Below are 56936 nucleotides of genomic sequence, written 5' to 3' on the forward strand. Positions count from 1 at the left end.
CAGCAGAAGCGTACTGTATATTTTCGCGGCGCTCGCCATCGTCTCTCTCATGTTTTTCCTCAGCATCACAGTCATTATTACAGCAGGCAACCTCACTATGATGATGAAATAAAGGAGGCCCATTGGATATGAGCTTTTTAACAGAATGGCTGACAAGCATTATTTTATTTATCTTATTCGCCATCGTCATCGACATGCTGCTGCCCAGCTCCAGTATGCAAAAATACGCCAAGATGGTTGTCAGCCTGCTGTTAATCATTGTCATGCTCAACCCGATATTCAAACTTTTCAAAACAGACCCGGAAATCATCTTCGATTATTTGACAAAACAAGAGCAATCTCAATCCGCTGATATAAAAAATCAAATTAAATCAGAAAAAAAAGAAATACAAGCATCAAACCGCGCATATGTTTTAGAAGAAATGGCTGTCCAACTAAAAAAGAAAGCGGAGGAGATGTTCAGTCATGACGAATACAAAATAGACGACATCCGCCTTACAGCGGAAGAACAGGTTCGTTCAGAAGAAGATGTAAAAACGATCAGCGTGTATATGGCCCCATCTTCTGAAAAAACCGTGCAAACCGTCGCACCGATCGACATCCGCACAGACCGCAAATACGAACCGGAAGGCGCAGCCGACAAAAAAGAGGCCGCAGACATCAAAGAAAAACTTGCGGATATATGGGAAATCGGCAGTGAGAAAATTACGGTTTATATGGAAGGCGGGGAGAAAAACGGCCATGAATAAAAACGGACTATGGACCATACTCAAAAAACAGCTGATGATCGGACAGGCGAAAGACGGAGAAAAACCAAAACTGACAAAATATCATTACTTTCTGTTCGTGTTTGTGCTCGGGGTATCTTTTATGCTGGTCAGCCAGCTGTTCTCTTCACCGGAGAAAACCGGGAAGGACCAAGCGGTGCAGACCGTCATGTCCGGCCGAACGGAAGACAAAAGCGGGCAAAAAAGCGCACCCGTTTTTAAGGCATCGAAAGACGGCAGCGCAAAAACCACGATCGATGATTACGAAAGAGACTATGAAAACCAGCTGAAAGAAATCCTTGAAACGATTATCGGCGTGGAGGATGTCTCAATTGTCGTAAACGTAGACGCAACATCTTTGAAAGTGTTTGAGAAAAATAAAACGAAAAAAGACACCACCACTGAAGAAACCGATAAAGAAGGCGGCAAAAGAAGCGTAACCGATCAAACCTCTGAAGAACAAATTGTCATGATTCGAAACGGGGACCAGGAAACCCCGGTCGTCGTCCAGACGAAAAAGCCCGATATCCGCGGTGTACTCGTTGTCGCTCAGGGAGTGGACAACGTTCAAATAAAAAAAACCATCATTGATGCCGTCACAAGGGTGCTTGATGTTCCGAGCTACCGTGTAGCGGTTGCCCCTAAAAAAATCAAGGAGGATTCATAAATCATGCTGAAAAAACAAACGGTTTGGCTTTTAACAATGCTCAGTCTCGTCGTGGTATTAAGTGTTTATTATATTATGTCGCCGGAAAGCAAAAATGCCGTGCAGATGAAAAGCGAAAAAAGCAGCGGAGAAGTCGCCACTGAAAAAACGCCGGCTCCTGAAACGAAAGATAAGAGCGGAAGCGGCACGGAAAAAGAAGACGGCACAAAAGGAACGAAAGATTCTAAAGGCACAAAAGAGGATAAAGAAACATCAGCCGAAGCATCGGACAAAGACGGATCGGTCGCCACAGAAACAGCTGATGAAAACTTATTTACCGCATACCGCATGGAGCTTGAAGACGCGAGAAGCAAAGAAAGGGAACAGTTAAACAGCATTGTTTCAAGCGATGATGCGACCGCAAAGGAAAAAAGCGAAGCCTACGATAAAATGACGGCGCTGAGCAATGCTGAAGGGACGGAAAAACAGCTGGAAACGCTGATTAAAACACAAGGCTACAAAGATGCGCTCGTGGATGCTGAAGGAGACAAAATCAACATTACCGTCATGTCTGACAAACATTCAAACGCAAAAGCTTCCGCTATCATTGACCTGGTGGAAAAAGAAATCAAGACGATGAAAGACGTCGCCGTCACGTTTGAACCGACAAAGTAAGAGACCTGAACCGCCCGCACCCGCTGCGGGCTTTTCTGATGTCATTTTAGATCAGTGTTGAATTTACACAAGCGCTCCTGTAAGATAAACATAGTATGTACTTTTAGTAGCAACCCATAAATTTCTATTTTTTATACATAGGAGTGGAAACTGATGTTAAAAATCAACGAAATTCATGAACTGATAAAAAGAATCGATGAATCTTCCATCGACGAATTTGTTTACGAAATTGAAGGCGTAAGCCTCAAACTGAAAAAAAATGAAGCGCCGGCAGTGAATGTAACGGGACAAGCCCAAGCCGTTCCCGCCGCTTACGCACCTGCTCCGCAGGCTGCAAAACCGGAAGCGAGTGAAGCCGCTCCTGCTCAGGAAGCGCCGAAACAAGACGAAAACCTGCACAAAATTACGTCTCCGATGGTCGGAACGTTTTATGCTTCTTCATCGCCGGAAGCCGGCCCTTACGTAAACCAAGGTTCAAAAGTGAGCGAAAATACAGTTGTTTGTATCGTAGAAGCAATGAAACTCTTTAACGAGATTGAAGCCGAAGTAAAAGGAGAAATCGTTGAAGTGTTAGTTGAAAACGGCCAGCTGGTCGAATACGGACAACCTCTATTTCTTGTAAAAGCTGAGTAAGGAGACCTGCTATTATGATTAAAAAGCTATTGATCGCCAACCGAGGAGAAATCGCCGTCAGAATCATCCGGGCCTGCAAAGAGCTGGGCATTGAAACTGTAGCCGTTTATTCTGAGGCAGATAAAGACGCCCTGCATGTCCAAATGGCCGATGAGGCTTTTTGTATCGGGCCGAAAACATCAAAAGAAAGCTATTTAAATGTAACGAACATCGTCAGCGTCGCAAAGCTGACCGGCACGGATGCGATTCATCCGGGATACGGGTTTTTAGCTGAAAACGCCGACTTTGCCGAGCTGTGCGAGGAATTAAACGTAACGTTTGTCGGCCCTACGGCTGACGCCATTTCAAAAATGGGAACAAAAGATATCGCGCGCGACACGATGCAGCTGGCGGGCGTGCCGATTGTGCCCGGTTCAAAAGGAATCATAAAAAATACGGAAGAAGCGGTTTCGCTTGCAGGTGAAATTGGGTATCCTGTCATTATAAAAGCCACTGCGGGCGGAGGCGGAAAAGGCATCCGGGTCGCACGCACAGAAGAAGAACTGATCAAAGGCATTGAGATTACCCAGCAGGAAGCCGCTACGGCATTCGGAAATCCGGGTGTGTACATCGAGAAGTACATAGAAGATTTCCGCCATGTTGAAATTCAGGTGCTTGCGGATAATTACGGAAACACAATCCATCTCGGAGAGCGTGACTGTTCTATCCAAAGACGTCTGCAAAAACTTCTTGAAGAGTCACCGTCACCTGCGCTTGATTCTGAAATCAGGGAGCAGATGGGTGAAGCAGCGGTAAAAGCAGCGAAGGCCGTCGGTTACACGGGAGCCGGCACAGTAGAATTCATCTATGACTACAGAGAACAGCGCTACTACTTCATGGAAATGAACACGCGTATTCAAGTAGAGCACCCTGTCACAGAAATGGTGACGGGAACGGATCTGATCAAAGAACAGATTAAAGTGGCATCCGGACAGGAGCTCTCGCTCAGACAGGAAGACGTTGAATTTAACGGCTGGGCGATTGAATGCCGCATCAACGCTGAAAATCCTGCGAAAAACTTCATGCCTTCACCCGGTAAAATTAACATGTACCTGCCGCCGGGCGGACTCGGCGTACGCGTGGATTCAGCCGCATATCCCGGCTACTCGATCCCGCCGTACTATGACAGTATGATTGCTAAAGTCATCACATACGGAACAACGCGTGATGAGGCAGTCGCACGGATGAAACGCGCGCTGAGCGAATTCGTGATTGAAGGTATTGAAACGACGATTCCGTTCCATTTGAAACTGCTTGAACACGAAACATTTGTCAGCGGAGAGTTTAATACAAAGTTTTTAGAAACATATGATGTAATGGGCTCATAATTTTTGCGGGAGGTGAATTGAATGGAAGACAACAGTGTGCTTAAAATGGATCATGATGAGGCTCATTTAGGCAAGGTTGAAATTGCTCCTGAGGTCATTGAAGTCATTGCCGGCATCGCCGCTTCCGAAGTTGAAGGAGTTGCTGAAATGCGCGGCAATTTCGCCACGGGCGTCGTAGAACGCTTCGGCAAAATCAATCACGGCAAAGGCGTAAAGGTCGATTTAGCCGATGACGGGATTACCATCGACGTCTATTGCGTCGTTCAATTCGGGATCTCGATCCCGAAAGTGGCGGCAAGCGTTCAGGAGAATATCCGCCAAACCTTATTAAACATGACGTCTCTGACCATTAATGAAATCAATATTCATATCGTCGGCATTCAATTTGACACGAAAGCCCAAGAAGTCGAAATCGACGAAGAAATGTAATGAGCGTATAAAAACCAAGGGGATGGGCAGCCCTTTGGTTTTTTATACGTTTCCCGTCATTTCAGGCATGAAGAAAGCCGGCTTACAAACGGCAGCCGAGTTTCTTCATGCTGTGAAATCCGAATGAAATTAATACGGTTTGTGAAAATATTCGGCATTAGGGTGAAAAAACCTAAATTTCGACATGCGATTGAGAAAAAAATATGTTATGATCTCTTTAAGCTTAACGACAAGCGGATAAAGCGGATCTGAAGGAGAAAGAAAATGAAAAGAAGAACAGCTAGAGAAAAAGCTTTGCAGGCACTTTTTCAGATTGATGTCAGCGATATTGCACCGAACGATGCCATTGAGCACGCGCTTGATGGTGAAAAAACAGATGCCTTCTTTGAACAGCTGGTGTACGGAGTGATCGAACATCAGGTTCAGCTTGATGAAATGATTTCCGGCCATCTCGTCAATTGGAAGCTTGACCGGATTGCAAACGTAGACCGCGCGATCCTGCGTCTGGCGGTGTATGAAATGGTTTATTCTGACGACATTCCTGCTAACGTGTCATTAAACGAAGCAATCGAGCTGGCAAAACGGTTCGGCGACGATAAAGCTGCAAAATTCGTAAACGGGGTTCTTTCTAACATTAAAACTGATATCGAATCATAGGAGGAAAGAAAATGACTGCAACAATCATCGACGGAAAAGAAACGGCTAAAGAAAAACGCGAACAATTGGCAAAAGAAGTAGAAGAGCTGAAAGCACAAGGCGTAGTGCCTGGATTGGCGGTCATTTTAATCGGAGACGATCCCGCTTCTGTTTCATATGTGACAGGCAAGAAAAAAGCCGCTGAAACAATGGGAATGAAATTTAAGCTTGACCGCTTTGACTCAAGTTTAACCGAGGCGGAGCTTTTAACAGTGATTGATCAGTATAATCAAAATCCGGAATTCCACGGCATTCTCGTCCAGCTGCCGCTCCCGGATCATATTTCTGAAAAAGCCGTAATCGAGCGGATCTCCCCTGATAAGGATGTTGACGGTTTCCACCCTCTCAACGTCGGGAAAATGCTGCTTGGCGAAGATACATTTCTTCCATGCACGCCGCACGGAATTGTCGAGTTATTGAAAAAGACGAACGTAGATCTTTCCGGCAAAGAAGTTGTTGTAGTCGGACGAAGCAATATTGTCGGTAAACCGGTCGGCCAGCTGCTGCTGAACGAAAACGCGACCGTCACATATTGTCATTCCCGCACGAAAAATATGTCTGAGCATACGAAAAAAGCAGATATTCTCGTGGTAGCGGTCGGTAAAGCGAACTTCATCAAAGCCGATCAAATCAAAGAGGGCGCCATTGTCATTGATGTCGGCGTCAACCGTCTCGAAAGCGGAAAACTTTGCGGAGACGTTCAGTTTGATGAAGCGAAAGAAAAAGCATCTTTCATTACGCCGGTGCCGGGCGGAGTAGGTCCGATGACCATCACAATGCTTGCGCATAATACTGTTAAATCTGCCAGACGTACGTTATCATAGATAACCGGAGACAGTCACAAAAAGTGTGACAATGAGCACGATACCCGCTTCTTAAGGCTCCTTTCAGCCAGAGCGGGTTTTCTTAGTTTAGGGCAAAAAGCCTTTATGAAAGGAGTGCAGGATGTGAGTGAAGCGGCATATGTCACGGTTTCCGCGCTGACCAAATACATTAAACGAAAATTCGATGTGGACCCTCATCTTGAAGACATTTGGATTAAGGGTGAGCTCTCCAATGTTAAAATTCATACGAGAGGCCACATCTATTTTACATTAAAAGATGAGCATGCCCGCATGCAGGCCGTCATGTTTCAGAGGCAAAGTTCGAGGCTTGCGTTTAAGCCAGAAGACGGAATGAAGGTCATCGTAAGAGGCGGCATCTCCGTCTATGAACCGAGCGGAAGCTATCAGCTGTACGCGAAAGAAATGCAGCCGGACGGTGTGGGGGCGCTCTACTTAGCATATGAAGAATTAAAGAAAAAACTTGCCGGCGAAGGGTTGTTTGATGACCGGCATAAGCAGGCCATCCCCGCTTTTCCGGCCACGATCGGGGTCGTCACGTCACCGACGGGAGCAGCCGTCAGAGACGTCATTACCACACTCAAAAGAAGATACCCCCTTGTGAAAGTCATTGTGCTTCCCGCGCTCGTTCAAGGTGAAAATGCCAGCAGATCGATTGTGAAGCGCATTGAAGAAGCCAATGCACAAAAAATGTGTGACGTCCTGATCGTCGGAAGGGGAGGGGGCTCGATCGAAGAATTGTGGGCATTTAACGAAGAAATCGTGGCCCGGGCGATTTTTGCTTCCGCCATTCCGATTATATCAGCCGTCGGACATGAAACAGATTTTACAATCAGTGATTTCGTCGCGGATATCCGGGCGGCAACGCCGACAGGAGCGGCAGAAATCGCCGTCCCCCACACGACGGACTTAATGGAACGGACAAAAACGGCGGAAGTCCGCCTGACAAGAGCGATGCAGCAGCATATCAGCAAGAAAAAAGAACGGGTTCAATCGCTCCAGTCATCCTACGCGTTCCGTTTTCCGAAACGATTGTATACCCAAAAAGAACAGCAGTTTGACCTTTTGTATCAGCAGTTCCAATCACAGCTCACAGGGCTTACGGACAGGAAACAAAGGCAGCTGGAGCGGAATACGTACAGATTAACGGCGCTCCACCCTGAAACCCAGCTGAAACAGGCGAAAAAACGGTACGAGGAGCGCTCAAATCAGCTCGCCCGAAGCATGAATGTCCAGCTGAAGCAGCTTCATTCGCAGTTTCAGACGGTTCTTGGTAAACTGAATGCATTAAGTCCCCTTCAGGTGATGGAGAGAGGATACAGTCTGGCCTATAAAGACAAAGAGCTGATCAAAAGCGTTGATCAAGTGGAACAAAATGATACGCTTGAAGTAAAGATGACAGACGGCGTTCTGACGTGTGAAGTATTGCAAAAGAGAGGCGAACGATAATGACAGAAACCAAAAAAAGTGAAGAGCTGACATTTGAAGAGGCGATGAAAGGCCTTGAAGGCATTGTGGCAAAGCTTGAAGAAGGAGACGTGCCGCTGGAGCAGGCGATTAATTATTTTCAGGAAGGGATGGCCCTTTCAAAAATGTGCCATGAAAAGCTTCAGCATGTCGAAAAGCAAATGGACTTTATTTTAAAAGATAACGGCGAACTTGCACCTTTCAGCGTTCAGGAGGAAGACGAAGGTGACAAATAAACTGGACGCATTTTTAGCATCGCGCAAACAACTGATTGAACAGCAGCTTTCTTTGTATACAGAACGGCTTGCGATGCCGGAAACCCTCAAAAAATCTATGCTGTATTCTTTGGAAGCGGGCGGAAAGAGGCTGCGCCCCCTCGTCGTCTTAGCCGTTCTGAATGCTTACGGAAAAGATGAAAAAGACGGGATTCCGGTCGGGTGCGCTGTCGAAATGATTCATACGTATTCTTTAATCCATGATGATCTGCCTTGCATGGACGATGATGATCTGCGCCGGGGAAAGCCCACAAACCATAAAGTCTTCGGAGAAGCGGCAGCCGTATTGGCCGGAGACGGGCTTCTGACAGAAAGCTTTAAACTGATCACATCTCATGTGTCTGAGGCGGTTTCAGCAGAAAAACGGCTCCGTCTCGTCGATGAGCTGATCAGCGCGGCGGGAACGGAAGGAATGGTCGGCGGACAGGCTGCCGACATGGAAGCGGAACAAAAGCGGATAACGCTTGAGGAGCTGGAATCCATCCACGAGCGGAAAACGGCCAAGCTCCTCGGTTTTTCCGTGACGGCGGGCGCCATTTTGGCAGATGCGCCGGAGGATGAAGTCGAAAAGCTGCGTCTGTTCAGCAGCCATATCGGCATCGGATTTCAAATCAGAGACGACATCCTTGATATTGAAGGGCATGAGGAGAGGATCGGCAAACCGGTCGGCTCAGATACGTCGAACGAAAAATCAACGTATCCGTCGCTTTTAACGCTTGAAGGCGCGAAAGAAAAGCTTGCGTATCATATCAGCGAGGCGAAACAGATCATCAGCGGCCTTTCTCTTCAGAAAGAACTGCTGCATGACCTCTGTGATTTAATCGCGGCGAGAGATCATTAAAAACGGTCCTGATTTGAAGGGGCTGCCGCTCCTATGGTAAAATGTAAGCAGTTTCGATGAAAATACAAAGGGAGTCTTTTTCTCTTTTCAAAAAGACACTGTTTAATTTGCAGAAATTCATGCTGAAAGTGAGTTGATCCGCTTTGGATCTTTTATCAATACAGGACCCGTCATTTCTTAAAAAGATGTCAATTGAACAGCTGGAAGAGCTGAGTGAGGAGATCCGCAATTTCCTCATCACATCGCTGTCTGCCTCTGGCGGCCATATTGGGCCGAACCTCGGGGTTGTCGAGCTGACAATTGCGCTTCACAAAGAATTTGACAGTCCGAAAGATAAATTTTTATGGGATGTCGGACATCAGTCCTATGTTCATAAACTGTTAACCGGACGCGGCAAGGAGTTTGAAACCTTGCGCCAATATAAAGGGCTTTGCGGTTTCCCGAAACGCAGCGAAAGCGAACATGACGTATGGGAAACAGGCCACAGCTCAACCTCGCTCTCAGGCGCGATGGGAATGGCTGCCGCCCGTGATATTAAAGGATCGAAAGAATATATCATCCCGATTATCGGAGACGGCGCTTTAACCGGAGGAATGGCGCTTGAAGCGCTGAACCATATCGGTGATGAGAAAAAAGACATGATCGTCATCCTGAATGATAATGAGATGAGCATTGCGCCGAATGTCGGGGCGATTCATTCTATGCTGGGACGGCTTCGCACGGCCGGCAAATATCAATGGGTAAAAGACGAGCTTGAATATTTATTTAAGCGCATCCCGGCCGTCGGCGGAAAATTGGCTGCCACAGCTGAACGGATAAAAGACAGCTTAAAATATATGCTTGTGTCAGGCATGTTTTTTGAAGAGCTGGGCTTTACGTATTTAGGCCCGGTTGACGGTCATTCCTACCACGAACTGTTTGAAAACCTGCAATACGCCAAAAAAACGAAAGGCCCTGTCCTTTTACATGTCATTACGAAAAAGGGCAAAGGCTATAAACCGGCTGAGACCGACACAATCGGCACATGGCACGGAACGGGGCCGTACAAAATCAATACGGGTGATTTCGTCAAGCCGAAAGCCGCGGCGCCTTCATGGAGCGGACTTGTCAGCGGCACCGTGCAGGAGCTGGCGCGTGAGGATGACAGAATTGTAGCCATTACACCGGCCATGCCGGTCGGCTCCAAACTGGAAGGGTTTGCGAAAGAATTCCCTGAACGCATGTTTGACGTTGGAATCGCAGAACAGCATGCGGCGACGATGGCGGCTGGAATGGCGCTCCAAGGCATGAAGCCGTTTCTTGCGATTTATTCGACCTTTTTGCAGCGGGCGTACGATCAGGTCGTCCATGACATCTGCCGTCAAAACGCGAATGTATTTATCGGCATTGACCGCGCCGGTTTGGTCGGCGCCGACGGGGAGACGCATCAAGGCGTCTTTGACATCGCCTTTTTGCGGCATATACCAAACCTCGTTTTAATGATGCCGAAGGATGAAAATGAAGGCCGCCATATGGTCAATACAGCCCTTAATTATGAGGAGGGTCCGATCGCGATGCGCTTCCCGCGCGGGAACGGGCTCGGCGTAAAGATGGATAAAGAGCTGAAAACCATTCCGATCGGAACATGGGAAGTGCTCCGTCCCGGAAAAGACGCGGTCATTTTAACATTCGGTACGACCATTGAAATGGCGCTGGAAGCGGCTGAAGAACTGCAAAAAGAAGGCCTGTCCGTGCGTGTCGTGAATGCGCGGTTTATAAAACCGATTGATAAACAAATGATGAAGGCCATTCTTAATGAAGGTCTGCCGATTTTAACGATAGAAGAAGCCGTGCTTGAAGGCGGATTCGGCAGCACGATTCTTGAATACGCTCATGACCTCGGCATGTATCATACGCCGATTGACAGAATGGGCATCCCAGACCGGTTTATTGAACACGGCAGCGTAACCGCCCTGCTTGAAGAAATCGGTCTCACGAAGGCTGAGGTTATGAACCGGATCAAACTGCTGATGCCGCCGAAGACACATAAAGGAATTGGATCATGACAGCAAAAAAAGAACGATTAGATGTACTTCTTGTAGAAAAAGGCCTTGCGGAAACGCGGGAAAAAGCGAAACGCGCCATTATGGCGGGCATCGTATACTCAAATGAAAACCGATTGGACAAACCGGGTGAAAAAATCGCCCGGGATCTTCCGTTAACGGTAAAAGGAAACCCTCTTAAATACGTCAGCAGAGGCGGATTAAAGCTTGAAAAAGCTCTGGAAGTGTTTCCTGTCTCGGTAAAAGGCAAAACGATGATTGACATCGGCTCGTCTACAGGGGGATTCACGGATTGCGCCCTCCAAAACGGAGCCGAGCGGTCCTACGCAGTGGATGTCGGCTATAATCAGCTTGCTTGGAAGCTCAGACAGGACGAGAGGGTCGTCGTCATGGAACGGACGAATTTCCGCTATTCCGAGCCTTCCGATTTCACAGAGGGTTTGCCGGAATTTGCGACAATCGATGTTTCTTTCATCTCACTCCGCCTCATTCTGCCGGTTTTAAAAACGCTGCTTGTACCGGGGAGCGATTGCATCGCACTGGTGAAGCCGCAATTTGAAGCCGGACGGGAATCCGTCGGAAAAAAAGGCATTGTCAGAGATCCCGGCGTTCATACTGACGTTCTCCGCCGCATGAATCAATTTGCCGCTTCTGAAGGATATACAGTGAAAGGACTGTCCTTCTCACCGATTACAGGGGGAGACGGCAATATTGAGTTTCTGCTTCATTTGGAATGGGGCGGAGAAGACGGAAACGGCGCTGAACTGCCGGAAGAAGACATTCTCCGTACCGTCCGCGAAGCACATGAGACATTAAAAGCCAAAAAGACAGATGTACCGGAATAATAGGGGGCTATTATTCCTTTTTTCTGCCATCATGTACTTTTTATCAAGAAGCGGTTAACATAATGACAAGAACAGCTTGAAAACAGAGGTGCTTACATGACAAAAGGCCAAAGGCATATAAAAATCAGAGAGCTTATTACAAGCCATGAGATTGAAACGCAGGATGACTTAGTTGACATGCTGAGAGAAGAAGGATATAAGGTAACTCAGGCGACTGTCTCCAGAGACATTAAAGAGCTGCATCTCGTAAAGGTGCCGACAAACAACGGCTCCTACAAATACAGCCTGCCGGCGGATCAGCGGTTCAATCCGCTGTCAAAACTGAAGCGTTCATTAATGGATGCGTTCGTAAAAATTGACTCAGCAAGCCATATGATCGTATTAAAAACGATGCCGGGGAATGCTCAGGCAATCGGCGCTCTGATGGATAATCTCGAATGGGAAGAAATCATGGGCACGATTTGCGGAGATGACACGATCTTAATCATCTGCAGGACGCCTGAAGATACGGAGGGCGTTCAAAGCCGTCTTTTGGAGCTGCTGTAGCGTAATTATCAGATAAAAGGTGGAATGCTGTTTGTTAGCTGAACTATCAATAAAAAACTTTGCCATTATAGAGGAACTGACGATTTCGTTTGAACGGGGGCTCACCGTCCTGACGGGAGAAACAGGGGCCGGCAAGTCAATTATTATAGACGCCGTTTCCCTATTAGTCGGCGGCCGCGGTTCGTCTGAATTTGTCCGTTACGGTGAAACAAAGGCCGAGCTTGAAGGACTGTTTCTTTTGGACAGCGGTCATCCCGTTTTTGAAGTATGCCGTGAGCAGGGAATAGACGCATCTGACGACATGATTGTCATGAGAAGGGACATTAATGCCGGAGGAAAAAGCGTCTGCCGTGTCAACGGAAAATTAGTGACGATTGCGGCTTTAAGGGAGATCGGCAGACTTTTATTAGATATTCACGGACAGCATGATAACCAGCTGTTAATGGAGGACGATAAACACTTAGAGCTGTTGGACAGGTTTGCGGGCGCTGAGGCCGAATCCGCGCTTCAGGCTTACCATGAAGGCTATGAGCGTTATATGAAGCTGCTCAAAAAAGTGAAGAAGCTGTCAGAAAGCGAGCAGGAAATGGCGCATCGGCTAGACCTGATTCAATTTCAGCTTGAAGAAATCGAGTCGGCGAAGCTTGAATTGAATGAAGACGAGCTTCTTCAGGAAGAACGGAAGCAGATATCCAATTTTGAAAAAATTTATGAATCATTGCAAAACGCCTATAATGCGCTCCGCAGCGAGCAGGGGGGGCTTGACTGGGTCGGAATGGCCTCTGCCCAGCTTGAAGATATTTCGGATATCAATGAACCGCTGCAAAAGCTGTCAGAAAGTGTGTCAAGTTCCTATTATCTGCTGGAGGATGCAACCTTTCAGATGCGCAATCTGTTAGATGATCTGGAATATGACCCGGAACGGCTGAATTTTATTGAAACCCGTTTAAATGAGATCAAACAGCTGAAGCGCAAATACGGAGCGACGGTAGAAGACATTTTGGAATACGGCTCTAAAATAGAAGAGGAAATCGATCAAATCGAGAACCGCGACAGCCACCTTGAAGCGCTGAAGAAGGAATTGGAGTCGGTCGGCAAAGATGTGGCCGTAGAAGCCGCCAATTTATCAAAAATCAGAAAAGCATGGGCTAAGAAACTGGCGGAAGCGATTCATCAGGAATTAAAAAGTCTGTATATGGGCAAATCAACGTTTGATACGGAATTTCTCGTGAAAACCGATCCGTCAGCCAGTGAAGCACCGGTTGTTAACGGGCAGCCCGTGCAGCTTACCCAAAAGGGGATTGACCTTGTGAAGTTTTTAATTTCAACAAACACCGGTGAGCCTTTAAAACCGCTGTCAAAGGTCGCTTCCGGAGGCGAGCTTTCAAGGGTGATGCTGGCGATGAAGAGTATTTTTTCTTCCCAGCAGGATGTCACCTCCATTATCTTTGACGAAGTGGACACCGGTGTAAGCGGGCGGGTTGCCCAAGCCATCGCGGAAAAAATCCATAAAGTATCGACCGGTTCACAGGTGCTCTGCATTACACACCTGCCGCAGGTTGCCGCTATGGCGGATACGCACCTTCTAATCGCAAAAGAATTCAAAGACGGCCGGACGACAACGCATGTCACGCCGCTTTCCAAACAGGACAAGGTAGCGGAAATCGGTCGCATGATTGCGGGCGTCGAAGTGACCGATCTGACAAAACGGCATGCACAAGAGCTTTTAAAACAGGCCGGACAGGTAAAAACGACAGGATAAGCTGCTGATACAGGCAGCTTATTTTTTTGTTCCATTTCTCTAACAGTGTATCCAATGTTTTTCTTCGTATGCCGGTTATAAATCAAGCGCAGGAAGGCAAAAGTATAGATGTAGCAGAAAAAGAAAGTGGTGTGGGATAGGAGCGAGGAGAGTGAAGGAATGAATGCACGATAACATGAGGAAAGCAATAGGTGTAATTCTCCTTGTTTCTTTACTAAGTGTAGGCTTTTTTAAGCCATTTAAAGAATATTTACTGATACCATCAGAAATGAGCGTCTTTGAAAACCAGACACAGGCCGTTTCGGTCAATGCATCAATAAGCGCTGAAAAGGGCGAATTATCAGAAGCCTTTACGCTGAAAGAAGAGCACGGCCATGCAAACATAACAGGGCAAACACAAGGCCGGTCGGAAGTAGTATATGATCTTGCCGGATTTCCCATTAAAAAAACGAAAGTGCGTGTCCTTCCAGAATTGAAGGTCATTCCGGGCGGACAGTCCATCGGTGTAAAACTGCATTCAGTCGGTGTTTTGGTCGTCGGTTTTCACCAAGTGATGACAAAGGATGGAAAAAAGTCTCCGGGAGAACAAGCGGGAATTGAATCTGGCGACATCATTATTAAAATGAACGGACATAAAATTGAAAAAATGAGCGACATCGCCCCGTTTATTCAAAAAGCGGGCAAAACCGGTGAATCTTTGGATTTATTGGTGAAACGCGATAAGCAAAAAATCAAAACAAAGCTGATTCCGACAAAGGACGAAGCCGAGGGGAAATATCGAATCGGCCTTTATATCCGCGATTCGGCAGCCGGCATCGGCACCATGACATTTTTTGAACCGAAAACAAAAAAATACGGCGCATTGGGCCACGTCATCTCTGATATGGATACAAAAAAACCGATTGTTGTAGAAGACGGAGAAATCGTCCGTTCAACTGTAACATCGATTGAAAAAGGAAAAGGCGGCAATCCAGGCGAAAAACTGGCAAGGTTTTCGTCAGAACGGAAAACGATCGGCGATATTAACCGCAACAGCCCGTTCGGCATCTTCGGGACACTGCATCAGCCGATTAAAAACAACATTTCCGACAAAGCGCTTCCGATTGCTTTGTCAAATGAAGTAAAAAAAGGACCTGCGCAAATGCTGACGGTTATCGAAAACGATAAAGTAGAGAAATTTGATATTGAAATCGTCAGCACCACGCCGCAAAAATTCCCGGCGACAAAGGGAATGGTGTTGAAAGTGACAGATCCGAAACTGCTGAAAAGAACCGGCGGAATCGTTCAGGGGATGAGCGGAAGCCCGATCATCCAGAACGGAAAGGTCGTCGGAGCCGTAACCCACGTATTTGTCAATGATCCGACAAGCGGCTACGGCGTTCATATCGAATGGATGCTGTCTGAAGCGGGTGTTGATGTTTACGGGAAAGACAAAGCAAGCTGACTGCCGGATGATCCGGCAGTTTTTTTATGTGATGCGTTCTTCACTTCTTTCCTGGATTCATGTAAAATAAGACATGAAGATTTTTCGACAAATTCACGTTTCCTGATTTGTCAAACTTAATTTTTAGTCGAAAAACCTAGAAAATGCTAGAAAAACAAAGATATACCACTATTATTGGTAAATATGGATTTTTTAAAAGGGGAAGTAGTGGTTTTGTCGAATGTAACATGTAGCAGTCAAATGGGTTGCGTCCTGTTAATACATTGGGGGAGGAAGAAACGTGGAGAAAATTAAAGTTTGTGTTGCTGATGATAATCGAGAGCTTGTAAGCCTGTTGAGTGAATATATAGAGGGACAGGATGATATGGAAGTGATCGGCGTTGCTTATAACGGACAGGAATGTCTTTCTTTGTTTAAAGATAAGAATCCAGATGTGCTCGTTTTAGACATTATCATGCCGCATCTGGACGGACTTGCGGTTTTGGAGCGTCTGCGGGAATCAGAGCTCGAGAAGCAGCCGAACGTCATCATGCTGACGGCATTCGGTCAGGAAGACGTTACGAAAAAAGCCGTCGATTTAGGCGCGTCCTATTTCATCCTGAAGCCGTTTGATATGGAAAACCTTGTCGGCCATATCCGCCAGGTAAGCGGAAATGTCAGCAGTGTCACACACCGTGCGCCGTCTGCGCAAAGCAGCATTATCCGCAGCCAGCCTGAGCCGAAGCGGAAAAATCTCGATGCCAGCATTACAAGCATTATCCATGAGATCGGTGTGCCTGCCCATATCAAAGGCTATCTTTATTTGCGTGAAGCCATTTCCATGGTGTATAACGATATTGAACTCCTCGGCAGCATCACAAAAGTCCTTTATCCCGACATCGCCAAAAAATTCAACACGACTGCAAGCCGTGTAGAACGGGCCATCCGCCACGCCATTGAAGTCGCATGGAGCAGGGGAAATATTGATTCCATTTCTTCACTGTTCGGATATACGGTCAGCATGACAAAAGCAAAACCAACCAACTCGGAATTCATCGCGATGGTTGCTGACAAGCTGAGATTGGAGCATAAAGCTTCGTAACGCAAGCTTTTGGCTAGATGTCTTTTTCGCGCCTTCTATTCCGTGCATGAACGCGGAAGAGAAGGCGTTTTGAAATTTTGCTGGCGAAAACAATGGAAATCACTCACGTCGGTACTTGTTCTATACATAAATGCGGGATCTATGCCGTCTACACGTATAATACCGGAGCTGATATTTTAATGATTTTGCCGTCTCTGAAATAAAAGCGGGGGACGCGGCGGCTTAACACAGCTAAGACTTCGTAGCTGATCGTACCGAGCATTTCGGCAATTTCATCAACGGAAATCTCGGCTCCTTGTTGTTTACCGTAGATGACGACTTCTTCTCCTTGTTTGCCCTCATTCTCACCTAAACTGACCATGATCATATCCATTGTCACTCTCCCCGCCACCGGCACCCGTCTGCCGCGGTGAAGAATAAACCCGCGGTTGGACAGGGCGCGGGAGTAACCGTCACCATAGCCGATTGGAATCGTCGCGATGATTTCACCCGGTTCGGCGATATATGTGGCGCCATAACTGACGGTCCGGGGATCTGTCACCATAGCTTTCACATAAGCGATACGCGCCTTTAAACTTAGTGCGGGTGTGAGATCCACGAGGTTCAGTTCCTTTATCGAGGCGGACGGATATAAACCATATAACCCAATGCCTAAACGGATCATGTCGGCGCTGAATTCCGGGAATGCGATAGCGGCGGCTGTATTGCACATATGCACGGTAGGCAGCGTAATGTCTTGATTTTTTAAAAAGCGGAGAAAGCTGATAAACTTTTCGTGCTGCAGCATCGTCAGCTCAGTGTCCGGTTCATCCGCTGTTGAAAAATGTGTAAAGATGCCATCCCATGACAGATATGTACTCGACTTGAGCGCTTTCACCACTGCTAAAAGATCTTCTTCCGTACGCACACCCAGCCGGCCCATTCCCGTATCCACATTGATATGAATGGACAGCCGTTTCGAATCTGCTTCTTTTTCCAATATCCGATTCGCTTTTTTGATCCAGCTGACTTGAAACGCTGATAATGTTATGTTCCAAACGGCAGATTTTTTCACACAGCTGAGAGCTGTGAAGCCGAGCACAAGAATAGGTGCCGTAATTCCCGCTCTCCGTAACACAATTCCCTCTTCGACGCTGGCGACAGCGAGCTCGCTCGCCCCGCTTTCCAGTGCCTGCCGCGCTACTTCCACAGAGCCGTGGCCATAAGCGTTCGCTTTTACGACGGCCATAATTTTAGACGTATTCGGAATATGGCGGCGGATCGCCCGTACGTTCTTTTTTATCGCATCAAGGTCAACTTCAATCCAAACTTCCCGGCAAAGTTTTTTCATCACGATTCCTTCTTTCCTTAATGAGTTTCAGTACTCATGCTTTCAATCTGCATTCTATTCACCTTGAACTGAAATCATTCAAAACAAGGGAAGGTGATCGCTGATGTTTAAAAATCAAGTTTTTGGGAAATCAGTGTGTCTGCTTTATTTATGCTGAAAGGGCTGCATGGCAGCCCTTAAATTGACTTTACAATATTCTGATCTGAAAATTGATGTTCAAACATTTTGGACTGGCTTACAGCATTGTTTTGAATGACAATGCCGATATTTCCCCCTCCGGCACCGAAAACAGTTTTTGATGCAGTCAGCGGACTGATGGATATGGCGCCGCCAACATTGACAACTCCGTTTCCTGATACGTTGTTTATCGTAATCGGGCAACCGCTCATTCTATTTTTTCTCCTTTCTCTCACAGTCTACTAACTATATGTACGCTGTGATATGGAATAAGATTAAACAAAACGGCAAAAAGAATCCGGCTGCTGCCAGCCGGAAAGGGAGGGAAATACGGATGTCATAGTGTTTTCGTTACATTTTGATCAGAGTATTGAGAGCTTGAAGATTGAGATGTACTGGATTGATTCATTTGCAGGACCATCCCTGTATTTCCCCCACCTGAGCCGTAGACGGTTTTTGATACGGTTAAAGGACTTATCGAAAACGCACCGCCGACATTGACAACCCCGTTTCCGGAAAGACTGTTAATCGTAATAGGAAAACCAGCCATCATATACGGTCTCCTTTCTATTAATCTATTTACTATATGTACGCTGTGTGTTAGAAATAGGAGTAAACAAAGCGGTAAAAACTTGTAAATCAAAAAAAACTGCCGGACATCCGGCAGTTTTTTTAGTCTACTTTTCAAACGGCACCCAGCCGCCTGTATTCTGAATCATTTCCCATAACGGTTCAGGAAGTCGGTATTTCTCAATTTCAGATGCTTGAATGGCTTTTTCGATTTCCTGTTCGCGGCCTTCTTTGACCAGCACCGCCCATTCGGGGTTAATCAAAATGACACGTCCCAGAGCCACCAGCGGAATTCCGCTTTCTAATACAGCAAGTGCTTCGTCCGCGGTATAGATGGAACCGACGGCCATCAGCGGCACTTTATGGCCGACGCGTTCGTTTAATAAATCCATCCGCGTCCGTGAAGAATCCGCCCCGCGGCGGGCTTTGGAGTTGACATCCATCAGTGAAATATGCAGATAATCCAAGTTCTCTTCCGCAAGCGCGTCGGCGAACATGAATGTTTCTTTCATTGTAAGCCCCGGTGTTTCCGGCTCTTCCGGTGACAGGCGGTAGCCGAGAACGAATGGATTTTCAGCGTGTGTATCAATTGCCTGTTTGACAGCGTCAACGACTGCAAGCGGGAACGCAAGGCGCTTTTCATCGCTTCCGCCCCAGCGGTCTGTGCGCCGGTTTGTTTTCGGTGAATAAAATTGGTGAATCAGGTATCCGTTTGCCCCGTGAATTTCAACACCGTCAAAGCCGGCTTCAATCGCTCTGCGTGTCGCTTCGCCGAATGCTTTCACGATGTGCTCAATTTCTTGTTCGGTGAGAGCCCGGGACGTTTGTCTCCCGTCTTCTTCTGAGCCGCTCGGACTGACGACGTCGTTGTTTGGCACGAGTTCAGGAGGGCATTCCAATCCTCCGTGGTGAATCTGCACAACGGCTTTCGCTCCTTGAGACTGGATCGCCTGAGCGAGTTTTTTCAAGCCGGGAATGTGAGAATCATCATAGATGCCGGGCTGGCCTGGAAACGCTTTGCCGTCCGGCGTTACGTTTGCACATGCCGTAATGACCATGCCCATTTCTTTTGAACGGGGAGTAATGTAGCTTAATTCACGGTCGGAAATTGTTCCGTCATCATTTGATGAATAGTGTGTCATCGGTGCGACTGAAATACGGTTTGGTATGGTGACGCCGCTTTCGAACGTAAAAGGTTCAAACAGCGGTTTATAAGTTTGCTTCATCATTTCGCCTTCTTCCTTAGGAGTTTAACTCGTCCGTATTCTAGCTTATGTTTTAATTGTGTGCAATTATTTTGCTTGTTCTTCTTCCTGAGGTTATGACCGGCTGAACCATTTAAACGAATGAAACGGTTTTCTCCGTTCCTTTTCAGGATCTTTATATCCTCCTGAAATTTGATGGCCGATCGAGCTGAATATGACAGCGGCGGCGAAGAGGAGAATGATTTTTTTCATATACATATCTTCTTTCTTATCTTTTACAAGGTTATTTATAAGCATACGCTTGTGCGAAAAAACCGTCAATTTGTTTTTATTTATTCTTTTTTCCACTTTCCTGCGGCGAATATCGTTCCGATCTGAATCACAACACTTAACAGAGCGCACACTGCCACAACTGTGTTGCTGTCCATAGAAGACACCCTCCTTTTTGTTAGGTTGATGTATCATATGACAGCTGTCTCTGTTTTGACAAAACCGTAATGCGGTGTTTCATATTTTTCAACACAAAAAGGGCGCTTTTTTAAGCGCCTTTACTTTTTTTTCAGCCGATTCAAAGCGATTTGAACGGCGATGGCGTCATCCAGGTAGCCGATCGGAAACATGTAATCCGGAATGACGTCGGTCGCTAAAATATAATACAGCAGCGCGCTCCCGAGAATCGCGCGGTCTTCAGCCGGTGTTGATTCATCCATATACTGATGATGCATGTTTTTCAAATGATCAATAAAAGGGCCGACGCTTTCTTCATTGTCCATTTTCTTTTGAAACTCATCGCAAATCAGGCGATGGCCCTGCTGGGTTTTGGCATATTGTTCATATCTGGTCAGTTCGCGCTCAATTTGCTCCCGGGAAAAAGGCTGATCAAACATCTCGGCCATATTCAGCATATCCTGAATCGCGTGCATCGGGTCTTGCGGCGCAGCTTCTTTTTCATGGCCGATGTCTATGCCTGACGCCTCAAGCAATTCCTCCAGCGGGGTGCGGAGATGTTTTGAAAATTCCTGAAGATGCTTTAAATTGGCCTTCTGCTTGCCGTTTATAATCCGGGAGATGGTGGCCGTATCAATGTTTGTTAAGGCGCCGAGTTTTCTCATGGAGAGCGAGTGCTTATCAAGCAGTGATTTTAAAAGGGGCCCCAGTGTCGTATTTTTATTTTCTGTCAAGGGTGTCACCTCGTTTCCGCCGGAATGATGATCATTAATCAATAATTTTTGCAGAAAAGGTACCTTTTCTGTGCTGCTGAATAGGATAGTGTAGATTCAACGGCACAACATGTTGAAAAGACATCAAAGAATGGAGAGAAACGAACATGGCTTGGTTATTGATTTTAGGTTTGGCAGTGTCCTCGAGCATTGATAATTTAGGAGTGGGGATGTCATACGGCATCAGAAAAATCAAAATATCGCATGCGTCAAATATGATGATCGCTTTTATCTGTTTTGTATTCAGTTATATCGGAATTTATTTCGGCAAATGGATTTCAGCCGTTTTACCGGGCTTTCTTCCTGTATTACTGGCGGCGTTTATTTTATCTGTCATCGGTATCCGCATCATTCTGCTGGCTGTGCCGAGAAAAACAGCGCGTGTTGGCGCGTCAGGAAAAAAAGGCCGTTTTGCCGGTCTGCTGCAAAATCCGGAGGCAGCGGATGCCGACGGTTCGGGAGAAATCGGTATATTGGAATCCATGGTTCTCGGGGTGGCCGTATCCGCAAATGCGCTGACCAACGGATTAAGCGCGGGGTTGATCGGGCTTTCTCCCGCTGCCATTTCCATCACTGCGGCGGTCGGAAGCTTTCTGACCATATGGATCGGCTGCTCGCTTGGAAAAAAAGCCGCGTCACTGCGCATCGGTTCTTTTCACGTCGGACAGTTCAGCACGGTGCTGAGCGGAGTGATTATTCTCATCATTGCCGCCAATACGCTGCTCTTTTAAGTTGTCCCGTTCATTTTATGAAAAGCTCAAAATAAATATGAATGTTTCTATTCGGGAGAGCGCATGACGCGGCTCTCTTTTTTTGCCGATCTGATATTTTTTCAAAATGAACAGAAAGTCGTCCGTTTCCGTTAAATTCTGCATATTCGGCCTTCAGACAGAACCTTTTTCATAGACTGATCAGCTTGTTTTCTTTCTAAGTTCAGGTAAACAGCAGGTCAGATAGCCTTCATTCCAAATATGGAAAAGCACTGGAGGAATGGAGGCTCCCTTTACAAATCGGTCATTCTGTTCAAAGATAAAGCCGAATGAGAAAACGTGAGGTGATCTGTGTGAAGTCTGTCATACTTCTGATCTTCACCGCATGGCTGTTATCAGGATGCGAGTATACCGCGGAGGCTGATGCGGCGCCGTCATTTACACAGGAAGGAACATTTATAAAAGCGGCCGGAAACGATACGATCGCGGTCGAAATTGACGGAGAAAGGCAAGAGGTGAAGGTGCCTTTCGCTAAGCGGTTTGAATGTCAGTCTCTGCCTGAACATACGGCGGTGCAAATCACCTATAAAAAAGAGAGCAACGGACAATTACGGCTTGAGGAACTGAAAAAAGAAACAGATATGTGAAAACGGGGAGGAAAAAACGTGGGTTTACTGACAAAAAGCGCTGCTGCCTTCGGTGCCGCTCTGCTTCTGCTTGCGCCGTCTGCTTATGCAGCTGAACCTTTGCAAGGGAAAACCATTTATATCGATGCCGGACATGGCGGAGAAGACAGCGGGGCCGGCGGAAATGGACTGCTTGAGAAAAACATCAATTTAGCGGTGTCAAACAAGGTGATCGACAAATTGGAGACAGAAGGCGCAAAACCTGTTGCTTCAAGGACTGACGATACTTTTTTACGTTTGGACGAGCGGGTGGCGAAAGCAAGCGCCAGCCAATCCGATTTATTCGTCAGCCTCCATACGAATTCAGCCGTCTCAACGGCATCGGGCACGGAAACGTATTTTAATTCGACATATGAAGGAGCAGACAGCGAAAGGCTTGCTTCCGACATCCAGCAGCAGCTTGTCACGTCTTTAGGGATGAAGGACAGAGGCGTAAAAGAAGCTCCTTTTTATGTCATTACATATTCAAAGATGCCGAGTGTGCTGGCTGAATTAGGTTTTATCACAAATCCTCAAGATGCGGACAAGCTGAAAAGCGATAACGGACAAGAGCACGCCGCGGACGCCGTTGTAAAGGGAATCGAAACCTATTACAGCGGACGGTAATTATAAAATATGTGTAAATAGCGCCCTCCTTATGTGCATAACGATTATAATAGAGAAAACCGATGACAAACACCTGAGGTGACACATATGACGAATATTTTTGCCCACCGGGGGGCGTCGGGCGACTGCCCTGAAAATACGATGCCCGCGTTCAAAAAAGCGATTGAGGACGGGGCTGACGGAATCGAACTTGATGTACAGATGACAAAAGACGGCCGGATCGTGGTCATTCACGATGAAACCCTCGACCGCACGACGTCTTTGAAAGGATTTGTGAAAGATACGGCGTATGACAAAATCAGAACCGCCGATGCCGCCGGAAAATGGAAAGATGCTTTTAAAGGTGTCAGAATTCCGCTTTTGTCAGATGTGCTGCGTTTTGCGGAACGTGCTGATTTTCTGATAAACATTGAGCTGAAAAACAGTGTATTCCGTTACGAAGGAATGGAAGAAGAAGTGATTAAAAAAGTCAGATATTACGGACTGGAAAAGCGCGTTATTTTTTCTTCATTTAATCATGAGAGTCTCGCGGTTTGCCACGCCCTGGCGCCTGAAATTGAACGGGCGGTGCTGACAATGGATGTGCTGTACCGGCCTGAACGGTATCTTGCCGCCATTCCCGCTTCGGGTTATCATCCGAAGCTCGGTACGCCGGCGGTGAGCGCTGAAGTGATCAAACATCTTGCAAAACACCAAGCGGCGCTCCGTCCGTTCACCGTCAATCGTCCTGAGGATATGAAGCAGCTGATGAAAGCGGGAGCAGACGCAATTTTTACCGATTATCCAAAGCTGGCTGTTTCTATAAAAGAAGAATGCCGCAGCTGAGAAGACTGTTCAGACAGTCTTCTTTTTTTATGGGCGGGAAAAAGGCGGTGCACTCATAACTCGGTCAGCCGGTTCATATATTGTAACAGGGCGTTTTGTGTAAGCGTTATCTTTTATCTTATTGAAAGTGAGGCAAAATTGTGGGAAAAACGGTTATCGTCAGTGCGGCAAGAACGCCGTTCGGAAAATTTGGCGGCGCATTAAAAGAGGTAAAGGCGGCCGAGCTTGGCGGCATCGCCATAAAAGAAGCAATCAAGCGCGCCGCTATCAGTGAAAGCGAAGCGGAAGGAGCGGTGATGGGAATGGTCGTCCAGGCGGGTGCCGGGCAGATTCCGGCACGGCAGGCTGCAAGATATGCCGGGCTTCCGTGGTCCGTTCCGGCTGAAACCATTAATAAGGTCTGTGCATCAGGGCTCAGGGCCGTTACCATCTGTGATCAAATGATCCGGGCGAAAGATGCGGACGTGCTGATTGCAGGCGGAATGGAAAGCATGAGCAACATTCCGTACGCCATTCCGGCTGGCCGCTGGGGTGTGAGGATGGGGGACGGGGTGTTTCAGGATTTAATGGTTCATGACGGGCTGACCTGTGCGTTCGACCAGGTGCATATGGCTGTCCACGGAAGCACTGCGGCCAAAAAGTACGGCATTTCCCGGGATGAACAGGATCATTACGCTCTTTTGAGCCAGCAACGCGCGGCTGAGGCGGCCGAGGCGGGCAAATTGCGTGAAGAAATTGTCCCCGTCACCTGGACCGGCAAAAAGGGCAAACAGCATACCGTTGAAGCGGATGAGGGGCTGCGCCCTGATACGAGCCTTGAGCAGCTTGCAGCGCTCAAGCCAATTTTTACAGCCGACGGAACGGTTACAGCCGGAAACGCTCCCGGTGTAAATGACGGGGCCGGAGCATTTGTGCTGATGTCAGAGGAAAAAGCCGCAAAGCAGCATGTCAGGCCGCTCGCAGCGATACTTGGCTTTGCGTCAGTCGGATTGGAAGCGTGCGAGCTGGCAAGCGCGCCGGGAGAGGCCATCAGCCGGCTCTTGACAAAAACCGGACTGTCCGTTGACGATATTGATTTGTTTGAAGTAAATGAAGCATTTGCGTCCGTCGTGCTGGTGAGTGAAAAAATAGCCGGGTTCAGCCGGGAAAAAGTGAATGTAAACGGAGGGGCAATCGCGTTCGGCCACCCGATCGGCGCAAGCGGAGCGAGAATCATCATGAGTTTAATATACGAATTAAAGCGTCGCGGAGGAGGTTTAGGCATAGCGGCTATATGCAGCGGAGCGGCTCAAGGAGATGCCGTCCTGCTTGAGGTGTACTGATCAAAGGAGGGAGCGCCGGATGAAGATGAAAACAATCATGGTCGCAGGTGCGGGTCAGATGGGAGCAGGCATCGCGCAGACGGCTGCAGAAGCCGGGTTTGCCGTCAAGTTATACGATTGGGAGCCGGAAACGGTAACAAAAGGTCTTCACCGCATAAAGACAAACCTGGAGAAAGAGCAGGCAAAAGGACGGAAGTCACGGCAGGAGACAGATGCCGTTTTCAGCCGTATTTCCCCGGCAGAGCTCACAGAAGCGGGAGATGCTGATTTTGTAATTGAAGCCATTGCAGAAAACAAAAAAGCAAAAGCAGAATTGTTTGACACACTAGATAAAATCTGTCCCCCTCATGCCGTATTGGCAAGCAATACGTCTTCTCTTCCCATTACGGAGCTTGCCGCGGCCACAAAAAGGCCTGAAAAAGTAATCGGCATGCATTTTATGAATCCGGTTCCTGTCATGGAGCTTGTCGAAGTCATCAGAGGACTCGCCACATCGGAAGAAACGGCGGAAACAGTAAAGAAGCTTGCCGTCCGGATGAATAAAACCCCAGTCGAAGTCAATGACTTCCCGGGCTTTATATCTAATCGCATATTAATGCCGATGATTAACGAAGCCGTTTATTGCCTTTACGAAGGAGCAGCTTCAAAGGAAGCGATTGATGAGGTGATGAAGCTCGGCATGCGGCATCCGATGGGTCCTTTAACATTAGCTGACTTCATCGGGCTGGATACGTGCCTTTCCATTATGGAGGTTCTCTATGCGGGGCTCGGAGATCCGAAATACCGCCCATGCCCTCTGCTCAGAAAATATGTCAGCGCCGGCTGGCTCGGCAAAAAAAGCGGGCGCGGTTTTTATGAGTACGGCAGATGACGTAAAGATCATGAGGGGAGACGGCAGCCATGCATTTTACAGAAGAGCACATCATGATGAGAAAAATGGTGCGTGATTTTGCCCGCAAGGAAATCGCGCCGGTGGTTGAGTTCATGGAATCAACAGATGAATTTCCGGAGCGGCTGATTAAAAAAATGGGCGAAGCGGGATTGATGGGCATTCCCGTCCCGGAAGCTTACGGCGGGGCGGGTGCTGATACAACATCTTACATTTTAGCGATTCATGAAATATCAAAAGTCAGCGCGGCCGTCGGCGTCATTTTGTCCGTCCACACATCGGTAGGGACAATCCCGATTTTGCATTTCGGGACAGAAGCCCAAAAACAAACGTATATTCCGAAGCTGGCAGCGGGCGAATATATTGGGGCTTTTGCGCTTACTGAGCCTCAATCCGGATCTGATGCGGGGAGCCTGAAAACAAGAGCCGTGCGAAAAGGCGATTCATATATTCTGAACGGTTCAAAAATCTTTATTACAAACGGCGGAGCGGCAGATCTGTATCTGACATTCGCCATAACCGATCCAGGTAAGGGGAGAAAGGGAATTTCCGCGTTTATCATTGAGAAAAACACACCCGGTTTTTCTGTCGGAAAAAAAGAAAAAAAGCTCGGACTGTTAGGTTCCAATACTGTCGAATTGCAGTTTGACCAAGCGGAAATTCCGATTGAAAACCGGCTCGGCGAAGAGGGCGAGGGCTTTTCAATCGCCATGAAAAACCTTGACGTCGGACGGATCGGCATAGCGGCTCAGGCGCTCGGGATTATCGAAGCGGCGCTCGGCTGCTCGGTGGAGTACGCCAAAACCCGCAGCCAGTTCGGCAGACCCATCGCTTCGAATCAGGCCGTTTCATTTAAATTATCTGACATGGCGACGAATGCGGAAGCTGCCAAATTATTGGTCTATCATGCCGCTGATCTGTATCAGCGAGGGCTTCCGTGCGGAAAAGAAGCATCTATGGCGAAGCAATTCGCGTCCGATGCGGCGATGAAAGCGGCGGTGGAGGCTGTGCAGATTCACGGCGGCTACGGCTATATGAAAGAGTATCCCGCGGAGCGTTTATTTCGGGATGCGAAAGTCACGCAAATCTATGAAGGAACCAATGAGATTCAAAGGCTGATTATTTCTAAGTATCTTCTTCAATAAAAAGTGCGCAAAGGAGCGAAACCATGGAATCTTATTCTCCCGGTTTAGATGGCGTCATTGCGGTGGAAACGGGGATTTCTTTCCTGGATACACAGCAGGGCAGTATTTTAATCAAAGGCCACGATCTGATTGAGCTTTCTAAAACGGCCGGCTATATGGACATTGTTCATCTCTTATTGGAAGACAGACTTCCTGATGTGAAAGAGAAGGCGGCGCTTGAAGAAGACGTTCGGCGCGGCGGACACCTTCCCGAGGAAATCTTGCACATATGCCGTCTGCTGCCCGAACATACTCACCCGATGGACGGATTGAGGACGGGTTTGTCTGCGCTTGGAGGCTTTGACAAGGACATCGATGACCGTTCATCTTCCGTAAATCAGCACCGCGTACGCGGACTGATAGGCAAAATGCCGAATCTGACGGTCAACAGCTATCGAGTCATCAACGGGCTGGAGCCTTTGGCGCCGGTCGGAACCTTATCATACAGCGCAAACTTTTTATATATGATTACCGGAAAAACGCCGTCATCTTTGGAAGAAGAAATCTTCGACCGGTCGCTTCTTTTATACAGTGAGCATGAATTGCCGAACTCAACGTTTACGGCCCGTGTCATCGCTTCGACGCAATCGGATATTTACGGCGCGCTGACCGGAGCCGTCGCCTCGCTTAAGGGAAATCTTCACGGCGGAGCGAACGAAGCGGTTATGTACATGCTTGAAGAAGCGAAGGATACAGACGGGTTTACACAATTATTAACTCAAAAACTCGCAAACAAAGAAAAAATCATGGGCTTCGGCCACCGTGTCTACATGAAAAAAATGGACCCGAGGGCGCTCATGATGAAAGAAGCGTTAAAAAAGCTGTCTGATCTTTCAGGTGATTTCCGTCTTTATCATATGTGTGAAGCCGGCGAAACCGTCATGCGGGAGAAAAAAGGCCTTTATCCGAATTTAGATTACTACGCAGCGCCGGTCTATTACATGCTCGGCATCCCGATACCGCTGTACACGCCTATATTCTTCAGCGCACGGACGGTCGGATTATGCGCCCACGTCATTGAACAGCACAGCCGAAATCGGCTTTTCCGCCCGCGTGTCCGCTATACCGGAGCGCGCCTGTAAACAGATGAGAAAGGAAGATGAAAACATGACAGAACCCCGCCGAATGGACGCTGTAATCGAAGAGATTTCTGACTACGTGCTCCATCAGGAGATTGACAGTTCAGAAGCTTTTACTACGGCAGGACATGTGCTTCTTGATACGATAGGCTGCGGAATTTTGGCGCTCAGCTATCCCGAATGTACAAAGCTGCTCGGCCCGATTGTCCCGGGAACCTCCGTGCCCAACGGCAGCAGAGTCCCGGGCACGCCTTTTGTTTTAGACCCGGTCACGGCTGCTTTTAATATCGGCTGTATCAACAGGTGGCTCGATTATAATGATACGTGGCTTGCGGCGGAATGGGGTCATCCGTCTGACAATCTCGGAGGCATATTGGCTTGTGCGGATTATCTATCCAGAGTGCGGATTTCAGAAGGGAAAGAACCGCTTACCGTGCGCGATGTGCTTTGCGCAATGATCAAAGCGCACGAAATTCAAGGAATTCTCGCTTTGGAAAACAGCTTAAACAGAGTGGGGCTTGACCATGTGCTGTTTGTGAAAGTGGCGACTGCGGCTGTTTGCGCGCAAATGCTGGGCGGCTCAAAAGAGGAAATCAATAACGCCGTATCTCATGCCTGGATTGATAATTCAAGCCTCAGAACGTACCGTCATGCGCCGAATACCGGATCACGCAAATCATGGGCGGCCGGCGACGCGACGAGCAGAGGGGTATATTTGGCCCTTATGGCGCACAAAGGTGAAATGGGGTACCCGACGGCTCTGACCGCATCTGGGTGGGGATTTCAAGACGTATTGTTTAACCGGCAGGAAATGAAGCTTGCCCGCCCGCTTGGGTCTTATGTGATGGAGAATGTTCTGTTTAAAGTATCCTACCCGGCTGAATTCCATGCCCAGACAGCGGCGGAATGCGCGGTCCGGCTTCATCCGGAGGTGAAAGACCGCATCGAAGACATTGACAGGATCACGATTATGACGCATGAGTCGGCAATCCGGATTATCGATAAAAAAGGGCCGCTTCACAATCCGGCTGACCGGGATCACTGCCTCCAGTACATTACGGCAATCGGGCTGCTTTTCGGAGATATCACGGCCGATCATTATGAAGAGGAAACGGCGTCTGACCCGCGAATTGATACATTGCGGAGCAAAATGGAGGTGACGGAACACAAAGCGTACTCAAAAGATTACTTAGACCCGAATAAGCGATCCATATCAAATGCCGTACAGGTGCATTTTACAGACGGCACGGCTACGGGACGGATTGAATGTGAATACCCGCTCGGGCACCGGTTCCGCAGAAAAGAAGCCGTTCCGAAGATTCTTGCCAAGTTTTCAGCAAACATCAGCACTCATTTTTCATTGAAGCAGCAGCGTAAAATCAAAGAGGCCTGCGAACATAGCGGCCGAATGCAGAAGCTCAGCGTTAGTGAATTTATGGACTTATTTCTCGTATAAAATAGGAGGGTGACAAACATGACGTGGATCGTCAGCAAGCAGTCGTCTCAAGAGGAGCTTGCAGAGCGGTTCCGTACGCTGATGGCAGCGCCGGATCTATTGCAGATCCCCGGCGCTCACGATGCGATGGCCGCTCTTATCGCCAAGAAAACGGGGTTTTCGGCTCTTTATTTATCAGGCGCGGCTTACACGGCGAGCAGAGGGCTTCCTGATTTAGGGATCATCACGTCGGCGGAAATGGCTGAACGGGTTAAAGATCTGGTCCGCTCGTCTGATCTGCCCGTCCTTGTCGATATTGACACGGGTTTCGGAGGAGTGCTGAATGCCGCCCGGACGGCGAAAGAAATGTATGAAGCGCGCGCGGCCGCCGTCCAGATGGAGGATCAGCGCCTGCCGAAAAAATGCGGACATCTGAATGGGAAGCAGCTCGTGCCGATTGAAGAAATGGCGCAAAAAATCCAAGCGGTCAAGCGGGCCGCGCCGACTCTTCTTGTTGTTGCGAGAACAGACGCCAGACAGCAGGAAGGATTGGAGGGGGCATTAAAAAGGGCGTCCGCTTATATAAAAGCGGGTGCTGACGCTGTTTTTCCGGAAGCGCTCCAATCCGAAAGTGAATTCAGAGCGTTTTCCAAACAAATCAGTGTGCCGATTCTCGCAAACATGACTGAATTCGGAAAAACGCCGTATTACAGTGCTGATGAATTTTCCGATATGGGCTGTCAGATGGTCATTTACCCGGTCACGTCACTCAGAACGGCGGCCAAGGCTTTTGAGCGTATTTTCCGCCTTCTGAAAGAAGAAGGCTCGCAAAAAGAGGGGCTTTCGGATATGCAGACGAGAAAAGAACTATATGAAACGATCGCTTACGATGACTATGAAGAACTGGATCAATCCATTGCCAAAACGATACTGCCGGACGACTGAAAAAGCCCTTTTTTTTGCAAGGGCTTTTTTTACAGCTTTTTTTTCCTGAACCGCGGGCTGACTTGATTGCGTTTCCGATCTCTGTACAGAATAAACCCGGCCAGAACATAAAGGCCGAACAAAAAAAACGCCAATCCGGCCGCCCCCTGAAGAAAAAGGGACGGAAACGGGGAAAACGCATGCCCGAATAATGCATCTCTCATCAGCTTAATGCCGAGCGCCGCGACAGCGCCGGGGAGGACCAGAATCAAAAGCGCAACAAGCCGGCTCATATTCAGAAAACCCCTTTACGATATGTTTTCCTTTATTGTCCAATCGAAAAAATATTTTGTCAAGAGATCAAAACGTGGTAACATAGGGGTTGTGCAAATTATTGCAACGGGAAATACAGGTGTGCAAATTTTTTCATATAAAGGGGTATCGGGATGCAGAAGGTGCTGATTATAGGTGCTGGTAAAGGAGGCACGGCGCTCCTACAGATTTTGATGAAAACAAAGCTGATCCGGATTATTGCGGTGGTTGATCAAGATCCGGAGGCGCAAGGGCTGCAAGAAGCCCGGAAATATGGAATTGCAACCTCATCAGATTGGAAACCCTACATAACTGAAGATATAGATATTATCATCCATACAACAGGCGATAAAGCGGTCATGGATGAGCTGCTCCATGAGAAAAAAGAACAAACCATCGTCATGCCGGGAAAATTGGCGTACATGGTGTTTCAGCTGATGGAGGAAAAACAGCAGCTTATCCAAATGCTGAAGTCGCAGACGTATAAGCATGACCGGATTTTTAATTCAACGCACGACGGCATGATTTTTATAGACGTCAACGAAACGATCATTTTATTTAATCAGATGGCAGAAAAAATGGTCGGCCAAAAACGGGAGGATGTCATCGGCCGCCAAATTAAAGATGTAGTGCCGAACACAAAGCTGCCGCGGATTCTGGAAACGAGAGAGCCGGAATATAACCAGAAGCAGCTTCTCGGAAAGCACCTGCAGATTGTCACGACAAGACTGCCGATCATTGATGAAGGCGGAAAACTTCTCGGCGCGTTATGCGTGTTTAAAGATATCACCGACGCAGTTGAACTGGCGGAAGAGGTCACGAACTTAAAACAAATCCGCACCATGCTTGAAGCGATTATACAATCATCAGACGAGGCCATTTCTGTCGTTGATGAAAACGGCATCGGAATGTTAATCAACAAAGCGTATACAAAAATGACCGGGCTGTCAGAAAGCGAAGTCATCGGAAAACCCGCTTCCACCGATATCTCAGAAGGGGAGAGCATGCACCTGAAAGTATTGGGGACAAGGCGGCCCGTGCGGGGTGTGAGAATGAAGGTCGGCCCCAATAAAAAGGATGTTATCGTAAATGTTGCCCCCGTTATTGTGGACGGTATTTTAAAAGGCAGCGTCGGCGTCATCCACGACGTGTCAGAAATTAAAACGCTGACTGCTGAGCTGAATCGGGCGCGCCAGATCATCCGCACGCTTGAAGCGAAATACACGTTTGACGACATTATCGGCACGAGTGAACAAATGCTGGTCGCCCTTGAACAGGCGAAGCTCGGGGCGAAAACGCCGGCGACGATTCTGCTGCGGGGAGAATCCGGCACAGGAAAAGAACTTTTCGCCCACGCCATCCATAATGAAAGCGACCGAAAATACAATAAGTTCATCCGGGTCAATTGTGCGGCCTTGTCTGAATCACTGCTAGAATCCGAGCTTTTCGGCTATGAGGAAGGCGCGTTTACGGGCGCGAGGCGCGGGGGCAAAAAAGGACTTTTTGAGGAAGCAAATAACGGCAGCATTTTCTTAGATGAAATCGGAGAGCTGACCCAAAGCACCCAGGCAAAGCTGCTCAGAGTTCTGCAGGAAAAAGAAATTATCAGAGTCGGCGGCGCTAAAGCGATTTCTGTCAATGTCAGAATTATCGCAGCGACAAACGTCAACATCGAAAAGGCCATGGCGGAAGGCGCGTTCCGTGAAGACCTGTATTACCGGATTAACCGCTATCCGATCTCAATCCCGCCGCTTCGGCAGCGCAAAGAAGATATTGAAGCGCTGAGCATTCGGCTCATTGAAAAAATCAATCAGGATTACGGCCGCAATGTAAAGGGGCTTACGCCGAACGCGCTGCGAGCTTTAACAGCCTACAGCTGGCCGGGAAACGTCCGGGAGCTTGAAAATGTTCTCGGACGGGCAATGATATTTTTAGAGCCGCACATGGAACGGATCGAACAGCAGCATCTGCCTGTTTTTGAATCAGAGCTGAATGAAAAAAACGGCACCCAAAGTGATTTTCCGGATGTGGAAGGGGAAAAGCTGTCTCAGGCTGTTGAAAAATTTGAAGCGCACGTCATTCAAAAAACGCTTGAAAAGCATAAATTCAACCGAACCAAAACGGCAAAAGCGCTTGGTGTCAGTATTCGGAATCTGTACTACAAAATGGACAAGTACGGCCTTGCAAATGACGGCATGCAATAAATTGCAGAGAAAGCGCAAACAGCTGCATGTTTTCTTGAAGAAAGCCGGAATAAACCCTCCCGCATATTTGGCACGGAACTTGCATTGTTAAAAGCGGATTCGCACAAGGAAGGTGGTACAAAATGAAGCTGAGAGACCTAGTTGAAAAAGCCGCGGCAAAAAACGCAAAAACCATTGCAGTGGCCCACGCAGCAGATAAAGAAGTGATCCAGGCCGTCAAAATGGCGGCAGAACACTTGTCGGCACGATTTTTACTGACGGATGACAGCGGAAAGCTGAAAGAGCTTCTGGCAAATGAGCCGAAGTTCAATGCTGAAATCATCCACGCCGATTCACCCGAAGAATCTGCGGCAAAAGCAGTGCGCGCAGTGCGTGAACAAGAGGCGGACGTTTTAATGAAAGGGAATCTCCCGAGCTCAACTCTTCTGAAATCGGTTTTAAACCGCCATGAAGGGCTTCGTTCAAAAAGGGTGTTATCACATGTAGCCGTTTTTGAGGTGCCGGACTATGACCGGCTGATGTATGTGACTGATTCAGCGCTGAACATTGCCCCGTCTCTTGAAGAGCTCGGGCATATTCTGCAAAATGCGGTTCATGTCGCACATTCAGTAGGGAACCCTATGCCGAAAGCCGCAGTCCTTGCCGCTATTGAAACGGTTAATCCGAAAATGGAGGCGACCCTTAACGCGGCTGCGATCGTCCAGATGTGCAACAGAGGACAGATTACCGGCTGCATTGCGGACGGACCGCTTGCTTTGGATAATGCCGTATCCCAAGCGGCTGCGCTGCAAAAAGGGATTTCCGGAAGCGTAGCGGGCCAGGCGGATATTCTCTTGGTTCCTTCAATCGAGGCCGGAAATATGCTTTATAAGTCAATGATTTATTTTGCGAAAGCAAATGTTGCTGCCGTCATCGCCGGTGCAAAAGCGCCGATCGCATTAACGAGCAGAGCGGATACCGCAGAAAATAAACTGTATTCAATTGCGCTTGCGATTTGCGCATCACAAGAACAGTAGGAGGAACGAACCTATGGAAATTTTTAAATATATGGAGACTTATGATTACGAACAATTGGTATTCTGCCAAGATGAACAATCCGGATTAAAAGCGATCATCGCGATTCATGATACGACGCTCGGCCCCGCACTCGGCGGAACAAGAATGTGGACATATGACAGTGAAGAAGCGGCGATTGAAGATGCACTAAGACTCGCAAAAGGCATGACTTATAAAAATGCGGCTGCCGGTTTAAACTTAGGCGGCGGGAAAACCGTTATTATCGGAGACCCGCGCAAAGATAAAAATGAAGAAATGTTCCGCGCGTTCGGCCGCTACATCCAAGGCTTAAACGGAAGGTATATTACGGCGGAAGACGTCGGCACCACCGTTGAAGATATGGACATCATTCATGATGAAACAGACTATGTAACCGGAATTTCTCCGGCATTCGGTTCATCAGGAAATCCGTCTCCCGTTACGGCGTACGGCGTCTACAAAGGGATGAAAGCCGCAGCGAAAGCGGCGTTTGGCACTGATTCCCTGGAAGGTAAAACAATTGCCGTGCAAGGCGTGGGAAATGTGGCTTACAATCTATGCCGCCACCTTCACGAAGAAGGCGCTTCTTTAATCGTAACGGATATCAATAAAGAATCTGTTAAACGTGCCGTTGAGGACTTCGGCGCCCGCGCAGTTGATCCCGGCGACATTTACTCACAGGCGTGCGATATTTATGCCCCATGTGCTCTCGGCGCCGTCATTAACGATGACACGATTAAACACCTGAAGGCGAAAGTCATTGCGGGAGCGGCCAATAACCAGCTGAAAGAAACACGCCACGGCGATACCATTCATGAAATGGGAATCGTGTACGCTCCGGATTATGTCATCAATGCAGGCGGCGTCATCAATGTGGCCGATGAGCTTTACGGCTACAATGCTGAGCGGGCTTTGAAAAAGGTTGAAGGCATTTATGCAAATATTGAGCGGGTGCTCGATATTTCCGCGCGTGACGGCATTCCGACATACTTAGCGGCCGACCGTCTGGCTGAGGAACGAATTGAGCGCATGCGCCGTTCAAGAAGCCAGTTTCTGCAAAACGGCCAAAGTATATTAAGCAGACGATAGGAATTTGATCTGGAGGTATGAAAATGTTCGAAAAGGAAAAACGCATTCTCATTCTGAATCCAGGCTCAACATCAACGAAAATCGGTGTCTTTCACAATGAACGCTGTATCTTTGAAAAGACGCTGCGGCATCCCGAAGAAGAGCTGAAAACATTTAACAGCATCATCGACCAATACGAATTTCGAAAAATAAGCATTCTTGAGTCTTTGCACGAACAGGGCATCAACATTTCAAAGTTCGATGCCGTTTGTGCCAGGGGCGGCCTGCTCAGACCGATTGAGGGCGGCACATATGAAGTGAATGACGCCATGATCACTGATTTGAAAAACGGCTACAACGGCCAGCATGCTTCTAATCTGGGCGGAATTATTGCCAGGGAAATAGCTGACGGATTAAATATCCCCGCGTATATCGTCGATCCGGTCGTGGTGGATGAGATGACTCCGCTCGCTAAAGTATCAGGAATGCCTGAAATCAAGCGGAAAAGCATTTTCCATGCTTTGAATCAAAAAGCTGTTGCCCGTCAGGCGGCGGCGTCCCTCGGCAAACGGTATGAACAGATGAAGATGATCGTCACTCATATGGGCGGCGGCACCACAGTCGGTGTCCATGATTGCGGACGGGTGACGGATGTCAACAACGGGCTTCACGGAGAAGGACCCTTCAGCCCGGAGCGCGCGGGAACTGTTCCGGCGGGTGATTTGGTAGAAATGTGTTTTTCCGGCAAGTATTCAAAAGCCGATATGATGAAAAAACTTGTCGGCACGGGCGGACTCTCCGGCTACCTGGGGACAACGGACGCGGTGAAGGTGGAAAAACGCATTCAGGCCGGCGATGAAAACGCGCGTCTCATTTATGACGCCATGGCTTATCAAGTAGCAAAAGAAATCGGGGCGGCAAGCGCCGTTTTAAAAGGAAAAGTAGACATTATCGTCCTGACGGGCGGATTGGCGTACGGGAAAAGTTTTGTATCCGCCATCAAATCGTACATAGATTGGATTTCGGATGTACTGGTGTACCCGGGAGAAAATGAACTGCAATCTCTCGCGCAAGGCGCGCTTCGGGTTTTAGCCGGTGAGGAGCAGTCAAAGCAATATCAGATCGGCGAAGGAGTGAAAACAAATGGCGACTGAGTATGATGTGGTCATTCTGGGCGGCGGCACGGGCGGTTATGTAGCCGCCATCAGAGCGGCCCAGCTCGGCTTAAAAACGGCCGTTGTAGAAAAAGAAAAGCTTGGCGGAACATGCTTGCATAAAGGATGTATCCCGAGTAAAGCGCTGTTAAGAAGCGCGGAAGTGTACCGAACCGCAAAGGAAGCGGCAGCATTCGGCATTGAAACGGAAGGTGTCTCCCTCCGCTTTGACAGCGTGCAAAAACGAAAGCAGGGAATCGTTGACCGGCTGGCCGGCGGTGTCGCCCACTTGATGAAAAAGGGGAAGATTGATGTATTCAACGGGTACGGACGTATGCTCGGCCCTTCCATCTTCTCACCTCTTCCCGGTACGGTTTCCGTCGAATACGCAAATGGTGAAGAAAACGACATGCTGATACCGAAACAATTGATTATCGCAACCGGTTCAAGGCCGAAAATGCTGCCGGGTTTAGAAGCAGACGGTACATATATTCTGACATCAGATGAAGCGTTAGAGCTTGAACGTCTGCCCCAATCCATGATGATCGTCGGCGGCGGTGTCATCGGAATTGAATGGGCATCCATGCTGAACGATTTCGGCGTCAATATCACTGTGATTGAATATGCAGACCGCATTTTGCCGACGGAAGACCGTGATATTTCAAGTGAGATGGAAAAACTGTTAACGAAAAAAGGAATTAAGATCGTGACGGGTGCGAAAGTGCTTCCGGATACATTGGAAAAAGCGGACGGCGTTTCAATTGCCGCTGAAAAGAATGGAAAAAAAGAAACGTATCACGCGGAACAAATGCTTGTTTCCATCGGCCGCCAGCCGAACATTGAAGGGATCGGGCTTGAAAACACGGATATTGAAGCGGAAAACGGTTCTATCATCGTGAACGAAGCCGGACAGACGAAGGAATCGCACATTTATGCGATCGGTGATGTTGTCGGCGGGCTGCAGCTTGCGCATGTGGCCTCCCGTGAGGGCATCATTGCCGTTGAGCATATGGCGGGTCTTAATCCGGCTCCGCTTGATGCCGCTCTTGTGCCGAAATGTATTTATTCAAATCCGGAAGCGGCGAGCGTCGGTCTGACAGAAGAGAAAGCTCTTCGAAAAGGGCATGAACTGAAGATCGGGAAGTTTCCGTTCATGGCGATCGGAAAGGCTCTTGTATACGGAGAAAGCGATGGCTTTGTCAAAATCGTCGCCGATCGGAATACAGATGATATTCTCGGTGTCCATATGATCGGTCCGCACGTCACCGATATGATCTCTGAAGCGGGGCTTGCCAAGGTGCTCGACGCGACGCCTTGGGAAATCGGCCAATCCATACATCCGCATCCGTCGCTGTCAGAAGCGATTGGAGAAGCTGCGTTCGCCGCAGACGGAAACGCGATTCATTTTTAAAAGGAAAGAAGGAGGGGTTTGAATGACTACAAACCGCCATCAAGCATTAGGGCTCTCTGACGAAGAAGCCGTTGAAATGTATAGAACCATGCTGTTAGCCAGAAAAATCGACGAAAGAATGTGGCTCTTAAACCGCTCGGGCAAAATTCCGTTCGTTGTTTCATGTCAAGGACAGGAAGCGGCGCAAGTAGGCGCGGCCTATGCCTTAAACCGTGATACCGACTATGTGCTTCCGTACTACAGAGATATAGGGGTTGTACTTGCATTCGGTATGACTGCAAAGGATTTGATGATGTCGGGTTTTGCGAAAGCAGCTGACCCGAACTCAGGCGGAAGGCAGATGCCGGGCCACTTCGGGCAAAAGGAAAACAGAATCGTAACGGGCTCATCCCCTGTTACGACGCAGGTTCCTCATGCAGTCGGAATCGCGCTTGCGGGACGCATGGATAAAAAGGATATCGTCTCTTTCGTTACCTTTGGAGAAGGATCTTCCAACCAGGGGGATTTTCACGAAGGGGCAAACTTTGCCGCCGTGTATAAACTGCCGGTCATTTTCATGTGTGAAAACAATAAGTATGCTATTTCTGTCCCGTATGACAGACAGGTGGCGTGCGAGAAAATATCCGACCGGGCGGCAGGCTACGGCATGCCGGGAGTCACTGTTGACGGAAACGACCTGCTGGAAGTTTACCGGGTCGTAAAAGAAGCGCGCGAACGGGCGTCTAAAGGCGAAGGCCCTACATTAATAGAAACGGTTTCCTACCGTTTGACGCCGCATTCCAGTGATGACGACGACAGCAGCTACAGAGAACGCGAAGAAGTAGAAGAAGCGAAGAAACAAGATCCGCTTCTTTTATACAAAGCATACTTGCAAGAAGCCGGGCTTCTAGGTGAAGAAGAAGAAAAGACCATGCTGGATGACATCATGGCTATCGTAAACGAAGCGACAGACGAAGCGGAGAAAGCGCCATACGCATCTCCTGAATCAACGCTTGATCACGTTTATGCGAAGTAGGGAGGAATACTTATGTCTGTAATGTCTTATATTGACAGTATTAATGCAGCAATGAAAGAAGAAATGGAAAGAGATCCGCGCGTGTTTGTTCTCGGGGAAGACGTCGGGAGAAAAGGCGGCGTGTTTAAAGCCACGGCGGGTCTCTATGAACAGTTCGGAGAAGAGCGGGTGATGGATACGCCGCTTGCTGAATCAGCGATTGCCGGTGTCGGCATCGGCGCCGCGATGTACGGCATGCGCCCGATTGCCGAGATGCAGTTTGCCGATTTCATTCTGCCTGCGGTCAACCAAATCATTTCAGAAGCGGCAAAAATACGCTACCGTTCAAACAATGATTGGAGCTGTCCGATGGTCATCAGAGCGCCTTATGGCGGCGGCGTGCACGGCGCGTTGTATCATTCCCAATCTGTGGAGGCTATTTTTGCCAACCAGCCGGGCCTTAAAATTGTCATGCCTTCAACTCCTTATGACGCAAAAGGGCTGTTGAAAGCTGCAGTCCGTGACGAAGATCCGGTGCTGTTTTTCGAACATAAGAGGGCGTACCGTCTGATTAAAGGCGAAGTCCCTGCGGATGATTACGTCCTTCCGATCGGAAAGGCGGATGTAAAACGCGAAGGCAGCGACATTACTGTTATTACGTACGGATTATGCGTCCATTTTGCTCTGCAGGCTGCCGAGCGCCTTGAAAAAGACGGAATTTCCGCACACGTATTAGATTTGCGTACGGTTTATCCGTTAGATAAAGAAGCCATCATTGAAGCCGCGTCTAAAACGGGAAAAGTATTGCTGATCACAGAAGATACGAAAGAAGGCGGTATTATGAGCGAGGTCGCCGCTATTATTTCTGAAAACTGCTTATTTGATTTAGACGCGCCGATCAAGCGGCTTGCAGGTCCTGATGTTCCGGCAATGCCTTATGCGCCGACAATGGAAAAATACTTCATGATGAATCCTGACAAAGCAGAAGCCGCGATGAGAGAATTAGCGGAGTTTTAAAGACGTAAGGAGGTTTTTGACATGGCGATTGAACAAATGGCTATGCCTCAGCTCGGAGAGAGCGTGACGGAAGGGACGATCAGCAAGTGGCTGGTATCCCCCGGTGATCAAGTGAATAAATATGACCCCATCGCGGAGGTCATGACAGATAAAGTGAACGCGGAGGTGCCGTCTTCTTTTACCGGTACGATTAGAGAACTTGTAGGAGAAGAAGGCCAGACTCTTGCAGTCGGCGAGATCATCTGCAAAATTGAAACAGAAGAAACGGAAACCGAAGCGGCGCCGAAGCGGGAAGAAGAGCAGAATACCCCTTCAGACACAGATGCAAACCGTCAAGGTAAAGATCAGTCAAATAAAGCGCGTTATTCGCCGGCCGTGCTCAGGTTAGCGGGAGAACACGGCATTCAGCTTGAAGAAGTTGAAGGAACGGGTGCAGGCGGAAGAATTACGCGAAAAGACATTCAAAAGATCATTGATTCGGGAATGAAGCAGAAGTCGGAAGCACCGGTGCCGACTGCCGTTCAAACAACGCAACAAGCGCCGAAACAACAGCAAAAACAAGCGCCGGCACCCGCTCTGTCAGCCGGTGATATTGAAATTCCGGTTACAGGCGTCAGAAAAGCCATCGCCGCCAATATGCATAAAAGCAAAACAGAAATTCCGCATGCCTGGACGATGATGGAAGTGGACGTCACGAACATGACGGCGTACAGAAACAGCATTAAAGACTCATTTAAACAGAAAGAAGGCTTCAATTTAACGTTTTTCGCTTTCTTTGTAAAAGCGGCGGCGCAGGCTCTCAAGGAGTTCCCGCAGATGAACAGCATGTGGGCGGGAGACAAAATCGTCCAAAAGAAAGACATCAACATCTCCATTGCCGTTGCCACGGAAGATTCGCTGTTTGTTCCGGTTATTAAGCATGCTGATGAAAAAACGATTAAAGGCATAGCCAGAGAAATAACGGACCTTGCGAAAAAAGTGAGAAACGGAAAACTTACCGCGGAAGATATGCAGGGCGGCACATTTACCGTCAATAACACGGGATCTTTCGGCTCAGTTCAATCTATGGGCATTATCAACCATCCGCAGGCGGCGATTCTTCAGGTAGAATCTATCGTCAAACGTCCGGTTGTCATGAATAACGGGATGATCGCCGTTCGTGATATGGTTAATCTTTGCCTGTCTTTAGATCACAGAGTGCTCGACGGGCTCGTGTGCGGCCGATTCCTCGGACGCGTCAAAGAGATCTTAGAAAACATTGATGAACATACTTCCGTCTATTAAAAAAAACTCCTTTTGCCCGGGCGGCAAAAGGAGTTTTTTTATTTTCATTGTGAATCCTCGGGAACAATCATAGTGAGATGATGTTTTTTCACTTCGATCGTACAAGGTGTTGTTCCGTATACCTCGCCATCTGTATCCGCGTCCATCTCACGTCCGGTTTCGATTTCAATCCTGGAGGCCTGAATATAGGACAGCTCCCCTTTGAAATCATCAAACGAACCCTGCTCCATCGTCATCAGCTCCCGCAACGCGGCAAGGCTTGTGTTGCGGCAGATTAACACATCGGCTAAGCCGTCCTGGAGGCTGGCATCAGGCAGGGGAACTTTGTTTGTCCCGATATAATGCCCGTTCATGACAAGCACCATTACGGCTTCGTCTTCTTTCACCTCGCCGTCAATCGTCAATTTGACAGGAAACGGGTTCGCGCTTGTCATCGTCCGCAAGGCGCTCGTGAAGTAGCTGATTTTACCAAGCCATGCTTTTTCAGTTTCATTAATATGGCTTGATGCTTCGGTGATCAGTCCGATGCCCCAGAAGTTCAGAAAATAGCCGTCATCCGTTTTACAGACGTCAATCATCCGTTTATGTCCGGCCGCGAGCGCTTCAGCGGCCTTTTGAAGGTTTTGCGGGATGCCGAGCGCCCGTGAGAAATCGTTGCACGTTCCTCCCGGCAAAATGCCGACAGCGGGTCTGTGATCAAGCTTGCTGATGCTGTTGATGCATTGATGCACAGTGCCGTCTCCGCCTAAAATATATAAATGGTCAACTGAACTGTCGAGATTTTCACAATACTGACGGGCATCATCCTGATGTTTGGTCGGTTTAATCAAAAGTTCATCAGCTGACTGGGCCAAAATGGGGACGACCGTGCCGAGCGTTTTATCAATCTGTTTTTGACCGGCGTTTCCGTTATAAATTAAAACTGCTTTCCGTTGGCTCATATGACTGCTCCTTTATTTCAGACAATCTCCTTAACAAGTTTCCCGTTTTTAAAGGGTCATAAACTTACATCGGGAACATAAAAGGGACAAAAAACAATTGGATATGAGCGGTGTCATTTGCCGATAGGGAGGTTCCTTGCTATCATAAGAAGAGATGATCAAAAAGGAGAGGTCCCAGTTGAATATGGATTTTAATTTATTTATGAATGATGTCGTGCGTCAAGCCCGCCAGGAAATCACGGCCGCCGGGTATACAGAGCTGAAAACCGCTGAGGAAGTGGACGAAGCGCTTTCGAAAAAAGGAACGACACTCGTCATGGTCAACTCTGTGTGCGGATGCGCAGGCGGTATTGCACGGCCTGCCGCGTACCATTCCGTACATTACGATAAACGCCCGGATCAGCTTGTGACGGTATTTGCCGGACAGGATAAAGAAGCGACAGCCAAAGCGAGAGAATACTTTGAAGGCTATCCGCCGTCCTCTCCGTCATTTGCCATTTTAAAAGACGGGAAAATCATGAAAATGGTGGAACGCCATGAAATTGAAGGCCATGAGCCGATGGCCGTCGTCACAAAACTGCAGGAAGCATTTGAAGAATATTGTGAAGAAGTATAAGTGAAAGAAAAACCCCGGAGCCAAGCGCTTGCGGGGTTTTTTATATGGAATCTGTATAAATATAAATATTTATACATCGGCGTTCAGCTGTCACTAATCTGAAAAACAATGACTATAATGAACACAGAAAGGAAAATATATTTTTCAAAAATAGTATTGCATCACAATTAAAAAGTGTTTAAAATACAAGTTAACGAATAAATATTCAAATTTAAGAGATCAGTAGATATGGGGGAAATGAATCATGAAGAAATGGCTGTTGGTATTAGCTGCCGCATGTATCACCTTTGCGCTGTCCGCTTGCGGATCAGGCAATTCAGGCTCTGAGGGCGGAAAGAACAAGCTGATTATGGGTACATCGGCTGACTATAAACCATTTGAATATAAAGACGGCGATCAGATCACCGGGTTTGACGTTGATCTGGCAAAAGCTCTGGGCAAAAAGACCGGCTATGACGTTGAGGTGCAGGACATGGACTTCAACAGCCTGATTACAGCCTTGAAGTCCAAGCAGGTAGATATGATTTTATCTGGAATGACACCTACACCGGAACGGAAAAAGCAAGTTGATTTTTCTGATATTTATTATACTGCTAACAATATGATCGTTACGAAAAAGGGAAGCAGCATGAAATCCCTGAATGATCTGAAAGGCAAAACCGTCGGTGTTCAGCTCGGCTCCATTCAAGAGGAAAAAGGCAAGAAGCTCGCTTCGAAATACGGTTTTCAGCTCGAAGACCGCAACCGGATTTCAGACTTAACCGAAGAGATCAAATCCGGGCGTTTTGATGCCGCGATTATCGAAGACATCGTAGCACAAGGCTATTTCAGTTCAAATCAAGATCTGCAGGGCTTTGCGTCAGCAGATGCGAAATCAGACGAATCGGGTTCCGCGATTGCGTTCCGCAAAGACAGTGATCTGACAGCGAAGTTCAACAAAGCGCTGAAAGAAATGGAGAAAAACGGAGAAATCGAAAAACTGAAGAAAAAATGGTTCACCAACGAGAAATAAAAGAAAGCTCAACTTTTCGTTGAGCTTTTTATCTTGAATAAAGACAAAGGAGATCACACGTATGAATTTGGATTTCTCAGCGACAATCCCCCAAATTCCTTTTATATTGGAAGGCCTTGCGGTCACATTAAAAATTGTGCTCGTTTCAGCGGTCATCGGTCTTGTATTAGGCATCGTGCTCAGCTTATTTAAAATCAGCACGATCAGTCCGCTGAAATGGATTGCGGATTTTTATACTTCGATATTCCGCGGCACGCCGCTCGTGCTGCAGCTGATGATCATCTATTTCGGTATGCCGCAGCTTCTGGGCTTTCAGATCGATCAATTTTGGGCGGCGGTCACCGCATTATCGCTCAATTCAGCCGCTTACGTCTCTGAAATTATCAGAGCGGGAATCAACGCAATTGACAAAGGACAAAAAGAGGCTGCCGTCGCTCTCGGCGTGCCGTACGGAAAAATGATGAAAGATCTGCTGCTGCCGCAGGCGTTTAAAAACATTTCTCCGGCCATTATTAACGAATTAATCACCTTAACGAAAGAATCGGCGATCGTCACAGTTATCGGTCTTGGCGACATTATGAGACGGGCCTACCAGTCCGGCGCCGCAACATACAACTATTTAGAACCTCTTATTGTGGCGGGCTTAATCTATTACGTGCTCGTTTTGATCTTAGCATTCATCGGAAAAGGCGTAGAAAGGAAGCTGAAAGCCAATGATTAAGGTCGACAACCTGTCAAAATCATTCGGGAAACATGAAGTACTGAAAAACATTTCAACACAGATCGAAGAAGGGGAAGTCGTCGCTGTCATCGGCCCTTCCGGTTCCGGCAAATCAACGTTTCTGCGCTGCTTAAATCTGCTCGAAACCCCGAGCGGCGGAACGATTGCCATTAAAGAAAATGAAATTACCGCAGCTAAAACGAATAAACTGAAAGTGCGGGAAAATATCGGCATGGTATTTCAGCATTTTCATTTGTTTCCTCATAAAACGGTGCTTGAAAATATCACATACGCGCCGGTCAGCGTGAAGAAAGAGTCTAAAAACGAGGCGGAGGAAAAGGCGTGCGCCCTCCTTGAAAAAGTCGGACTGCTTGACAAACGGAACGACTATCCGAACCGTTTGTCAGGCGGACAGAAGCAGCGGGTCGCCATCGCGCGTGCGCTTGCCATGAATCCTGACATCATGCTGTTTGATGAACCGACCTCGGCTCTTGACCCGGAAATGGTCAAAGAAGTTCTTGAGGTGATGAAAGAGCTCGCGCAGACGGGCATGACGATGGTGATCGTAACGCACGAAATGGGATTTGCCAAAGAAGTGGCAGACCGCGTATTATTCATGGATGAAGGGACGATCGTGGAAGACGGGCAGCCGGAAGAATTTTTTCTTTCTCCGAAGTCAAAAAGAGCACAGGACTTTTTAGAAAAAATATTATAAAATATAACTGTAAGAAAAGAAGAAGAATGCTCTTCTTCTTTTTTTTGAGAAAGAAACAAACAGAATGGAGCAAGCAATGTTTAAAATCGGTTACCGCACACTAAAGACCGCACTTGGAACGGCGCTGGCCATTTATTTAGCCCAGCTGTTGCATCTGCAAAACTTCGCATCCGCAGGAATCATCACCATATTGTGCATTCAGATTACGCAAAAGCGGTCGCTTCAGGCCTCGTGGGCCCGATTTGCCGCCTGTTTATTGGCGATCGTCTTCTCATATGTCTTTTTCGGGCTGATCGGCTATTATCCGTTTGCGATCGGAATATTGCTGGTGCTGTTCATTCCGACTACAGTCGTTTTAAAAATAAACGAAGGAATTGTCACCAGCTCAGTAATCATTCTTCATTTATATATGTCCGGCGGCATTACGATGGCGTTTATCTGGAATGAGTTCCAGCTGATCACCGTAGGTATCGGCGTCGCGCTGTTAATGAATCTGTATATGCCGAGCCTCGACAGAAAACTCGCGGCATACCGGAAAAAAATTGAGGACAACTTTTCCGTCATCTTCGCCGAAATCGAACGGTATTTGTTAACTGGTGAGCAAGATTGGTCGGGGAAGGAAATACCGGAGACGCATCAGATGATTCAAGAGGCGAAAAACCTCGCCTATCGGGACGTGCAGAATCATATTTTGCGCCATGAAAATCTTTACTATCATTATTTTAAGATGAGACAGAAACAATTTGAAATCATTGAACGGCTGCTGCCGAAGATTACCTCTATTTCAATAACGGTGGAGCAGGGCAAAATAATCGCCCATTTCATCCATGAATTAAGGGAAGCCATTCACCCCGGCAATACCGCTCATAAATTTTTAAAAAGACTTGCAGAAATGAGAACGGAATTTGAAGAAATGCCGCTCCCGGCAACGCGCGAGGAGTTTGAAGCGCGGGCGGCTTTGTTTCACCTCCTCGGTGAGATGGAACAATATCTCGTGATTAAAAGTTATTTCAAAGGCATCAAGCTGTAAAAAACATATGGATTAATCGCATGAGTCCTCCTTTCATTGGTCATTCTAATGAAAAAAGGAGGGGAGCCCATGCGATTTTTTTTATTGTCAGCCGCCCTGCTGCTGTCTCCGCTTTGGCCGCTTGGCGCGAACCCTTTGCCGGGTGACCCTTATATTATCGTCAATAAAGCCACAAATGCGCTTGCTGTTGTGAAGGATAACCGAATAGAAGGCATTTATCAGGTGGCGACGGGAAAAACGGATGATTTGACGCCTGAAGGAGAATTTACGGTAACGGTCAAAGCCGTCAATCCGTATTACCGGAAGAAAAATGTAGAGGGAGGCGCGCCGGAAAACCCGCTCGGCGTCCGCTGGATCGGTTTTGACGCGAAAGGCACCGACGGCAGGATATACGGCATTCACGGAACAAACAGAGAAGAGCTGATCGGGGGGTTTGTTTCAAACGGCTGCATCCGTATGAAAAACCGGGATGTCATCCGTATTTTCCGGATTATCCCTCCCGGAACGAAAGTGTTGATTACAAAAGAAAACCGCTCATTCGAGGACATTGCAATAGAGCGGAAAGCCCTCATAAAAAAGCAGGAAACCCCCTTGCAATGAGGCGCCTGCTTTTTTACCGCAAATACATCATAATGCCTGAGAGGAGGGTTGAAAGTATAAATACGCCCAAAATGACGATGACGGCGCTTTTCATAAATTTTTGAGACATTGTTTCACTCCTTAAGATTACTGTCTATCATTTTAACGTGTTTTGCTTGTATGAACAAGCCATATCCTATGGCGGAAAGCAGGTGGCCGCGCTATGAAAAAACTTGATCATGTCGGCATTGCCGTCAGCTCTATTGAAGCTGCGAGAGGATTTTACGAACGGATGCTCGGGCTTACGTATATGGGAGACGAGCTGGTAAGCGGCCAAAATGTGAGAGTTGCTTTTTTAGAAGCGGGAGGCACAAAGCTTGAGCTGATTGAGCCGCTGTCGGACGCGTCTCCCGTCAGCTCTTTTTTACAGATAAGAGGCGAAGGACTGCATCATTTGGCATTCCGCTGCGCCGATATGAAGGAAACGATCAAGGAGCTTGAAGCATGCCGCATGACTTTAATCCATCATGAACCGCAAAACGGAGCGGGCGGGAAGAAGATCGCATTTCTCTCTCCAAAAGAGGCGAACGGGGTCCTGATTGAGCTTTGTGAAACAATTGAAAAAGGAGAAACTCAAGATGAGCATGAGTGATCATATCAGACACTTAAACGAAAGACGTTCCTTTTTAACAAACGGCGGCGGAGCGGAAAAAAATGAAAAACAGCACAAAAAAGGCAAGCTGACGGCAAGAGAAAGAATTGACTATTTATTGGACGAAGACAGTTTTTCAGAGCTGCAGCCGTTTGCCAAAAGCCGCATGCCCGGATGCCAGAATGCTCCGGGAGACGGCGTTGTTACCGGATACGGCACAATTGACGGACGGCCCGTGTATTTGTTTGCCCATGACTTTACCGTACTCGGCGGGACGCTCGGCGAGACACATGCGGAAAAAATCGCGGCGGTAATGGATCTGGCGGCGAAAAATAAAACTCCGATCATCGGGCTGAACGACTCAGGTGGTGCGAGAATTCAAGAGGGTGTGGTATCATTAAATGGATACGGTCATATCTTTAGGCGCAACGTCCTTTACTCGGGAGTGATTCCGCAAATCTCTGTCATCCTTGGGCCGTGTGCCGGCGGTGCTGTTTATTCACCCGCATTGACGGATTTTGTGATTATGGCGGAACATACGTCGCACATGTTTATTACAGGCCCGAAAGTCATTGAACAGGTTACGGGTGAACAGATTGACGCGGAAAGTTTAGGCGGTGCGGGTATACATAATGTGATAAGCGGAAATGCCCACTATTCCGCACGAACGGAAAAAGAGGCTCTTTCCGCTGTGAAAACCCTGCTTTCTTATCTCCCGCACGGCGGACAGACGGCATCACCCGTTAAAAAGGAAGACGCCAGACCGTTATTAAACACCCTCGTTCCCGCGGACAGTTCGAAACCTTACGATGTGTTACAGGTAATAAAAGAGCTGGCGGATGACGGAACGTTTTTTGACATTCAGCCGTATTTTGCCAAAAACATTGCTGTCGGTTTTCTGAAACTCGGACGGCGTACAGTCGGTGTTGTCGCAAACCAGCCGAAACACTTGGCGGGGAGCCTCACGATTGATGCCGCTGACAAAGCGTCGAGATTCATCCGTTTTTGCGACGCGTTTCATATTCCGCTATTGACGATCGCTGATGTTCCTGGATTTCTTCCGGGCCTTCAGCAGGAACATGCGGGAATCATCCGTCACGGAGCAAAATTGCTGTATGCTTTTGCCGAAGCGACGGTGCCGAAAGTGACGCTCATCATCAGAAAAGCTTACGGAGGCGCCTATGTCGCCATGAATTCGAAAGGGCTCGGGGCAGATCTTGTATTCGCCTGGCCCAATGCGGAAATCGCCGTGATGGGAGCGGAAGGCGCGGCGTCGATTTTATACAGCAGAGACATACAGGCTTCTGAGGACCCGGAGAAAACGAAGCGCGAAAAAAAAGCCATATACGAAAAGGAAAACGCCGGTCCGTATAAAGCGGCGGCCTGCGGAATGGTGGATGATATTATCCGGCCGGAAGACTCGAGGAAAAAATTGATTCAGGCATTTGACATGCTTGCGCATAAGGAAGAGGAAAGACCGAAAAAAAAGCACGGTAATATACCGCTTTAAACGGAGGGAACTGAAAATGGTAAACGAAAAACGTCTGCTTGAAGAATTTCTTGAACTCGTTCAAATTGATTCAGAGACAAAACATGAAGCGGAAATCAGCAAGGTGCTCAAACAAAAATTCACTGATTTAGGATTGAGCGTAAAAGAAGATGATACAAAAGAAGTGACGGGGCATGGAGCCGGCAACTTAATCTGTACGTTAAAGGGCACAAAAGATGCGGATACGATTTATTTCACATCGCACATGGACACGGTTGTCCCGGGCAAAGGCGTTAAGCCGATTGTGGAAGACGGCTATGTAAAATCCGACGGCACGACGATTCTCGGCGCTGATGATAAGACGGGACTTGCCGCAATGTTTGAAGCCATTAAAGTGCTGAAAGAACAAAACATCGAGCACGGCACCATTGAATTCATTATCACGGCCGGAGAAGAATCGGGATTAGTCGGGGCAAAAGCAATGGATCGTTCAGACATTACCGCGAAATACGGTTTTGCGCTTGATTCAGACGGAAAAGTCGGCAACATTATTGTAGCCGCACCGACACAAGCGAAAGTGAGAGCAACCATTTTCGGGAAAACGGCTCATGCGGGGGTAGAACCGGAAAAAGGCATCTCCGCGATTACAATCGCATCAAAAGCAATCTCTAAAATGCCGCTCGGCCGTATTGATAAAGAAACAACGGCTAATATCGGACGTTTCGAAGGCGGCACGCAAACCAATATCGTCTGCGATCAGGTTGATATTCTGGCTGAAGCGCGTTCATTAGTGCCTGAAAAAATGGAAGCGCAAGTGCAGAAAATGAAAGAAGCTTTCGAATCTGCTGCAGCTGAGATGGGAGGCCGCGCGGAAGTGGACATCGCGGTCATGTATCCGGGTTTCAAATATCAGGACGGCGATCAGGTTGTGGAAGTCGCGAAAAAAGCGGCGGCAAAAATCGGCCGGCCGAGCGAACTTCAGACAAGCGGCGGCGGAAGTGACGCAAACGTCATTGCCGGCCACGGCATTCCGACAGTCAACCTGTCAGTAGGCTATGAACAAATCCATACGAAAAATGAAAAAATGCCGATTGAAGAGCTCGTCAAAACGGCGGAAATGGTCGTTGCCATTATCGAAACAGCGGCCAACTAAAAACGAAGCACCCAGTTGTTTGGGTGCTTTTTTCATTCTTCATGATAATTGGTTTAAAGCCTTGCAGATACAAGAAAAAACCCTGCCGGATAGGTTCGGGCAGGGTTTCAGTATTATGATTTGGCGGGCTCCGCCTGAGCCGCAGCTTGTTTCTTTTTATGATGCGTCTGCTGTAAAAGTACATTCTGCACTGTCAAAAACAGTCCGCTTGTAAACCAGTAAAGCGGCAGCGCAGCCGGTACGTTAAGTGAAAAAACGGTCATCATGACAGGGAAAATAAAGACCATGATTTTTGCTGACTGCATCGCGGCCGGATTTTGAGCAGCCGGTGAATATTTCTCGTTTAATTTTTGGGAAATATAAGCCTGTAAGAAATACATGGCCCCCGCGCACAGTGATACAAGAATATCAGAATGCCCTAAGCTGAACCACAGAAATGAGTGTGAAGCGATTTCCGGCGTTGAGCGGATGGCGTAATAAAAACCGATCAAAATCGGGAATTGCACCAGCATCGGAAGACATCCCATTGCCATCGGATTCAGATTGTGCTCACGGTAAAGCTTCATCATTTCCATTTGCAGTTCTTTTTGTTTCTCCGCATCTTTCGTTTGTTTCATTTTAGCCTGAATGCTGTCGACCTGCGGTTTGATCACAGCCATTTTTTCCTGGAACACCCGCTGTTTCTTAAATTGGTTCACAAACAAAGGCAGTACAACGATCCGGACGATAATCGTCACCAGAATAATCGACAATCCGTACTCACCGTGGAACAGGCCCGCCACACCTTTTAAAAGTGCCGAAAACGGCTCGATCAGGTAATCGTGGAAAAAACCGATATTCCCGAGGCCTCCCGTCTGAGTCTGAGATGTCGCTGCAAAAGCCGAGCGGCCTGTGCACAGTACGATAAAAAACAATCCGAATGCGATCCATTTTTGATATGTTTTAGACAATTATGTCTCCTCCTTTTTATCTTCACTTGCCGTTATAAAAGGAGGAAGCTGACATCTTCATCATCATTCGCCGGTGAATTCATGCGGATGACTTTACGTATCCAAGTTGTAATGCGATGATATATAATAATAAGAAAGTCTGTTCGGTTCAGCTGAACGACTGCTTGATGTTCATCTATTCGTTTCGTTCTCCAATGCTCGCCTGCGCGGCGCTCACGCAATAGAAAAGCGATGCCGATCGCGGTCAGAGCGGGAAGAATAATTGTGAAAAAATCGACTAAAAATAAAAAGTCATTCATTGACTCAAGAATCATTTTATCACATCCATTCAGCTCTTATTTTACTACATATATATAAGGTTGTCTATGAAAGGAAAGGAGGCGCCGGGAGTGGCCGGAAAAGGGAGAATTATATTTCATATCGATATGAACAGTTTTTATGCCTCCGTAGAAATGGCGTATGATCCGTCTTTAAGAGGAAAACCTATCGCCGTTGCCGGAAACGTGAAGGAACGGAAAGGAATCATCGTCACCTGCAGCTATGAAGCGAGAGCGCGGGGCGTAAAGACCACCATGCCGGTGTGGCGGGCAAAACGCCTCTGTCCGGAACTCATCGTCGTGCCTCCGAATTTTGACCGCTATCGGAGTTCGTCAAAAGAAATGTTCAGCATTCTGAGGGAGTATACGGATTTAGTCGAGCCTGTTTCTATTGATGAAGGATACATGGATATTACGGACACACCGCACAGCCACAGGGCGTATGAGACAGCCGAAGACATTCAGGCGAGACTGCAAAAAGAGCTTTTGCTTCCGTCAAGCATCGGCATCGCCCCGAATAAATTTCTCGCCAAAATGGCTTCTGACATGAAAAAACCGCTCGGCATCACCATTTTAAGAAAAAGAGAGCTGCCGGACGTCTTATGGCCTCTTCCGATTGAAGAGATGCACGGTATAGGAACGAAAACTGCGGAAAAAATAAAAACGCTCGGCATCAAAACGATCGGTGATTTGGCAAAAGGAGATGAACATGCGCTGAAAACGCTTCTCGGCATAAACGGCCCGAGGCTGAAGGATAAAGCGAACGGCATCCATCCTGCAGAAGTCAATCCCGAGCGGATATATGAATTTAAAAGCGTCGGCAACTCATCCACCCTGTCGCATGATTCGGCTGACTGGGATGAATTAACGGGCGTGTTTGACCGGCTCGCGCTGTCTGTGAGCGAACGGCTCCAGCGTAAGGAGGTCATGGCCTGCCGGCTGTTCATCATGATTCGGTATGCGGATTGGAAAACGGTCACAAGAAGCATGACCCTCAGCAATCCGGCTGATCAGAAAAAAGACATCATGGAAGCGGCGATGGAACTGTTTGACAAGCACTGGAACCAAAATCCGGTAAGGCTTCTCGGCATCACCGGAACGGAACTGGTTGAAAAACAGCAGGCGTATAAACAGCTTGATCTGTTTTCATTCAAGGAGGACGCAAAGGATGAGCCGATTTTTCAGATGATGAACGAGCTGAATGAAAAGTACGGCCAAAACCTGATCAGAAAAGGCGCCGTTATAAAAAAAGAAGAAAGCAAAACAAGGGGAACGAGCTTTAACAGAGACTTTTTTCAGGATGAAAAGAAAAGGTGAATAACTTGAAAAAAGGGGTTATGTATGATAATTTCTTTAGTATAAATATCATTTTATTTTAATTTAAATTTTAAAATGGTTAAACGTTTGAAGAAGGGACGTTAGAATATGTCAAAACAACAAATCGGAGTTATCGGTCTTGCGGTAATGGGTAAAAATCTGGCTCTTAACATCGAAAGCCGGGGATTTTCTGTGTCTGTATACAACAGATCAAGCAGCAAAACGGAAGAGTTTTTAGAAGAGGCAAAAGGCAAAAATGTTGTCGGTACATACAGCATTGAGGAGTTTGTCCAGTCTCTTGAAACACCCCGTAAAATTTTATTAATGGTTAAAGCGGGAACTGCAACGGATGCGACGATTCAATCTCTTCTTCCTCATCTGGAAAAAGACGATATTTTGATTGACGGCGGAAATACATACTATAAAGATACACAGCGCCGGAACAAAGAGCTTGCCGAAAGCGGCATTCACTTTATCGGAACGGGTGTATCAGGCGGTGAAGAGGGAGCGCTGAAAGGGCCTTCTATTATGCCGGGCGGCCAAAAGGAAGCGCACGAACTCGTGAAACCGATTCTAGAAGCCATTTCTGCTAAAGTGGACGGAGAAGCTTGTACGACATACATCGGCCCGGACGGAGCGGGGCACTATGTAAAAATGGTGCACAACGGTATCGAATACGGTGACATGCAGCTGATCTCTGAGTCATATTTCATTTTGAAACAGGTGCTCGGATTGTCTGCCGAAGAGCTTCACGAAGTATTCGCTGAGTGGAACAAAGGAGAGCTTGACAGCTATCTGATCGAAATCACGGCTGACATTTTCACTAAAAAAGATGAAGAAACGGGCAAACCGCTTGTTGACGTCATCCTTGATAAAGCAGGCCAAAAAGGAACGGGTAAATGGACAAGCCAAAGTGCTCTTGACTTAGGCGTGCCGCTTCCGATTATCACTGAATCTGTTTTTGCGCGTTTCATTTCCGCAATGAAAGAAGAGCGTGTGAAAGCAAGCAGCCTTCTGTCCGGACCAGACGTTAAGCCTGTCACTGAAAATAAAGAAGAGCTGATTGAAGCGGTCAGAAAAGCGCTCTTCATGAGTAAAATCTGTTCTTACGCACAAGGCTTCGCCCAAATGAAAGCCGCGTCTGAAGAATATAACTGGGATCTGAAATACGGTGAAATCGCGATGATCTTCCGCGGCGGCTGTATCATCCGCGCGGCGTTCCTGCAAAAGATCAAAGACGCATATGACCGTGAACCAGAGCTTGACAACCTGCTGTTAGACAGCTACTTCAAAAACATTGCAGAAAGCTACCAAGGCGCCCTTCGCCAAGTGATTTCACTTGCCGTAGCCCAAGGCGTGCCGGTACCTTCGTTCTCAAGCGCACTTGCGTATTACGACAGCTACCGTACGGCAGTGCTTCCTGCAAACTTGATTCAAGCGCAGCGTGATTACTTCGGCGCGCATACGTATGAACGCACAGATAAAGAAGGCATTTTCCATACTGAATGGATGAAGTAATGAAGAAGCCCCCGCAGTTATTGCGGGGGCTTTTCTGATATTAAAAACCGCGGGCCGTCATGAACGGCGCCGCGGTTTTTGATGTTTTCTTATATATTCCACCAGTGGAGACCGTCTTTTTCAAGAAGATCGTCCGAAGCTTTCGGTCCCATTGACCCGGCTTCATAATTCGGAGAAAGGGTTTTGTCGGCTGCCCACGTTTCGGAAATCGCATCGACGAAATTCCATGAAAGCGCCACTTCGTCCCAATGGGCAAAGTTTGTCGCATCACCGAGCAGACAGTCATGGATTAATTTTTCATAGGCTTCCGGTGTGTTCATTTCATCACTGCAGTTGCTGCAGTAGTCCAGCTTAATCGGCTGAGCATGTGCGGCTCCGCCTAATTTTTTAGCGTTCAGATATAGTGTGATGCCTTCATCCGGCTGAATATGGATGACAAGCAGGTTCGGATTTACATTCGTTTCATTGCCGTAATAAAGGTTCATCGGAATGTCTTTAAATTGAACGACGATTTTCGTTGATTTTTCTTTCATCCGTTTCCCTGTGCGGATATAAAACGGAACGCCGGCCCAGCGGAAGTTATCGATTAACAGCTTTCCGGACACGAATGTTTCCGTATTGGAATCCGGTGCTACATTTTGCTCATCTGTATAGCTCGGTACAGCGTTTCCGTCAATCGTTCCCGCTTGGTATTGTCCGCGGACGAAGAAGTCACTTACTTCGTTTGGAGCGACAGGGCGGAGGGCTCTCAGCACCTTCACTTTTTCGCTGCGGATTTCTTCCGTGTTCAGTTTAATCGGCGGTTCCATCGCCAAGAGAGCGACCATTTGTAAAATGTGGTTTTGAACCATGTCACGGAGTGCGCCTGATTTCTCGTAATATCTCGCGCGATCCTCAACGCCGAGATCCTCACTTGACGTAATCTGGATGTTTGAGATGTAGCGGTTATTCCACAGCGGCTCAAACAGCGCATTCGCAAACCGGATGACTTCGATATTTTGAACCATTTGTTTGCCTAGGTAATGGTCGATCCGGTAAATTTGATCTTCCGTGAAAGCTTCGCGTATTTCTTTGTTAAGCTCTTTCGCACTCGGCAGGTCATGGCCGAACGGTTTTTCAATGACGAGACGGGACCAGCCATTTGTCGCTGTGACACCTTCGTTTTTAAGTGATTTTGCGATAGTGCCGAAAAACTCAGGAGCCATCGCCAAGTAAAACATTCTGTTGTTCGGGATTTCATATGTATGTTCAAGCTGATCAAGCAGGACATTCAGCTCCTGATAGGAACCCGGATTCGTTACATCAAACGGATGGTAATAAAAATGAGATGTGAAATCGTCTATGTCTTTTTGCCCGGCAGAAGAAACAGACGTTTTAACGGTTTCCCGGAGGTCCTCGTTTGACCAAGGTCTTCTTCCAACACCTACAACTGCAAACTCTTCACCAATTTGACCATTTTTATATAAACGGTGAATGGATGGGTAAAGTTTTCGTTTTGCCAAATCCCCTGTGGCACCAAATATTACAATTACTGCTTTTGGTTTGTCGTTTGTTTTCACTTAGAGTACCTCACTTTATCTGAAGCATGGTTTAAAACCCCGCATATTTCCTTCATTTTAAATCTAAAATTCGTTGAAAGCAAACATTTCAGCCTGTTTTTTGCGGTTTGCGGAAAAAAATTAATCAGGCCGGAGAAGGCCCGGGTGAATTCACATTTTCAGCCTGATCCTGTATCCTTAGTAGTACAAAGATCTAGGAGGAAGCATTGTGGAATTATTATTTTTAGGGACGGGGGCCGGCATGCCGGCAAAGACGAGAAACGTAACGTCCGTCGCGCTGAAGCTTCTTGAAGAAAGGCGTTCCGTATGGCTGTTTGATTGCGGAGAAGCCACTCAGCATCAGATATTACATACAACAATCAAACCGAGGAAAATTGAGAAGATTTTCATCACCCACCTTCACGGCGACCATGTTTACGGTCTTCCGGGTCTGTTGGGGAGCCGTTCATTTCAGGGCGGTGAAGAAGAGCTGACGATTTACGGGCCAAAAGGCATTAAAGCCTTTATCGAAACAAGCCTGAACGTGACGGCGACTCATCTGACGTATCCTCTTACCGTACTTGAAATCGAAGAGGGGACGGTTTTTGAAGATGAGCAATTCATTGTTACCGCAGCATCCGTCATTCACGGCGTGGAAGCGTTCGGCTACCGGGTTCAGGAAAAGGATATTCCCGGCGCATTGCAGGCCGGCAGATTAAAAGAAATGAATATCCCGCCCGGACCCGTCTATCAGAAAATCAAAAACGGCGAAACGGTCACACTTGACGATGGCAGAATCATTAACGGGCGGGATTTTTTGGAACCCCCGAAAAAAGGGAGAATCGTCGCTTTTTCCGGGGATACGAGGGTATCAGAGCGGGTAACGGAGCTGGCGTGCAATGCGGATGTGCTTGTTCATGAAGCGACATTTGCCAAGGAAGATGCAAAGCTCGCACATAATTATTATCACGCGACGACAGAACAGGCTGCGCAAACGGCAAAAAAAGCAGGCGCCAAACAGCTGATCTTAACTCATATCAGCGCAAGGTATCAGGGTGAATCGCCGATAGAGCGTCTCGAACATGAGGCGAAAGCGGTATTTGAAAACAGTAAGATCGCATTTGACTTCATGGAGGTCACTGTGGAGCGGTCTTAAAAAATGGACGCTTGACATTTTTTTCTGGTGAGATATAATAAAACGTAATAATTACGATTTAAAGGGGTGAAAATGATGCGTGTGAATGTTACATTGGCCTGTACAGAGACAGGGGACAGAAATTATATTACGACGAAGAACAAACGGACGAATCCGGACCGGTTAGAAATGAAAAAGTATTCCCCCCGGTTGAAAAAGTATACGTTGCATCGTGAGACAAAATAGATCACGAT

At 47.7% G+C, this 56936-nt stretch carries 61 protein-coding genes (1 of these 61 cut by a window edge); 49 read left to right on the top strand and 12 right to left on the bottom strand.

The window, feature by feature from the left end:
• From spoIIIAE to spo0A, 18 genes are all read left to right on the top strand, one after another.
• Window positions 1–112 carry the end of a stage III sporulation protein AE gene (gene spoIIIAE / locus ABK447_RS07800; RefSeq protein ID WP_052827643.1) on the top strand. 1097 nt of this gene lie to the left of the window's left edge, so the window shows 112 of its 1209 coding nt (coding positions 1098–1209); its start codon lies beyond the left edge, outside the window; it ends in the stop codon at window positions 110–112.
• A gap of 16 nt (window positions 113–128) precedes the next feature.
• A complete protein-coding gene (gene spoIIIAF, locus ABK447_RS07805; RefSeq protein ID WP_003153146.1) occupies window positions 129–749 on the top strand; it encodes a stage III sporulation protein AF in 621 nt (206 codons plus the stop codon).
• A complete protein-coding gene (spoIIIAG, locus tag ABK447_RS07810) occupies window positions 742–1434 on the top strand; it encodes a stage III sporulation protein AG (protein WP_033574142.1) in 693 nt (230 codons plus the stop codon). The genes spoIIIAF and spoIIIAG overlap by 8 nt, the downstream gene beginning before the upstream one ends.
• Before the next feature lie 3 nt (window positions 1435–1437).
• Window positions 1438–2088 carry a SpoIIIAH-like family protein gene (locus ABK447_RS07815; protein WP_007408346.1) on the top strand — a complete coding sequence of 217 codons (651 nt, stop codon included), beginning with the start codon at window positions 1438–1440 and terminating at the stop codon, window positions 2086–2088.
• A 153-nt stretch (window positions 2089–2241) separates the two neighbouring features.
• Complete coding sequence (gene accB / locus ABK447_RS07820; RefSeq protein WP_007408347.1) at window positions 2242–2721, top strand: acetyl-CoA carboxylase biotin carboxyl carrier protein; 480 nt, start codon at window positions 2242–2244, stop codon at window positions 2719–2721.
• Between the two features lie 14 nt (window positions 2722–2735).
• Window positions 2736–4088 carry an acetyl-CoA carboxylase biotin carboxylase subunit gene (accC, locus tag ABK447_RS07825; protein ID WP_007408348.1) on the top strand — a complete coding sequence of 451 codons (1353 nt, stop codon included), beginning with the start codon at window positions 2736–2738 and terminating at the stop codon, window positions 4086–4088.
• 21 nt (window positions 4089–4109) lie between these two features.
• On the top strand, window positions 4110–4517 hold the full coding sequence (locus tag ABK447_RS07830; RefSeq protein WP_003153156.1) for an Asp23/Gls24 family envelope stress response protein: 408 nt from the start codon (window positions 4110–4112) through the stop codon (window positions 4515–4517).
• A 264-nt stretch (window positions 4518–4781) separates the two neighbouring features.
• Window positions 4782–5174, top strand: coding sequence for a transcription antitermination factor NusB (gene nusB, locus ABK447_RS07835; RefSeq protein WP_007408349.1), 393 nt, complete (start codon window positions 4782–4784; stop codon window positions 5172–5174).
• Between the two features lie 11 nt (window positions 5175–5185).
• On the top strand, window positions 5186–6037 hold the full coding sequence (gene folD / locus ABK447_RS07840) for a bifunctional methylenetetrahydrofolate dehydrogenase/methenyltetrahydrofolate cyclohydrolase FolD (RefSeq protein WP_007408350.1): 852 nt from the start codon (window positions 5186–5188) through the stop codon (window positions 6035–6037).
• Between the two features lie 123 nt (window positions 6038–6160).
• Window positions 6161–7504, top strand: coding sequence for an exodeoxyribonuclease VII large subunit (gene xseA / locus ABK447_RS07845; protein ID WP_007408351.1), 1344 nt, complete (start codon window positions 6161–6163; stop codon window positions 7502–7504).
• Entirely contained in the window at window positions 7504–7758 is a 255-nt protein-coding gene (locus ABK447_RS07850; RefSeq protein WP_007408352.1) for an exodeoxyribonuclease VII small subunit, read from the top strand. The genes xseA and ABK447_RS07850 overlap by 1 nt, the downstream gene beginning before the upstream one ends.
• On the top strand, window positions 7748–8638 hold the full coding sequence (locus tag ABK447_RS07855) for a polyprenyl synthetase family protein (RefSeq protein ID WP_007408353.1): 891 nt from the start codon (window positions 7748–7750) through the stop codon (window positions 8636–8638). Before ABK447_RS07850 ends, ABK447_RS07855 begins: the two co-directional genes overlap by 11 nt.
• Before the next feature lie 143 nt (window positions 8639–8781).
• The gene (gene dxs / locus ABK447_RS07860) at window positions 8782–10683 is read left to right on the top strand and encodes a 1-deoxy-D-xylulose-5-phosphate synthase (RefSeq protein WP_012117963.1); all 1902 of its coding nucleotides are present in this window, start codon (window positions 8782–8784) and stop codon (window positions 10681–10683) included.
• Window positions 10680–11525, top strand: coding sequence for a TlyA family RNA methyltransferase (locus ABK447_RS07865; RefSeq protein WP_007612503.1), 846 nt, complete (start codon window positions 10680–10682; stop codon window positions 11523–11525). Before dxs ends, ABK447_RS07865 begins: the two co-directional genes overlap by 4 nt.
• A 96-nt stretch (window positions 11526–11621) precedes the next feature.
• Window positions 11622–12071, top strand: a complete 450-nt coding sequence (ahrC, locus tag ABK447_RS07870; protein WP_003153173.1) for a transcriptional regulator AhrC/ArgR — start codon at window positions 11622–11624, stop codon at window positions 12069–12071.
• 31 nt (window positions 12072–12102) lie between these two features.
• Window positions 12103–13833 carry a DNA repair protein RecN gene (recN, locus tag ABK447_RS07875; protein WP_007408359.1) on the top strand — a complete coding sequence of 577 codons (1731 nt, stop codon included), beginning with the start codon at window positions 12103–12105 and terminating at the stop codon, window positions 13831–13833.
• A gap of 163 nt (window positions 13834–13996) precedes the next feature.
• Window positions 13997–15277, top strand: coding sequence for a SpoIVB peptidase (spoIVB, locus tag ABK447_RS07880; RefSeq protein ID WP_043020798.1), 1281 nt, complete (start codon window positions 13997–13999; stop codon window positions 15275–15277).
• A 280-nt stretch (window positions 15278–15557) separates the two neighbouring features.
• Window positions 15558–16358: a sporulation transcription factor Spo0A gene (spo0A, locus tag ABK447_RS07885; RefSeq protein WP_003153177.1), complete on the top strand. Its 801-nt coding sequence runs from the start codon at window positions 15558–15560 to the stop codon at window positions 16356–16358.
• Window positions 16359–16506: 148 nt separating this feature from the next.
• On the opposite strand, the gene alr is transcribed toward spo0A, so the two are convergent.
• The 6 genes from alr to ABK447_RS07915 all read right to left on the bottom strand — a co-directional run bounded on the left by alr (window position 16507) and on the right by ABK447_RS07915 (window position 20821).
• Window positions 16507–17688 (bottom strand): alanine racemase, encoded by a 1182-nt coding sequence (alr, locus tag ABK447_RS07890; RefSeq protein WP_094031829.1) that lies wholly within the window; start codon window positions 17686–17688, stop codon window positions 16507–16509.
• A 176-nt stretch (window positions 17689–17864) separates the two neighbouring features.
• On the bottom strand, window positions 17865–18077 hold the full coding sequence (locus ABK447_RS07895; protein ID WP_003153181.1) for a spore germination protein: 213 nt from the start codon (window positions 18075–18077) through the stop codon (window positions 17865–17867).
• 125 nt (window positions 18078–18202) lie between these two features.
• Window positions 18203–18415: a spore germination protein gene (locus ABK447_RS07900; RefSeq protein ID WP_007408362.1), complete on the bottom strand. Its 213-nt coding sequence runs from the start codon at window positions 18413–18415 to the stop codon at window positions 18203–18205.
• A gap of 127 nt (window positions 18416–18542) precedes the next feature.
• Window positions 18543–19661, bottom strand: coding sequence for an NADH-dependent flavin oxidoreductase (locus tag ABK447_RS07905; protein ID WP_033574248.1), 1119 nt, complete (start codon window positions 19659–19661; stop codon window positions 18543–18545).
• A gap of 93 nt (window positions 19662–19754) precedes the next feature.
• On the bottom strand, window positions 19755–19892 hold the full coding sequence (locus tag ABK447_RS07910; RefSeq protein WP_014470646.1) for a hypothetical protein: 138 nt from the start codon (window positions 19890–19892) through the stop codon (window positions 19755–19757).
• Window positions 19893–20188: 296 nt separating this feature from the next.
• Window positions 20189–20821, bottom strand: coding sequence for a helix-turn-helix domain-containing protein (locus ABK447_RS07915; RefSeq protein ID WP_007408365.1), 633 nt, complete (start codon window positions 20819–20821; stop codon window positions 20189–20191).
• Between the two features lie 146 nt (window positions 20822–20967).
• On the opposite strand from ABK447_RS07915, the gene ytaF reads away from it, so the two are divergent.
• From ytaF to prpB, 10 genes are all read left to right on the top strand, one after another.
• Window positions 20968–21591 (top strand): sporulation membrane protein YtaF, encoded by a 624-nt coding sequence (gene ytaF / locus ABK447_RS07920; protein ID WP_007408366.1) that lies wholly within the window; start codon window positions 20968–20970, stop codon window positions 21589–21591.
• Window positions 21592–21899: 308 nt separating this feature from the next.
• Entirely contained in the window at window positions 21900–22217 is a 318-nt protein-coding gene (locus ABK447_RS07925) for a hypothetical protein (protein ID WP_014721488.1), read from the top strand.
• 18 nt (window positions 22218–22235) lie between these two features.
• Window positions 22236–22862: an N-acetylmuramoyl-L-alanine amidase gene (locus ABK447_RS07930; protein ID WP_025284986.1), complete on the top strand. Its 627-nt coding sequence runs from the start codon at window positions 22236–22238 to the stop codon at window positions 22860–22862.
• Window positions 22863–22949: 87 nt separating this feature from the next.
• Window positions 22950–23687 (top strand): glycerophosphodiester phosphodiesterase, encoded by a 738-nt coding sequence (locus tag ABK447_RS07935; RefSeq protein ID WP_015240188.1) that lies wholly within the window; start codon window positions 22950–22952, stop codon window positions 23685–23687.
• 140 nt (window positions 23688–23827) lie between these two features.
• Window positions 23828–25009, top strand: a complete 1182-nt coding sequence (locus tag ABK447_RS07940; RefSeq protein WP_033574140.1) for an acetyl-CoA C-acetyltransferase — start codon at window positions 23828–23830, stop codon at window positions 25007–25009.
• Between the two features lie 19 nt (window positions 25010–25028).
• Window positions 25029–25880: a 3-hydroxybutyryl-CoA dehydrogenase gene (locus ABK447_RS07945; protein ID WP_033574139.1), complete on the top strand. Its 852-nt coding sequence runs from the start codon at window positions 25029–25031 to the stop codon at window positions 25878–25880.
• A 29-nt stretch (window positions 25881–25909) separates the two neighbouring features.
• A complete protein-coding gene (locus ABK447_RS07950) occupies window positions 25910–27043 on the top strand; it encodes an acyl-CoA dehydrogenase (protein ID WP_033574138.1) in 1134 nt (377 codons plus the stop codon).
• Window positions 27044–27066: 23 nt separating this feature from the next.
• Window positions 27067–28164 carry a citrate synthase gene (mmgD, locus tag ABK447_RS07955; RefSeq protein WP_033574137.1) on the top strand — a complete coding sequence of 366 codons (1098 nt, stop codon included), beginning with the start codon at window positions 27067–27069 and terminating at the stop codon, window positions 28162–28164.
• Between the two features lie 25 nt (window positions 28165–28189).
• Window positions 28190–29617, top strand: a complete 1428-nt coding sequence (locus tag ABK447_RS07960) for a bifunctional 2-methylcitrate dehydratase/aconitate hydratase (RefSeq protein ID WP_161936392.1) — start codon at window positions 28190–28192, stop codon at window positions 29615–29617.
• An 18-nt stretch (window positions 29618–29635) separates the two neighbouring features.
• Window positions 29636–30541: a methylisocitrate lyase gene (prpB, locus tag ABK447_RS07965; protein WP_015417790.1), complete on the top strand. Its 906-nt coding sequence runs from the start codon at window positions 29636–29638 to the stop codon at window positions 30539–30541.
• 29 nt (window positions 30542–30570) lie between these two features.
• On the opposite strand, the gene ABK447_RS07970 is transcribed toward prpB, so the two are convergent.
• Window positions 30571–30813, bottom strand: a complete 243-nt coding sequence (locus tag ABK447_RS07970) for a DUF2627 domain-containing protein (protein WP_007408378.1) — start codon at window positions 30811–30813, stop codon at window positions 30571–30573.
• A gap of 153 nt (window positions 30814–30966) precedes the next feature.
• Between ABK447_RS07970 and ABK447_RS07975 the strand changes: the two genes are divergently transcribed.
• The 8 genes from ABK447_RS07975 (at window position 30967) to ABK447_RS08010 (ending at window position 40999) form a co-directional block, all read left to right on the top strand.
• A complete protein-coding gene (locus tag ABK447_RS07975; protein ID WP_100001553.1) occupies window positions 30967–33036 on the top strand; it encodes a sigma-54-dependent Fis family transcriptional regulator in 2070 nt (689 codons plus the stop codon).
• Window positions 33037–33158: 122 nt separating this feature from the next.
• On the top strand, window positions 33159–34052 hold the full coding sequence (gene yqiS / locus ABK447_RS07980; protein WP_100001552.1) for a phosphate butyryltransferase: 894 nt from the start codon (window positions 33159–33161) through the stop codon (window positions 34050–34052).
• A gap of 13 nt (window positions 34053–34065) precedes the next feature.
• Entirely contained in the window at window positions 34066–35160 is a 1095-nt protein-coding gene (gene bcd, locus ABK447_RS07985; protein ID WP_043020804.1) for a branched-chain amino acid dehydrogenase, read from the top strand.
• A 17-nt stretch (window positions 35161–35177) separates the two neighbouring features.
• The gene (gene buk, locus ABK447_RS07990) at window positions 35178–36293 is read left to right on the top strand and encodes a butyrate kinase (protein WP_095532169.1); all 1116 of its coding nucleotides are present in this window, start codon (window positions 35178–35180) and stop codon (window positions 36291–36293) included.
• The gene (gene lpdA, locus ABK447_RS07995) at window positions 36283–37704 is read left to right on the top strand and encodes a dihydrolipoyl dehydrogenase (RefSeq protein WP_094031826.1); all 1422 of its coding nucleotides are present in this window, start codon (window positions 36283–36285) and stop codon (window positions 37702–37704) included. The genes buk and lpdA overlap by 11 nt, the downstream gene beginning before the upstream one ends.
• A gap of 22 nt (window positions 37705–37726) precedes the next feature.
• Window positions 37727–38719: a thiamine pyrophosphate-dependent dehydrogenase E1 component subunit alpha gene (locus ABK447_RS08000; RefSeq protein WP_015240177.1), complete on the top strand. Its 993-nt coding sequence runs from the start codon at window positions 37727–37729 to the stop codon at window positions 38717–38719.
• A gap of 12 nt (window positions 38720–38731) precedes the next feature.
• Window positions 38732–39715: a 3-methyl-2-oxobutanoate dehydrogenase subunit beta gene (bfmBAB, locus tag ABK447_RS08005; protein WP_003153216.1), complete on the top strand. Its 984-nt coding sequence runs from the start codon at window positions 38732–38734 to the stop codon at window positions 39713–39715.
• A 21-nt stretch (window positions 39716–39736) separates the two neighbouring features.
• Window positions 39737–40999: a dihydrolipoamide acetyltransferase family protein gene (locus tag ABK447_RS08010; RefSeq protein WP_094031825.1), complete on the top strand. Its 1263-nt coding sequence runs from the start codon at window positions 39737–39739 to the stop codon at window positions 40997–40999.
• 44 nt (window positions 41000–41043) lie between these two features.
• On the opposite strand, the gene ABK447_RS08015 is transcribed toward ABK447_RS08010, so the two are convergent.
• On the bottom strand, window positions 41044–41940 hold the full coding sequence (locus ABK447_RS08015; RefSeq protein WP_015240175.1) for a YegS/Rv2252/BmrU family lipid kinase: 897 nt from the start codon (window positions 41938–41940) through the stop codon (window positions 41044–41046).
• Between the two features lie 178 nt (window positions 41941–42118).
• On the opposite strand from ABK447_RS08015, the gene brxB reads away from it, so the two are divergent.
• From brxB to ABK447_RS08045, 6 genes are all read left to right on the top strand, one after another.
• The gene (gene brxB, locus ABK447_RS08020; protein ID WP_003153223.1) at window positions 42119–42556 is read left to right on the top strand and encodes a bacilliredoxin BrxB; all 438 of its coding nucleotides are present in this window, start codon (window positions 42119–42121) and stop codon (window positions 42554–42556) included.
• Between the two features lie 244 nt (window positions 42557–42800).
• The gene (locus ABK447_RS08025; protein ID WP_007408386.1) at window positions 42801–43568 is read left to right on the top strand and encodes a transporter substrate-binding domain-containing protein; all 768 of its coding nucleotides are present in this window, start codon (window positions 42801–42803) and stop codon (window positions 43566–43568) included.
• A gap of 61 nt (window positions 43569–43629) precedes the next feature.
• The gene (locus tag ABK447_RS08030) at window positions 43630–44289 is read left to right on the top strand and encodes an amino acid ABC transporter permease (protein WP_003153227.1); all 660 of its coding nucleotides are present in this window, start codon (window positions 43630–43632) and stop codon (window positions 44287–44289) included.
• Window positions 44282–45004 carry an amino acid ABC transporter ATP-binding protein gene (locus tag ABK447_RS08035; RefSeq protein WP_012117941.1) on the top strand — a complete coding sequence of 241 codons (723 nt, stop codon included), beginning with the start codon at window positions 44282–44284 and terminating at the stop codon, window positions 45002–45004. The genes ABK447_RS08030 and ABK447_RS08035 overlap by 8 nt, the downstream gene beginning before the upstream one ends.
• A 76-nt stretch (window positions 45005–45080) precedes the next feature.
• A complete protein-coding gene (locus tag ABK447_RS08040; RefSeq protein WP_007408388.1) occupies window positions 45081–46034 on the top strand; it encodes an aromatic acid exporter family protein in 954 nt (317 codons plus the stop codon).
• Window positions 46035–46103: 69 nt separating this feature from the next.
• Window positions 46104–46634, top strand: coding sequence for a L,D-transpeptidase (locus tag ABK447_RS08045; protein ID WP_003153233.1), 531 nt, complete (start codon window positions 46104–46106; stop codon window positions 46632–46634).
• A gap of 13 nt (window positions 46635–46647) precedes the next feature.
• On the opposite strand, the gene prli42 is transcribed toward ABK447_RS08045, so the two are convergent.
• Window positions 46648–46743 carry a stressosome-associated protein Prli42 gene (prli42, locus tag ABK447_RS08050; RefSeq protein WP_007408390.1) on the bottom strand — a complete coding sequence of 32 codons (96 nt, stop codon included), beginning with the start codon at window positions 46741–46743 and terminating at the stop codon, window positions 46648–46650.
• Window positions 46744–46836: 93 nt separating this feature from the next.
• Here prli42 and mce point away from each other — a divergent pair, with 93 nt between their 5' ends.
• From mce to ABK447_RS08065, 3 genes are read left to right on the top strand one after another with little or no spacing between them, the layout of a single operon-like run.
• Window positions 46837–47265, top strand: a complete 429-nt coding sequence (gene mce, locus ABK447_RS08055) for a methylmalonyl-CoA epimerase (protein ID WP_012117939.1) — start codon at window positions 46837–46839, stop codon at window positions 47263–47265.
• Window positions 47252–48775 carry an acyl-CoA carboxylase subunit beta gene (locus ABK447_RS08060; protein ID WP_033574133.1) on the top strand — a complete coding sequence of 508 codons (1524 nt, stop codon included), beginning with the start codon at window positions 47252–47254 and terminating at the stop codon, window positions 48773–48775. The genes mce and ABK447_RS08060 overlap by 14 nt, the downstream gene beginning before the upstream one ends.
• Before the next feature lie 16 nt (window positions 48776–48791).
• Window positions 48792–49907 (top strand): tripeptidase T, encoded by a 1116-nt coding sequence (locus tag ABK447_RS08065; protein ID WP_003153237.1) that lies wholly within the window; start codon window positions 48792–48794, stop codon window positions 49905–49907.
• 113 nt (window positions 49908–50020) lie between these two features.
• On the opposite strand, the gene ABK447_RS08070 is transcribed toward ABK447_RS08065, so the two are convergent.
• Both ABK447_RS08070 and ABK447_RS08075 read right to left on the bottom strand, forming a co-directional pair.
• Entirely contained in the window at window positions 50021–50857 is an 837-nt protein-coding gene (locus tag ABK447_RS08070; protein ID WP_007408393.1) for a membrane protein insertase YidC, read from the bottom strand.
• A 32-nt stretch (window positions 50858–50889) separates the two neighbouring features.
• Entirely contained in the window at window positions 50890–51171 is a 282-nt protein-coding gene (locus tag ABK447_RS08075; protein ID WP_003153239.1) for a hypothetical protein, read from the bottom strand.
• A gap of 75 nt (window positions 51172–51246) precedes the next feature.
• Here ABK447_RS08075 and ABK447_RS08080 point away from each other — a divergent pair, with 75 nt between their 5' ends.
• Window positions 51247–52491, top strand: a complete 1245-nt coding sequence (locus ABK447_RS08080) for a DNA polymerase IV (RefSeq protein ID WP_012117936.1) — start codon at window positions 51247–51249, stop codon at window positions 52489–52491.
• A gap of 108 nt (window positions 52492–52599) precedes the next feature.
• Entirely contained in the window at window positions 52600–54009 is a 1410-nt protein-coding gene (gene gndA, locus ABK447_RS08085) for an NADP-dependent phosphogluconate dehydrogenase (RefSeq protein WP_007408395.1), read from the top strand.
• Window positions 54010–54098: 89 nt separating this feature from the next.
• Here gndA and zwf read toward each other — a convergent pair whose 3' ends face one another.
• On the bottom strand, window positions 54099–55568 hold the full coding sequence (gene zwf, locus ABK447_RS08090) for a glucose-6-phosphate dehydrogenase (RefSeq protein WP_012117935.1): 1470 nt from the start codon (window positions 55566–55568) through the stop codon (window positions 54099–54101).
• A 208-nt stretch (window positions 55569–55776) separates the two neighbouring features.
• On the opposite strand from zwf, the gene rnz reads away from it, so the two are divergent.
• Window positions 55777–56703, top strand: coding sequence for a ribonuclease Z (rnz, locus tag ABK447_RS08095; protein ID WP_033574132.1), 927 nt, complete (start codon window positions 55777–55779; stop codon window positions 56701–56703).
• A 75-nt stretch (window positions 56704–56778) separates the two neighbouring features.
• The gene (gene rpmG / locus ABK447_RS08100; RefSeq protein ID WP_003153246.1) at window positions 56779–56928 is read left to right on the top strand and encodes a 50S ribosomal protein L33; all 150 of its coding nucleotides are present in this window, start codon (window positions 56779–56781) and stop codon (window positions 56926–56928) included.
• Window positions 56929–56936: the final 8 nt, after the last annotated feature.

This window comes from Bacillus sp. hwrm1 (genome assembly GCF_040207805.1).
GTDB classification, from domain to species: domain Bacteria; phylum Bacillota; class Bacilli; order Bacillales; family Bacillaceae; genus Bacillus; species Bacillus velezensis.

Excerpts from the sequence above, each read along its gene's own strand:
- ABK447_RS08075 (WP_003153239.1), bottom strand. The coding sequence starts at position 51,171 with ATGATTCTTGAGTCAATGAATGACTTTTTATTTTTAGTCGATTTTTTC.
- ABK447_RS08000 (WP_015240177.1), top strand. The coding sequence starts at position 37,727 with ATGACTACAAACCGCCATCAAGCATTAGGGCTCTCTGACGAAGAAGCC.
- ABK447_RS07830 (WP_003153156.1), top strand. The coding sequence starts at position 4,110 with ATGGAAGACAACAGTGTGCTTAAAATGGATCATGATGAGGCTCATTTA.
- ABK447_RS07945 (WP_033574139.1), top strand. The coding sequence starts at position 25,029 with ATGAAGATGAAAACAATCATGGTCGCAGGTGCGGGTCAGATGGGAGCA.
- ABK447_RS07975 (WP_100001553.1), top strand. The coding sequence starts at position 30,967 with ATGCAGAAGGTGCTGATTATAGGTGCTGGTAAAGGAGGCACGGCGCTC.
- spoIVB (WP_043020798.1), top strand. The coding sequence starts at position 13,997 with ATGCACGATAACATGAGGAAAGCAATAGGTGTAATTCTCCTTGTTTCT.
- ABK447_RS07865 (WP_007612503.1), top strand. The coding sequence starts at position 10,680 with ATGACAGCAAAAAAAGAACGATTAGATGTACTTCTTGTAGAAAAAGGC.
- ABK447_RS08040 (WP_007408388.1), top strand. The coding sequence starts at position 45,081 with ATGTTTAAAATCGGTTACCGCACACTAAAGACCGCACTTGGAACGGCG.
- prli42 (WP_007408390.1), bottom strand. The coding sequence starts at position 46,743 with ATGTCTCAAAAATTTATGAAAAGCGCCGTCATCGTCATTTTGGGCGTA.
- ABK447_RS08065 (WP_003153237.1), top strand. The coding sequence starts at position 48,792 with ATGGTAAACGAAAAACGTCTGCTTGAAGAATTTCTTGAACTCGTTCAA.
- spoIIIAF (WP_003153146.1), top strand. The coding sequence starts at position 129 with ATGAGCTTTTTAACAGAATGGCTGACAAGCATTATTTTATTTATCTTA.
- ABK447_RS07895 (WP_003153181.1), bottom strand. The coding sequence starts at position 18,077 with ATGAGCGGTTGCCCGATTACGATAAACAACGTATCAGGAAACGGAGTT.
- mce (WP_012117939.1), top strand. The coding sequence starts at position 46,837 with ATGAAAAAACTTGATCATGTCGGCATTGCCGTCAGCTCTATTGAAGCT.
- ABK447_RS08045 (WP_003153233.1), top strand. The coding sequence starts at position 46,104 with ATGCGATTTTTTTTATTGTCAGCCGCCCTGCTGCTGTCTCCGCTTTGG.
- ABK447_RS07900 (WP_007408362.1), bottom strand. The coding sequence starts at position 18,415 with ATGGCTGGTTTTCCTATTACGATTAACAGTCTTTCCGGAAACGGGGTT.
- accB (WP_007408347.1), top strand. The coding sequence starts at position 2,242 with ATGTTAAAAATCAACGAAATTCATGAACTGATAAAAAGAATCGATGAA.
- bcd (WP_043020804.1), top strand. The coding sequence starts at position 34,066 with ATGGAAATTTTTAAATATATGGAGACTTATGATTACGAACAATTGGTA.
- nusB (WP_007408349.1), top strand. The coding sequence starts at position 4,782 with ATGAAAAGAAGAACAGCTAGAGAAAAAGCTTTGCAGGCACTTTTTCAG.
- yqiS (WP_100001552.1), top strand. The coding sequence starts at position 33,159 with ATGAAGCTGAGAGACCTAGTTGAAAAAGCCGCGGCAAAAAACGCAAAA.
- mmgD (WP_033574137.1), top strand. The coding sequence starts at position 27,067 with ATGGAATCTTATTCTCCCGGTTTAGATGGCGTCATTGCGGTGGAAACG.
- ABK447_RS07935 (WP_015240188.1), top strand. The coding sequence starts at position 22,950 with ATGACGAATATTTTTGCCCACCGGGGGGCGTCGGGCGACTGCCCTGAA.
- accC (WP_007408348.1), top strand. The coding sequence starts at position 2,736 with ATGATTAAAAAGCTATTGATCGCCAACCGAGGAGAAATCGCCGTCAGA.
- alr (WP_094031829.1), bottom strand. The coding sequence starts at position 17,688 with ATGAAAAAACTTTGCCGGGAAGTTTGGATTGAAGTTGACCTTGATGCG.
- ABK447_RS08015 (WP_015240175.1), bottom strand. The coding sequence starts at position 41,940 with ATGAGCCAACGGAAAGCAGTTTTAATTTATAACGGAAACGCCGGTCAA.
- ABK447_RS08010 (WP_094031825.1), top strand. The coding sequence starts at position 39,737 with ATGGCGATTGAACAAATGGCTATGCCTCAGCTCGGAGAGAGCGTGACG.
- gndA (WP_007408395.1), top strand. The coding sequence starts at position 52,600 with ATGTCAAAACAACAAATCGGAGTTATCGGTCTTGCGGTAATGGGTAAA.
- ABK447_RS07970 (WP_007408378.1), bottom strand. The coding sequence starts at position 30,813 with ATGAGCCGGCTTGTTGCGCTTTTGATTCTGGTCCTCCCCGGCGCTGTC.
- rpmG (WP_003153246.1), top strand. The coding sequence starts at position 56,779 with ATGCGTGTGAATGTTACATTGGCCTGTACAGAGACAGGGGACAGAAAT.
- ABK447_RS07950 (WP_033574138.1), top strand. The coding sequence starts at position 25,910 with ATGCATTTTACAGAAGAGCACATCATGATGAGAAAAATGGTGCGTGAT.
- ABK447_RS07960 (WP_161936392.1), top strand. The coding sequence starts at position 28,190 with ATGACAGAACCCCGCCGAATGGACGCTGTAATCGAAGAGATTTCTGAC.
- ABK447_RS08025 (WP_007408386.1), top strand. The coding sequence starts at position 42,801 with ATGAAGAAATGGCTGTTGGTATTAGCTGCCGCATGTATCACCTTTGCG.
- buk (WP_095532169.1), top strand. The coding sequence starts at position 35,178 with ATGAAAATGTTCGAAAAGGAAAAACGCATTCTCATTCTGAATCCAGGC.
- ABK447_RS08030 (WP_003153227.1), top strand. The coding sequence starts at position 43,630 with ATGAATTTGGATTTCTCAGCGACAATCCCCCAAATTCCTTTTATATTG.
- bfmBAB (WP_003153216.1), top strand. The coding sequence starts at position 38,732 with ATGTCTGTAATGTCTTATATTGACAGTATTAATGCAGCAATGAAAGAA.
- prpB (WP_015417790.1), top strand. The coding sequence starts at position 29,636 with ATGACGTGGATCGTCAGCAAGCAGTCGTCTCAAGAGGAGCTTGCAGAG.
- ahrC (WP_003153173.1), top strand. The coding sequence starts at position 11,622 with ATGACAAAAGGCCAAAGGCATATAAAAATCAGAGAGCTTATTACAAGC.
- spoIIIAG (WP_033574142.1), top strand. The coding sequence starts at position 742 with ATGAATAAAAACGGACTATGGACCATACTCAAAAAACAGCTGATGATC.
- lpdA (WP_094031826.1), top strand. The coding sequence starts at position 36,283 with ATGGCGACTGAGTATGATGTGGTCATTCTGGGCGGCGGCACGGGCGGT.
- ytaF (WP_007408366.1), top strand. The coding sequence starts at position 20,968 with ATGGCTTGGTTATTGATTTTAGGTTTGGCAGTGTCCTCGAGCATTGAT.
- ABK447_RS07815 (WP_007408346.1), top strand. The coding sequence starts at position 1,438 with ATGCTGAAAAAACAAACGGTTTGGCTTTTAACAATGCTCAGTCTCGTC.
- ABK447_RS07925 (WP_014721488.1), top strand. The coding sequence starts at position 21,900 with ATGAGAAAACGTGAGGTGATCTGTGTGAAGTCTGTCATACTTCTGATC.
- folD (WP_007408350.1), top strand. The coding sequence starts at position 5,186 with ATGACTGCAACAATCATCGACGGAAAAGAAACGGCTAAAGAAAAACGC.
- ABK447_RS07905 (WP_033574248.1), bottom strand. The coding sequence starts at position 19,661 with ATGAAGCAAACTTATAAACCGCTGTTTGAACCTTTTACGTTCGAAAGC.
- ABK447_RS08060 (WP_033574133.1), top strand. The coding sequence starts at position 47,252 with ATGAGCATGAGTGATCATATCAGACACTTAAACGAAAGACGTTCCTTT.
- ABK447_RS08035 (WP_012117941.1), top strand. The coding sequence starts at position 44,282 with ATGATTAAGGTCGACAACCTGTCAAAATCATTCGGGAAACATGAAGTA.
- ABK447_RS07850 (WP_007408352.1), top strand. The coding sequence starts at position 7,504 with ATGACAGAAACCAAAAAAAGTGAAGAGCTGACATTTGAAGAGGCGATG.
- ABK447_RS07910 (WP_014470646.1), bottom strand. The coding sequence starts at position 19,892 with ATGAAAAAAATCATTCTCCTCTTCGCCGCCGCTGTCATATTCAGCTCG.